We start from the raw sequence: 55,551 nt of genomic DNA, 5'->3' as shown, positions 1-55,551 counted from the left end.
ATGACCTTCACTTCGGCGGGCCGCGAGTAGCGAGCAGCGAATAACGAGCAGCGGGCAGTCGGCTCGCTCCGCAGGGTGGGGGCGTGGGGCCGTGGGGGAGGGCGCGGCGCCCACACGCTTCCGCTGTTCACGCCAGCCCCAGCGCGAAGACCGCGAACCCGGCCGCCAGGAGCCCGGTGAGCGCACGGCGCGCATACGTGGCCCGCCTCCACGGAGCCTCGAAGCCGCGGGTGTAGCGGCCTATCAGCAGCAGGAGCGCCCCGAAGACCGGAAGCCAGGCGATCCGGGCGGCTATCCAGCCCCAGGTGTCCGGGCCCGCCGTCAACCCTGGCACCGTGCCGCCGAGGAACGAGCCGGGCACGGCCGCTGCGAGCATCGCTGTCTGGTGCCAGCACAGGATCGTCATCGCCGACAGGTTGATCACGACGACCGGCGCCCACAGGGCAGGCCTGCGCAGCAACTTGCCGATCCGCTCGCGCAACAGGATCGCCGCACCGCTCTGTGCGGCGGCCAGCGCCAGGACCAGCAGTGACGGTGGATGCGAATTCGTCCGCGCCTCACCCGGGACGCCGACCATCGACGCCGGATAGTGGAGGACGAGCAGCAGTGCGGCGAAGAGGGCTGTCCCTCCGACGAGCAGCAGCCACGCACCGCGCCTGCCCAGTTTCTTCTCGCCCCAGCTGACGCCCAGTTGATAGGCGAACATCCAGCCGGGCAGCAGATTCAACAGGCTCAGCCAGGACGGCATGGAGTCCCCGAACGGGCCGTAGCGCAGGAAGTCGACGACTGCGACCGAGCCGAGCAGCGGCGCCGCGGCCCAGGCACCGAGCCGCTCGGCCGCCCTGATGCACCAAGGGGTGAGCGCGGTGATTACCGCATAGATCCCGACGAACCACAGCGGCTGTATCACCAGCGTGGACCCCGTGCGCAGTGTCGTGCCCGGCACCCCCATCGCGTACAGCACCGGGATCAACGCGGCCCAGACGGCCGTCACTCCCAGGACCGGACGACCAAGTCGCGCCACCCGCCCGCGAAGCCAACGCCCCGTCGACTCGCCGCGCGCCGCCGCCCGGCGATACGAAAGGACGGAGGCATAGCCGCCGACCAGGAAGAAGATGCCGAGCATCTGCAGCACCCAGCTCAGCGGCGCGAAGAATCCGAACGAAGCCAGGGGACTGGCATTGTGCAGCGCGCCGCCCGCATCGAGGGTGAACCCGCCGAGCAGCCAGTGCCCGGTCGGCACGGCGAGCAGGGCGAGCGCACGCAGCCCGTCTATGGCCCGGTCACGGTGTGCGGGTGTCTTGGCGTCGATCGCCGACGCCGTTCTGCGCAGGTGGGTCAGCGGGGTGAGGCTCATGGCCGCTCTCCGATCGGGCGGGCGTCGGCGTCAGGCGCAGCCAGGGCGGTGCCGTTGTCCGGTGTGCCGTGGGCAGTGGTCTCCGCGATGGAGGCGAAGGCCTTGAGGGAATCCGTCCCCGGGGCGAAGTAGCCGGTGTGGCCCTCGGCTCGCTCCGCGGGAACCCGCCGGGCGCCGAATCCGGGGTCGGCCGGGTCCTCGCCATGGCCGAGGCCGAACAGCTCGACGTTCGGCACGTCACCGATCCAGTCGCTGTCGTCCTTGGCCGCCCAGACGCGGGCGGAGGTGTGCAGATCGGCCACGCTGTCCGCACGCATGCCGGGGGAGCCGAGCACCACCAGGTCGGACGCCGTCAGTTGTGGAGCCGCCAAGCCGCACACCACGGAGCCGTAGCTGTGGCAGAACACCGAGGGGCGTGGGGTGCCTGAGGCTGTCAGGCCCTGCACGAACCGCGCGAGCCGGGGCGCGCCGGCCTCCGCGAGCCGTCCCGTCGCGGCGTCGGGGCCGAGGCCGACCGGAGTGGTGTAACCGACCCAGGCCACCACGGCTGTGTCGTCGCCCGCCGCGGCGTGCAGGGAGCGTGCCATCCCGGCCGGTGTGCCGTACTCGTCGTTCGAGCGGTCGAAGGTGCTCAGATCTATGTCGGAGCCCGGCACGACAACGGATACGTGCTTGGCGCTGGCCAAGTCACCGTAAACGGCGGCTACTTGTCCTCTGCCGCGCGGGTCGAAGGCGAGTATCTGGCGATCGGGACCGAGGAGCTGTTCGTAACGCGTGACGAGAGAACGGGCCCGCTCGTGGTCCTGGAGGGTGAGGCTCGGGTCGCTCACGCGGGCCCGCTCGCGGGCGCGCTCGGCTTTCAGGGAAAGGGAGTTGGCCTCGAACCGCAGGACGGTCGGGGCGCCGTCCAGATTGCCGACGACCGAGGGGTGCCGGGTGACCAGGCTGTGCTGCTGCGCCTCGCTCAACGAGTCGAAGAACGCGGCGACTCGGGCGGGGGACGCGGTCGCCGGATCCGGCAGCCGAACCCCCCACGTATGGTCCGCGCGCCAGGCCTGCGTGCCCGGTGGCGGGCCCGTGAGCGGCTGCTGTTCATTGCCGACGGCCCAACCGGCCGTGCCGGCCACGATCGTCGTCGTGAGCGCCGCGGCGATCAGCGTCCGCTTGCTGCGGGTCTTCCAGCTCCTGCGGGCTTTCCAAGAACGAAGGCGCATGGCCCGTCTCCCTCCCCATCTCGTGACACGCTCCGGCGTGACGAGAGGAAAAGTAGGGAGACGGTGCCCGGCGGCACCTCACACTGGGGAGCCAACTCGCAGGTCATACCGGGGTATGTGGACCTCATACCGCGGTATGGGAGTGAGGGCTTGAGCGAGGGGTCTACTGCCCTCCGGGCGTGATCAGACCGGACTCATAGGCGAAGATCACGGCCTGTGCGCGGTCCCGCAGGTCCAGCTTGGAGAGGACCTTGCCGATATGGGTCTTCACCGTCTGCTCGGCGACGACCAGGTGCTCGGCGATCTCCTGGTTGGAAAGGCCGCGCGCGATGAGCACCAGTACCTCGGTCTCACGTGGAGTCAGACCGTTCAGCCGCAGCGACTGGTCGTTGCGTGGCCGCTGCTTGGCGAAGTCCGTGATCAGGCGGCGCGTCACCGACGGAGCGAGCAGAGCGTCGCCCGCCGCCACCACGCGTACCGCCGAGATCAGGTCGGCGGGCGGGGCGTCCTTGAGGAGAAAGCCCGAGGCTCCGGCGCGCAGCGCCTCGTACACATAGTCGTCCACGTCGAAGGTGGTGAGCATCAGCACCTTGGGCACGTGCACCACCCCGGGCGGTGGGTCCAACAGGGCGCGTGCCGCGACGAGTCCGTCCATCTCCGGCATCCGGACGTCCATCAGGACGACATCGGGATGGGTCTTGCGGCTGACGTCGACTCCGACCTTGCCGTTCGGCGCCTCGCCCACGACGTCGATGTCGCTCTGGGCCGCAAGGAGCGCGGCGAACCCGGCCCGCACCATGTTCTGGTCATCGACGATGATCACGCGGATGGTCATGCGGTTCCGGAGTCCTTTTTCAGGAGGGGCAGTTGGGCCGCCACACGGAAGCCACCGTCGGGCAGCGGCCCGGCGTCGACCGTGCCGCCGACCAACCGTACGCGTTCGCGCATGCCGACGAGTCCGTGACCTGTGCCGCTGTGCTCCAACGAGTCGGGTGTCTCGGTGGGCGGGCCGTTGACCACGAGAATCAGCAGATGCTCTTCGTCCAGGGTCACGGTGATGGTGGTGTGCGCTCCCGGCGCGTGCCGCATCACGTTCGACAGGGCTTCCTGGACGATGCGGTACGCGGAAAGGTCGACGGCCGGTGTGACGTCGGCCAACTGCGTGAGCACCGATAGTTCGGGGCGGGACAGATCGATCGGTAGGCCGGCGCGCACCGTCGCTTCCACCAGATGCGGCAGCCTGCTGAGCCCGGGCTGCGGGGACCGCTCACCCGGTGTGTCCTCACTGCGCAGCACCGCGAGCAGCCGCCGCATCTCGGTGAGGGACTCACGGGCGCTGGCCGCGATGCTCCCGAACTCCTCACGTGCCGCGTCCGGAAGGCCGTCGAGGCGGTAGGGCGCGGAGTCCGCCTGCACCGTGATCACCGACATGTGGTGGGCAACGACATCGTGCAACTCCCGGGCGATGCGGGCCCGTTCTTCGAGGAGGGTGCGCTGGGCGCGCTCGGCCTCGCTGATGGTCTCCTGCTCGATGAGTCTGCGCTGTGCGTCGCCACGCTCACGGAGCAAGGCGCCGAGCAGCAGCACGACACCGCTCAGCACGATCAGCAGCACGCTGGTGTCCTGGCCGCCGTCGTCGCGGAACGCACCGAGGACGAGGCTCACGACGACCGTGACAAGCCAGATGCCCAGGAGCGTGCGGCGGCTCTCGCGCAGGGACAGCAGGAGGCACACGACCACATAGCCCACGATGATCATGGCAGTCCAGGGAGCGGGCCGGTCGTTGCCCATGGACAGCGTCACGATCGCCCCGATGACATCCGCGACGATCAGGATGCACCAGGCGGCCAACGGGCGGCTGACCGCCAGCAGCAGCGGTGCGGACTGGGCGACGCCCAAGGCGCCCGCCAGACCGCCGTTCACCCCGTAGTCGTTCGTCAGTACCTGGGTGGTGACAGGGATGAGTGCCGCGACGAAGCCCAGCGCGGCGATCATGGGCATCAGCCGCATCCAGCGCTTGGGCGCCCTGGCGAGGAGAGGCTCGGTCCGCCCCACGGGCGTCGAGAGGAAGGCCCCTGCCCTGCCGAGCCCTTCGCGGACGCCCGCGGTCGCACGCTGAAGGGTGACCCCACGCCTGTCCGGCTCGGCGGCCGGTGTGCGGGGATCCTGGTCCGGGGGTGTCGATGAGCTGCTCATGGCCTGATCAGCGTAGACATGACGCACGCCGTACGCCGTCGTACCGCGGAGCTGACCTGCACCTCATACCCAGGTAGGAAACGGGCTTCTCGCGATACCCAGGTATGACCCATGACCCATGACCCGCGGACCACGTCCCTCCAGCCCAGCCCAGCCCAGCCCAGCCCAGCACCGCCCAGCCCGGCTCCCCTCTGGCCGGGTCACAGCTCCGCCAGCAGCTCAGCCTTCTTCGTGGTGAATTCCTCGTCCGTGAGCAGACCCGCCTGGTGCAGCTCACCGAGGTGCCGGATGCGTTCCGCGATGTCCGCCGGGTCGCGGCGGGTCACCGGGGCGGCGCCCGGGACCGTGCCGGGCGTCAGGGCCGGACCCGACGCCCGCACCGCGGCGAGCACCGACGCCGCGAACGGCAGCGATTCGTGCACCGGGCCGTACCCGAGGCCGAAGACGACGGCCGCAGGATCCTGGTCCGCCTGTGCGGGCTGGGCGAGCGGGGTCTCACGGCGCAGCAGCCGGAGATGGCCCTCGAAGACCTCGGGGGAGCGCCACTCGACGCCGCTCAGGTCCGTGACCAGGAAACTCTGATCGCCGGCTTTCCACTTGGCGGACGAGGCACCCGTCCAGAACCACCGGAAGGCCACCGACTTGCCGTCGAAGGACGCCTTCCCGTCGTACGCCTTGAACTGCAGCGGAGTCTCCGGCGCGGCGACCAGGTAGCGGTCCGGAGGTCCGCAGTCATCCTGAGTGAGCTGGGCCCGCAGCTCGTCCGCGTAGTACTCGGCGAGCGTCTCGCGCTCGGCGGGCAGCACGAGCCGGTACGGGTCGCAGCCGTCCTTGAGCTGGCCCGCGGCCGCCTCCATCAGAGGATCCGCCCCCGGTCTCGGCACGGCGTGCAGGACGACCGTCCCTCGCTTGCCGGGAGTGAGTGTCACCGCTGCGATCGCCTCGTGCGGGATGCGGCGTTCGCCGAGCGCCTGAAGGAGCTTCGGCGTGCGGATCCCCCGTTCGAAGCGGATGAGCACGGAGTCGGACTCGAACTCCCAGGCGGCATGAAATCCGGCCAGTACGTCACCCATGCGGCTCATCGTAGGCGGCACGCGCGCCTCCGTCCCTCCTGCGGCGTGCCGCTGTTTTGTCGATTTCTACGCGCGTCAGGCCACTGTCGTGCCGGAAAATTCCTTCCGGCACGCGTCATCCCCGCTCGCACACCGCACTGAGCGGTACGAACCAGTACCGATGTCGGCGAAGTTGCTGAGGCTCTCCGTGCCCGGCTCGAAATAGCCGGTGTGGCCGATCGCGCCCCGTGCGGACAGCACCCGCGCGCCGAAGTCCCGGGAGACGGGGTCGGCACCGTGGCCGAGCCCGCCGACCTCCATGTTTGGCACATCCTGGATCCAGTCGTCGCCGTCCCTGGTGGCCCAGATCCGGGCACCGGTGCCCAGCTGCGACGCCGTGTCGGCGCGCATGCCGGGGCTGCCCGCGACCGCGATGTCGGAGACGCGGGAGGGCAGCTGTCGTGCCGCGACCCCACACACCACGGAGCCGTAGCTGTGGCAGTACAGCGCGACGGGCGAGTGCCCCGGAAGCCCGCGCACCAATGAATTGAGCCGGATCGCGCCCTCATCCGCGCGCATGGACGTGGCCGCGTCCACACCGAGGCCGATGGGCGCGGTGTAGTCGGCCCAGGCGATCACGGCGGTACGCGCGCGTGGGCTCGCCGAGTGCTCCGCGCGGTACAGGGCCTTGGCCATGCCGACAGGGGCCGAGTACTTGCGGTTCGTCCGCTCGAAGGTCAGCAGGTTCGTGTCCACACCGGGCACGACGACCGACACCCGGGACGCCTGGTCGAGGTCTCCGAAGACCTCGGCGATACGACCCGACCCCATGGGGTCGAAGGACAGGACCTGCCGACCCGGATGCATCATCACGCCGAAGCGCTTCATTCTGCGCTCCGCCTCCTGCTGCCCGAGAGGGGAGAGCCGGTTGTCGTGCATGCGCTTTCGCTCGGTCTTGCGCGCCTGATCAAGGGCGATGTGGTTCGCGCGATATCGCAGCTCTACGGGGGCACCGTTCATGTTGCCGACCGCAAGGGGATAGCGGGTGGCGAGTCGGGTGCGCTGTTGCGCGTTGAGCGAGGCGAAGAAGTGAGCGAGCTTGCCGGCCGGGGCAGTGGCGTCGGGCAGGGCCCGTCCGTTGATGTGCCCGTGCTCCCAGGCGGAGAGCGAGGCCGCGAGCGGCGATGCGGCGTCCTTGTGGTGGCGCACCGCGGTCCAGCCCGTGGTCGCCAGCATGACGAACACCACGGCGAGCGCAAGCAGTGCGCGCCAGGCGCTGAGTTGAGGGGAGGAGTCGAAGGAAGTCACTACGGAACACCCTAGGAGAATCGTGATGCCTACCGTGCACCGGGTGAGGCAGATCACGTTTCCTGTGGGGTAATTGAGGCATAGCGGGCGCACTCTGAGCACTTTCGTCACACTCCGTAGGCGGCGCATGCGCGCAGCGCACTCGGAGCGCGCCGTTACTGACGGCGCATCAGTCAGTCACTCTGCGTGTTGATTTGTTCGACGGGTTGATCTGCTCCCCAGCCCGACACGGAGTGCGCGCACCGTCACTCTGTGCGCCAGTTCTCCGCCAACGCGGGTCCCAGATGGTCGAGATACGTCTCGGTGATCGCGCGGATCGACTCCACGCTCGACTCCTCGCCCGCACCCCAGAGCCGACCGGTCATGCGCATCACTCCGCTGAACGCGGCCACCACCACGCGTGGTCGCGGGTCCGTGTCCAGGTCGAGCCCCTCACGCTCGGCGATCACCCGCGCGATCTCTTCCTCCATCTCGATGGAGCGGCGCAGGTGGGCGGCGAGCAAGGAAGGGGTGGACTCGATCATCTGATAGGTGCGCATGTGGAGTTCGACGGGGACCACCTCTTCGATGGACCGGCCCATCGCGTCCCAGGCGCCGATCACGGCTCCGCGCAGGGCGACGAACGGCGTTTCGTCGGCGGGGCGTTCGCGCAATGTCTCCACGAACCGCTGCTCCACCATCTCCTGCACGGCGAAGGCGGTCTCCTCCTTGTTGGTGAAGTACCGGAAGAACGTGCGCTGGGAGACGTCGACCGCTTCGGCGATCTCGTCGACCGTCGTCTCCTCGTACCCCTTGGTCGTGAAGAGCTCGAGCGCCGCGCGCAGAAGTGCGTCACGGGTGCGCTGCTTCTTGCGCTCGCGCAGTCCGGGGCGAGAGGGCTCGCCGGAGATGTCTCCAGAGGCCTCGGCCCGCGGCTTCGCGGGGTCCGCCGCTCGCTGCCCGGTCCTCACGCCATGTCCCTCTTTCCGCTGTTTGACCAGCTCACCATATCTGTGAGCCACGTGACAGTTACCGACTTGTGAAATGGTTTGTCAACTGTCAGCGACTGACACTAGCCTCGAACGCATGACTAGTCAGATCACCGTCGACAAGGCGGACAAGGCGCCGGAGCCATCGTCCGCTCCGACCCCGGCCAAGGGGCTCCGCGGCCACCCTTGGCTGACGCTCTTCTCCGTCGCGATCGGCGTGATGATGGTCGCGCTGGACGGCACCATCGTGGCGATCGCCAACCCGGCCATCGCGAAGGACCTCGGCACCACGATGGCCGGTGTCCAGTGGATCACCAACGGCTACCTCCTCGCGCTCGCCGTCGCGCTGATCACCGCCGGCAAGCTCGGTGACCGGTTCGGCCACCGGCAGACCTTCCTGATCGGCGTGGCGGGCTTCGCCGTGGCCTCCGGCGCGATCGGGTTCTCCAGCAGCGTCGGCCTGGTCGTCACGTTCCGTGTGCTCCAGGGCCTCTTCGGCGCGCTCCTGATGCCGGCCGCGCTCGGCCTGCTGCGCGCCACCTTCCCCGCCGAGAAGCTGAACATGGCCATCGGCATCTGGGGCATGGTCATCGGCGCATCGACCGCGGGCGGCCCCATCGTCGGCGGCCTGCTCGTCGAGCACGTCAGCTGGCAGTCGGTGTTCTTCATCAACGTGCCCGTCGGTGTCATCGCTCTTGTCCTCGGCCTGGTGATCCTCAAGGACCACCGCGCGGAGAACGCGCCGAAGTCCTTCGACATACCCGGCATCGTCCTGCTGTCGGGCGGCATGTTCGCGCTGATCCTGGCCCTCATCAAGGGCTCGGAGTGGGGCTGGGGCGGGACGAGGACGCTGCTGTTCCTCGCGGGCGCGGTGGTGCTCTTCGCGCTCTTCGCCTTCTGGGAGACGAAGGTCAAGGAACCGCTCATCCCGCTGGGCATGTTCAGGTCCGTCCCGCTGTCCGCGGGCACGGTCCTCATGGTCCTCATGGCCTTCGCCTTCATGGGCGGGCTGTTCTTCGTCACGTTCTACCTGCAGAACGTGCATGGCATGAGCCCGGTCGACAGCGGACTGCACCTCCTGCCGCTGACAGCCATGATGATCGTGTCCTCGCCGATCGCCGGTGCGCTCATCACCAAGTTCGGCCCGCGCGTCCCGCTCGTCGGCGGCATGGTGGCCACCGCCATCGCGATGTTCGGCATGTCCACGATGACGACGGACACCGCGACGCTGCCGATGTCGCTCTGGCTCGGCATGATGGGCCTCGGCCTCGCACCCGTGATGGTGGGAGCCACCGAGGTCATCGTCGGCAACGCCCCGTTGGAGCTGTCCGGCGTGGCGGGCGGTCTCCAGCAGGCCGGCATGCAGGTCGGCGGCGCGCTCGGCACGGCGGTTCTCGGCGCGGTCATGGCCGCCCGGGTCGACAAGGACCTTCCCGCGAACTGGGCCGACGCCAAGCTCCCGCCCATGACGCCGGAGCAGCTCGACCAGGCATCCGCCGCGGTCCAGATGGGCGGGGCGCCGGTCCCGCCGAAGACGCCGGAGCCGGTCGCCGAGGCGATCACCTCTGCCGCACACGACACGTTCGTGTCCGGCATGGGCCTGGCCTTCACCGTCGCCGGTGCCGTCGCGGTCGTCGCGGCCCTGGTCGCCACGTTGACCAAGCGGGGCGCCAATGCCGAGGCGGGCGCCGGAGTCGGACACATCTAGCAGGAGGCGTTCTGGACTCCGGGCCACCACAAGGCATTTCCGGACATATCCAACGCGCACGTCGAGCAAGCATCTGCCTGGCGCTCACGCATCAGGGAAAGCCCCTCAGGGTCCAACTGGGGGGCTTTCGCCTATCTGGGTGACGCACATCCGTACCCCTTCCGACGGAGCTAGCGAGTGGGTCACAGTTCTGGCAAGTGATCGACATGACACGGGAGTTGAAGCAGATGCGTACGACCATGCCCGCGACCTTCGCCGCCGCCGCGCTCGCCACGGTGATCCTTGCCCCCTCACAGGCCGGTGCCACGACACTGTCCCCACAGGCCGATCTCGCGACACCCGCGAAGCATGCCGGGACCGCCGCACCACCCACGCTCGCCGGTTGTGGGCCGGGGGAGCTCTGTCTATGGGAGAAGGCGGAGTTCAAAGGCGCCCGGCAGACGTATGAGCTGTCCGAGATCGACATCGAGAGCTGTGTAGCGCTGCCGGAGGGGGGCAGCGCTCAAGCCCTCGCCAACCGCACGGGCCGGCCGGTCACCACGTATCAATCCGCGGAGTGCGGCGAGACCGGGGAGTTCGACACATATCCAGGCGGCGGCACCTGGCTCCCCGAATCGCCTTATCGCGTGCGGGCGTTCAAGGTCTGGGAGAACTGACCGGAGGCACAGGAGGGCCTTCCGCGGTCGGCGCCGGCCGCGGAATCTCCTCCGACGGCGGTCGCGGAACCTCCGCCGGTGCAGACTGCGCAACCGCCGTCGCCGGCTGGGGCACCCCGCCCGACAGCGCCGTCACCTGAGCCCGCAGCGCTCGAACCTCCGTCGTCAGCGCCTCGATCGCCGCAGTCTGGCGCCGCTCCTCGACGTCGTCCCGGTCGAAGCGTGAGATGAACCAGGCCGCGATGTTGGCGGTGACCACACCAAGAAGCGCGATGCCCGAGAGCATCAGGCCGACCGCGAGGATGCGGCCGAGCCCGGTCGTCGGCGCGTGATCGCCGTAGCCGACGGTGGTCATCGTGGTGAAGGACCACCACACCGCGTCGCCAAGGGTCTTGATATTGCCGTTCGGTGACTCCCGCTCCACCGAAAGGACGGCCAGCGAACCGAACATGAGGAGGCCCACGACGGCCCCGGCGACATAGGTCGTCAGCTGAATCTGAGACGCCATCCGGGCCCGGCGCCCGACCAGCAGCAGAGTCGAGACGAGCCGCAGCAACCGCAGCGGCTGCAGCATGGGGAGGAGGACAGCGCAGAGGTCGAGCCAGTGCGAGCGGACGAACTGCTTGCGGTGGTCGGTGAGGTAGAGGCGTACGAGGTAGTCAATGGCGAACGAACCCCAGACGATCCACTCCACCACCGTGCAGGTGATCGCGACGCTCTTGCTCGCGTCGGGCACCACGATGGGCACGGCATAGGCGATGGCGAAGGCCACCGCGAGCACGAGGAGCGGACGTTGGGTGCGTCGCTCCCAACGGAGCTGTGCCGGTGGGTGCTTTATGGGCGCTTCCATGCGCGCATCGTAGGAAACGCCGGAGGGCGGCGGGAGCCACTGCCCCACCGCCCTCCGAACGACCTACGTGCTACAGGAATCGCTCATGCCCGCCCCGCAGGGCTAGGCGTCGCCCCCAGCGGCGCCCGGGTCGGCTGCCGTGACGTCGAGCAGCTGGTAGCGGTCGATGGCCTGCTTCAGTACGGAGCGGTCGACCTTGCCCTCGCGGGCCAGCTCGGTCAGCACGCCGACCACGATCGACTGCGCGTCGATGTGGAAGAAGCGGCGGGCAGCACCGCGGGTGTCCGCGAAGCCGAAGCCGTCGGCGCCCAGGGACTGGTACGTGCCGGGGACCCAGCGGGAGATCTGGTCGGGGACGCTCCGCATCCAGTCGGAGACGGCCACGAACGGGCCCTCGGCGCCGGAGAGCTTCTGCGTCACGTACGGGACGCGCTGCTCCTCCTCGGGGTGCAGGAGGTTGTGGCGCTCCACGTCGACCGCCTCGCGGCGCAGTTCGTTCCAGGAGGTCGCCGACCAGACGTCCGCCTTGACGTTCCACTCCGAAGCGAGGATCTGCTGGGCCTCGACCGCCCACGGGACCGCGACACCGGAGGCGAGGATCTGCGCCGGGATGGCGCCCTGCTCGCCCGCCTTGAAGCGGTGGATGCCCTTGAGGATGCCGTCGACATCCACATCGGCGGGCTCGGCCGGGTGCTGGATCGGCTCGTTGTAGACGGTGAGGTAGTAGAAGACGTCCTCGCTGTCGGGGCCGTACATCCGGCGCAGGCCGTCCTTGACGATGTGCGCGATCTCGTAGCCGAAGGCCGGGTCGTAGGCGACGCAGCCCGGGTTGGTCGAGGCGAGCAGCTGCGAGTGGCCGTCCGCGTGCTGGAGGCCCTCGCCGGTCAGTGTCGTGCGGCCGGCGGTGGCGCCCAGGACGAAGCCGCGGGCCAGCTGGTCGGCCATCTGCCAGAACTGGTCGCCGGTGCGCTGGAAACCGAACATCGAGTAGAAGACGTACACCGGGATCAGCGGTTCGCCGTGGGTGGCGTAGGCCGAGCCCGCGGCGATCAGCGAGGCCGTGCAGCCGGCCTCGGAGATGCCGTCGTGCAGCATCTGGCCGGTCGGGGACTCCTTGTAGGCCAGGAGCAGCTCGCGGTCGACGGCCTCGTACTGCTGGCCGAGCGGGTTGTAGATCTTCGCGCTCGGGAAGAAGGCGTCCATGCCGAAGGTGCGGTACTCGTCGGGGGCGATCAGCACGAAGCGCTTGCCGATCTCCTTGTCCCGCATGAGGTCCTTCAGGATGCGGACGAACGCCATGGTGGTGGCGATCGACTGCTGGCCCGAACCCTTCTTCGCGGTCGCGTACGTCTTGTCCTCGGGAAGCTGGAGGGGCTTCGAGCGGACCACTCGGGTCGGGACGTAGCCGCCGAGGCCCTGGCGGCGGTCGTGCATGTACTGGATCTCTTCCGAGTCACGGCCGGGGTGGTAGTACGGCGGGGCGCCGCCCTCCAGCTCCTTGTCCGTGATCGGGATGTGCAGACGGTCGCGGAAGCCCTTGAGGTCGTCGGCCGTCAGCTTCTTCATCTGGTGGGTGGCGTTGCGGCCCTCGAAGTTCGGGCCGAGGGTCCAGCCCTTGACCGTCTGCGCCAGGATGACGGTCGGCTGGCCCTTGTGGGCCTTGGCGGCCGCGTACGCCGCGTAGACCTTCTTGTGGTCGTGGCCGCCGCGGCCCAGGTGCAGGATCTGCTCGTCGGTCATGTTCTCGACCATGGAGCGCAGGCGGTGGTCGTCGCCGAAGAAGTGCTCGCGGATGTACGAGCCGGTCTCGGTCGCGTACGTCTGGAACTGGCCGTCGGGCGTCGTGTTGAGCCGGTTGACCAGGACGCCGTCGCGGTCCTGCGCGAGCAGCGGGTCCCAACTGCGGTCCCAGACCAGCTTGATGACGTTCCAGCCGGCGCCGCGGAACTGCGACTCCAGCTCCTGGATGATCTTGCCGTTGCCGCGCACCGGGCCGTCGAGGCGCTGGAGGTTGCAGTTGACGACGAAGGTCAGGTTGTCCAGGCCCTCGCGGGCGGCGATGGAGAGCTGGCCGAGCGACTCGGGCTCGTCCATCTCGCCGTCGCCGAGGTAGGCCCAGACGTGCGACTTGGAGGTGTCGGCGATGCCGCGCGCCTCCATGTAGCGGTTCATCCGCGCCTGGAAGATCGCGCCGAGCGGGCCGAGGCCCATGGAGACGGTCGGGAACTCCCAGAAGTCCGGCATCAGACGCGGGTGCGGGTAGGACGAGAGCCCGTTCGGGGCCTTCGACTTCTCCTGGCGGAACGCGTCGAGCTGCTGCTCGGAGAGCCGGTCCAGGAGGAAGGCGCGGGCGTAGATGCCGGGGGACGCGTGCCCCTGGAAGAAGATCTGGTCGCCGCCGTCGCCCTCGTCCTTGCCGCGGAAGAAGTGGTTGAAACCCACGTCGTAGAGCGAGGCCGACGAGGCGAAGGTGGCGATGTGACCGCCGACCCCGATGCCGGGGCGCTGGGCGCGCGACACCATCACCGCGGCGTTCCAGCGGGTCGCGTTCAGGACCTTGCGCTCGATCTCCTCGTTGCCGGGGAAGAACGGCTCGTCCTTGGTGGCGATCGTGTTGACGTAGTCCGTGCTGCGCATCTCGGGCACAGCCACGCGCTTCTCGCGCGCACGTTCGATGAGCCGGAGCATCAGGTAGCGGGCCCGCTCGCGGCCGCGTTCGTCGACCGCGGCATCGAGGGAGTCGAGCCACTCCTGGGTCTCTTCGGGATCGAAGTCCGGGACCTGACTCGGCAGGCCGCCAATGATGATCGGGTTGCGATCGGATCCGGAAGCCACGCTGTTCCTTCGCTGTTGGGGCTTTCGCCTGGGTTCTGCCTGGCTGTGAGACGTTCCCCATCGTGTACCGCGTGGGCGGAATCGTCATCTCTACTGAGAGGTAACCGAGGCCTCCGCCCGGCGGCCCTGGGGTAGGCTCGACCAAATCGCAACGATACGCCCATCCTGCCTAGCCGGTTCGTAAGGCCGTTCGGACCTCAGTTCCGTTCGGCGTCGTACGAGCGAAGTGCGAGCGGAGAAGGATCTGGCAGGTGGGCCTTGAGTTGCGGCGACACGGCCGGGAACGTCACCGTTTCAGCGGTCTTGACGGCCGGGTACTTGCGCGATCCGGCCCGTCCGTGTGGACTACCGCCAATGTCCCGCGCACGCGCGTGGATGAAGGCATTCCCGAAAACATGATCAGGAGGCAAGCCGTGAGCGCGACCGCGGACCACGCGGAGGAGCGGACCAACCCTGCCGCGAGGCTGGGTTTCCAGCCCGAGCAGGTGGTCCAGGAGATCGGCTACGACGACGATGTCGATCAGGAGCTCCGCGAGGCCATTGAAGGGGTGATCGGCAGCGAGCTCGTCGACGAGGACTACGACGACACTGCTGACGCCGTGGTGCTGTGGTTCCGCGAGGACGACGGCGACCTGACGGATGCGCTGGTGGACGCCACCCAGCTGATCGAAGAGGGCGGCGACCTCTGGCTGATGACGCCCAAGACCGGCCGCGACGGTTACGTCGAGCCGAGCGACATCAACGAGGCAGCCCAGACCGCAGGCCTTGCTCAGACCAAGACCATCAGTGCGGGCAAGGACTGGACGGGCAGCCGTCTGGTCACGCCGAAGGCGGCAGCCAAGAAGCGGTGAAGCTGCCGCTCAGGCAGCAGGAAGTCGACTGAGCCAATCGTTGTGAGCCCCCACCGGCGCATGCCGGTGGGGGCTCCTGCGTGCGCGCGGGCCGACGGGGGAAAGTCCCGCCCTGCGGGGTGATCGGACGAAACGCCCGTTGCGTAGGGTGGTCGTCACCCGAACAGCCCCGTCGAAGGGATGCGTACTCATGGCGATCGCGGTCGGCACCAAAGCGCCGGACTTCGAGCTGAAGGACAACCACGGCCGTGCCGTGAAGCTGTCGGACTTCCGCGGCGAGAAGAACGTGGTGCTGCTCTTCTACCCGTTCGCGTTCACCGGCGTGTGCACGGGCGAGCTCTGCGCGCTGCGCGACGAGCTGCCCAAGTTCGTCAACGACGACACACAGCTGCTCGCGGTCTCCAACGACTCCATCCACACGCTGCGCGTCTTCGCCGAGCAGGAGGGCCTGGAGTACCCGCTGCTCTCCGATTTCTGGCCGCACGGTGAGGCGTCGCGTGCGTACGAGGTCTTCGATGAGGAGAAGGGCTGCGCGGTGCGCGGCACCTTCATCATCGACAAGGAGGGCGTGGTGCGCTGGACTGTCGTCAACGGTCTGCCGGACGCCCGCGACCTCGACGAGTACGTCAAGGCGCTCGACACCCTGTGATTCCTCAGGGGTGACACCCTGTGATTCTTCGGGTGCAGAGCCTGTGGCGGCCGGGAACCGGTCACTAGGATCCACTCGTTGATCCGATGGCAAAGCACGACTGGGGCTCCCCGCCCCTGGACATCAATTTGGGAGGACTTGTGGGAGTCAGCCTCAGCAAGGGCGGCAACGTATCGCTGAGCAAGGAGGCCCCCGGCCTGACCGCGGTTCTGGTCGGCCTGGGCTGGGACGTCCGTACCACCACCGGTACGGACTTCGACCTCGACGCCAGCGCCATCCTGACCAACGCCGAGGGCAAGGTCAGCAGCGACGGCAACTTCGTGTTCTTCAACAACCTGAAGAGCCCGGACGGATCCGTCGAGCACACCGGTGACAACACCACCGGTGAGGGCGAGGGCGACGACGAGGCGATCAAGGTCAACCTGGCGGCCGTTCCGGCCGACGTGGACAAGATCGTCTTCCCGGTCTCGATCTACGACGCCGAGACCCGCCAGCAGTCGTTCGGCCAGGTCCGCAACGCGTTCATCCGCGTCGTGAACCAGGCGGGCGGCGCGGAGATCGCGCGGTACGACCTCTCCGAGGACGCCTCGACGGAGACGGCGATGGTCTTCGGCGAGCTGTACCGCAACGGAGCGGAGTGGAAGTTCCGCGCCGTCGGCCAGGGCTACGCCTCGGGCCTGCGCGGCATCGCGCAGGACTTCGGCGTCAACGTCTGAGCCGAGTAACGCCCTCCGCCTTGTCGTCCGGCGCCGCACACCACGAGTGCGGCGCCGGACGCGCTCAACACTCTTGCTCCCGGACACGCTCCCGACCCAGGGGAGCCCAGGGAATTCTTGCTCTCGAACCACGGGGAGGACCACATCATGGGCGTCACGCTCGCCAAGGGAGGCAATGTCTCCCTCTCCAAGGCCGCACCGAACCTCACACAGGTCCTGATCGGCCTCGGCTGGGACGCGCGCTCCACCACCGGAGCCCCCTTCGACCTCGACGCCAGCGCGCTGATGTGCAACTCGGGCCGGGTCATCGGCGACGAGTGGTTCGTGTTCTACAACAACCTCAAGAGCCCGGACGGCTCCGTCGAACACACCGGCGACAACCTCACGGGTGAGGGTGACGGGGACGACGAGTCGCTCCTGATCGACCTCTCCAAGGTTCCCGCCAACTGCGACAAGATCGTCTTCCCTGTCTCGATCCATGAGGCGGACAACCGCGGCCAGACGTTCGGCCAGGTCAGCAACGCTTTCATCCGTGTGGTCAATCAAGCCGACCACCAGGAACTCGCGCGCTACGACCTCTCCGAGGACGCCTCCACGGAGACCGCGATGATCTTCGGAGAGGTGTATCGCTACGGCGGCGAATGGAAGTTCCGCGCCGTTGGGCAGGGGTACGCGTCTGGACTGCGGGGCATCGCTCTAGACTTCGGGGTCAATGTTTCGTAAAGCTGGGGACCGGCGCGGGGGAGACCGCTAAACGGGAGCCCGTACACACACGATTGGGTAGCCAGTGCTTCTGAAAACCTTCGGCTGGTCGTTCGCGGTTACCGCGCTCGGCCTGGTCGCGGCGGTGTTCTACGGGGGGTGGACAGGTTTCGGGATCGTGGCGATCCTGTCCATCCTCGAGATCTCGCTGTCCTTCGACAACGCGGTGGTCAACGCCGGGATCCTGAAGAAGATGAGTGCCTTCTGGCAGAAAATCTTCCTCACCATCGGTGTGCTGATCGCCGTCTTCGGCATGCGGCTCGTGTTCCCCGTCGCGATCGTGGCCATCAGCGCCAAGATCGGCCCCATCGAGGCCGTGCGGCTCGCGCTCAACGACAAGGACAAGTACCAGCAGCTGGTGACCGACGCTCACCCGTCGATCGCCGCGTTCGGTGGCATGTTCCTGTTGATGATCTTCCTCGACTTCATTTTCGAGGACCGTGACATCAAGTGGCTCGGCTGGCTGGAGCGCCCGCTCGCCAAGCTCGGCAAGATCGACATGCTGTCGGCCTGTGTCGCCCTCATCGTGCTCATGATCTCCGCGATGACCGTCGCCACCCACGCCCACCAGCACGGCGGCGCACACGTCGACAAGGCGGAGACGGTGCTGCTCTCCGGTGTCGCCGGACTCATCACCTACATGGTCGTGGGCGGCCTCTCCGGCTTCTTCGAGAACAAACTCGAGGAAGAGGAAGAACGCGAGCACGAGCAGGAGGAAGAGGCCAGGAAGAGCGGCAAGAAGGTTCCTGCCGTCGTCATGGCCGGCAAGGCCGCGTTCTTCATGTTCCTCTACCTCGAGGTCCTGGACGCGTCGTTCTCCTTCGACGGCGTCATCGGCGCCTTCGCCATCACCAACGACATCGTCCTCATGGCGCTCGGCCTGGGCATCGGCGCGATGTACGTCAGGTCGCTCACCGTGTACCTGGTCCGCCAGGGCACCCTGGACGACTACGTCTACCTGGAGCACGGCGCGCACTACGCGATCGGCGCCCTCGCCGTGATCCTGCTCGTCACGATCCAGTACGAGATCCACGAGGTCATCACCGGCCTCGTCGGCGTCATCCTGATCGCCTGGTCCTTCTGGTCGTCCGTGCGCCGCAACAAGGCGCTGGCGCGGGCCGAAGGAAACGACTCGGGCTCATCGGGTGAGAAGACCGAGGTCTCTTCCGGCGTGTGACTTCGGGTCTGACGCGTTCCCGGCGTGTGACCCGGGGCCGAGTGAGGAACGCTTCTGAACGGGGCGGCCAGCGAGGACGAGTCCTCCTGGCCGCCCCGTGGCATTCGTAACGGGCCCATGGGGCTCCGGCATTTATTGGGGGCGGCGATGTCCTTCTGGGACGGTCTTTGGCGTGGGCGCTCGATGGACTACGAGTCGGGCAGCGCCGCGACCAACTCCATCGAACTCACCAAGCGGCACCCGACGGTCTCGCTCAACAAACAGGGCGCGGCCACCGGCAACCTCCGGGTCAACCTCTCCTGGCAGATGCGTACGTCCGACATCATCGGCAAGCCCAAGGGCGGCGGCCTGCTGCGGCACCCGTTCAAGATGTTCCAGCCGGACGTGGTGCAGGCGCACACCCAGGGCGTGGTCAACGTGGACCTCGACCTCGGCTGTCTGTACGAGACGGTGGACGGCGCCAAGGGCGTCGTGCAGCCGCTGGGCAGCTTCTTCGGAGACCTGAACGCACCGCCGTTCGTGAAGCTCAGCGGAGACGACCGGTTCGGTTCGCCGTCCGGCGAGACGATCTATGTGAATCTCGACCACCGCGAGTCGATCAAGCGGCTGCTGTTCTTCGCGTACATCTACGACCAGACGCCGGCCTTCGACCGCACGCACGCCAAGGTGACGCTCTACCCCAGCAACGGCCCGCGGATCGAGATCGACCTGGACGAGCGCCAGCCGCAGGCCCGCTCCTGCGCGATATTCACGCTGGAGAACGTCAAGGACGAGCTGATCGTGCGCCGCGAGGTGAAGTTCGTGTACGGCTTCCAGGCCGAACTCGACCGGCTGTACGGCTGGGGGCTGCAGTGGGGCCGCGGCTACAAGTCGAAGGTCGGCGGCACCTGAGCGGGCCGCGCGGTGTCCTCACTCCAGACTCCACGCGGCCCCGGCCCCGGGACCGTCCTGGTCCCCGCGCCCTCAGCGTGCGAGGAACTGCGGCCCCTGGGGCGGCAGCCGGAAGTTCGGGTCGGGCATCGCGGCCACGGGCTGCGGATAGCCGTAACTGGGCTGCGGGACCGGCGCCGCGTGGGCGGGCGCGTGCTGCGGATAGCCGTAGGAAGGCTGCGGGGCGGGCTGGTGGCGCGGGGGCTCGGGAGGGTAGCCGTACGAAGGCTGCGGGGCCGGTGCGGGGAAGGGCTGCGGAGCCGGAGCCTGCGTGGCCGGGGTCTGCGGGACCTGAGCCTGCGTGACCGGTTCGGGCAGCGGCCGGCGCTGGGGATACGGCTGCGGGAGCGAGGCCTCGGTCGTCGGCTCGGGCACCGCCTCCGACTCGTCCACGGAGATGCCGAAGTCGCCGGCCAGACCCTCCAGGCCGTTCAGATATCCCTCACCCAGGGCGCGGAACTTCCAGACGTCACCGCGTCGGTAGAGCTCGCCGCAGATCAGAGAGGTCTCGGCGCCCGTCTGCGGGGTGATGTCGAAGTACGCAAGCGGTTCGGCCTCGCCCGCGCCGGCGTCGTACAGCAGGATGCGCAGCGCGCGTACGTTCTCGAAGGCGATGTTGTCGGCGGAGGCGACGAGCAGGACGCGGCTCACGGCGGGATCAAGGCCCGTGAGGTCCGTCTGGATCGTGTCGGTCAGGCCCTCGGAGAGCCCCTGGGAGACGCGCTTCTTGCCGAGCCGCCAGACCTTGCCCGAGGGGTGGCGCGGCTGGTTGTAGAAGACGAAGTCCTCGTCGGACCGCACGCGGCCGTCGGCGCCGAGGAGCAGAGCCGACGCGTCGACGTCCGGGACGCCCTGCCCGGGGGTCCAGCGCAGCACTGCGCGGACGGCCGTGGCTTCGAGCGGGACGTTCGACCCCTTCAACATCGCGTGCGTCATGCGGTCATCCTGCCTTCCCGGTCCTGGACGGGACAACGCGGGGGTGACGGTGTGTGGCCTGTGTGTCTGACATGGCCGGGTTACCTGAATTTCATGCCCATGGGGAACCCTTGACACCCGTCCCTACGTACTATTACCGGCCACATCACGTCGGATCGCGCCGACGAGTACAGGGGAAATCATGCGTCATTTCGGGCATATAGCCCCAGAGGTGCGACAGCGTCTCTTCCATCGGGAGCCGTGCACCTTCACCGCGGACTCCTCCCCGCGCCTGCTCGCCGCCGCCCTGGGGGCCACGCTCTACAGCCCCGCCACGCGCCCCCGCCTCGCCGACGACATCCTGAAACAGGCCGGGCGTGGCGTGATCTCGATGGTGCTCTGCCTCGAGGACTCGATCGACGACGCGGAGGTCATCGGCGCCGAGGAGAACCTGGTCAGACAGTTCGCCGACCTGGCGGAGCGGGACGGCGCACAGCCGCCGCTCCTGTTCATCCGGGTCCGGGCCCCCGAGCAGATACCCGACCTGGCCGACCGCCTCGGACCCAGCATCCGGCTGTTGTCCGGATTCGTACTGCCCAAGTTCACCGAGGAGCGTGGCGTCGCCTTCCTGGAGTCGCTCGCCGTGGCGGAGGCCGCGAGCGGCCGGCGGCTCTTCGCGATGCCCGTCCTCGAATCGCCCGAGCTGCTGCACCTGGAGAGCCGCGCCGAGACCCTCGCCGGGATCGCCCGCACCGTCGACAAGTACCGCGAGCGGGTGCTCGCGCTGCGGCTCGGTGTCACCGACTTCTGCTCGGCGTACGGACTGCGCAGGCCGCCGCACATGACCGCCTACGACGTCCACATCGTGGCCTCGGTCATCGCCGACGTGGTCAATCACCTCGGCAGGGCCGACGGCACGGGCTTCACCGTGACCGGGCCCGTGTGGGAGTACTTCCGAGTCCAGGAGAGGATGTTCAAGCCGCAGCTGCGCCGGAGCCCCTTCCTGGAGGGCAGGGCGGAGGAGCTGCGGCAGGCGCTCATCGAGCACGACATCGACGGACTGCTCCGCGAGATCGAGCTGGACCGGGCCAACGGCCTGCTCGGCAAGACCTGCATCCACCCCTCGCACGTCCTGCCCGTGCACGCGCTCTCGGTCGTCAGCCACGAGGAGTTCAGCGACGCCGAGGACATCCTGCGTCCGGAGCGGGGCGGCGGCGGGGTCATGCGCTCGGCGTACACGAACAAGATGAACGAGGTGAAGCCGCACCGCGCGTGGGCCGAGCGGACCCTCCAGCGCGCCGAGGTCTTCGGCGTCGCGCGCGAGGACATCGGCTTCGTCGAGCTGCTGACCGCCGGGCTCTCCGGCTGACCACCGCCTCACCGGGCTCTCCGGCCGACGGCGAAGAACGCAAGGAACCTAAGGACTGTGCGAGGACTGTGAACGACGACGTGGTGTGGTCAGGGACGTGGGTCGCCGAGCGGCTCGGCGTGGAGTTGGCCGGGGACGCGGGGCTGAGCGACCTGCTCGGCCTTGCCCTGCGCCGCAACCCGAAGCGGGCGCACCTCCTGGTGTCGAACGTCCTCGGCAAGCATGTGCCGCAGCGCCCCTCCGTCGTGTACGCGGCCGGGCACGACCTCGGTGTGCGGGCGCGCGCGCTCCTGGGCGACGCCGAGGCCCGGCGCGCGGTCGTCCTCGGCTACGCGGAGACGGCGACCGGCCTCGGCCACTGCGTCGCGGACGGCATCGGCCTCGCGCCCTACCTCCACTCCACGCGCCGCCCGGTCGACTCGGTGCGCAGCGCGGGCGGCTTCGAGGAGTCCCACTCGCACGCGACCTCGCATCTGCTGCTCCCGGAGGACCCCCGGCTCCTCACCAGGGACGGCCCGCTGGTCCTCGTCGACGACGAGTTCTCCACCGGGAACACGGTCCTCAACACCATCCGCGCCCTGCACGAGCTGTTCCCGCGCGAGCGGTACGTCATCGTGGCGCTCGTCGACATGCGCTCCCCGCAGGACCAGGGCCGCCTGGCCGACTTCGCGCGGGAGATCGGCGCACGGGTCGACCTGATCACGATGGCCTCCGGCACGGTGAGCCTGCCGGACGGGGTCCTGGAGAAGGGGCAGGCGCTGGTCGAGGAGTACGAGGCCTCGGCGCTCCCCGCCCCGCGCCGGGAGGGCGGCTCGGTCACCCGGGTCGACATCGGCTGGCCCGCCGGAGTGCCCGACGGCGGACGCCACGGCTTCGCCCCCGAGCACCGGGAGGCACTTGAGGCGGCGCTGCCCGGGATGGCGGACCGGATCGCGGAGGCGCTGGCCCCGGGCCGCGGCGCCCCTGCCCCCACCTCTGCCCCTGCCCTCACCCCCACCTCTGCCCCCTCCCGCGTCCTCGTGCTCGGCTTCGAAGAGCTGATGTACGCGCCGCTGGCCCTCGGCGTGGCCCTGGAGAAGCGCCTGTCCGCCGACGCCGACGCCGACGCCGATGCCGATGCCGATGCCGATGCCGATGCCGACGCCGCCGGTACCGCGGACGTGCGCTACTCCACCACCACCCGCTCGCCCGTCCTCGCCGTCGACGACCCCGGCTACGCCATCCGCAGCCGCCTCGTCTTCCCCGCGCACGACGCCCCCGCCGACGGACCCGGCGAGCGGTACGCGTACAACGTCGCGGGCGGCGGCTTCGACGCGATCGTCGCCGTGGTCGACTCCGTGGCCGACCGCCCCGAACTCCACGCCCCCGAAGGGATGTTGGCGCAGCTCGCCGCGCACGCCCCGCAGGTGCTGCTCGCCGTCGTGCCCTCGTACGTCCCCGAGCAAGCCCCTCAGCTCGTCCCTCAGCACGACCCCGAAAGGCCCTCCATGCTGCCCGAGCCCCTCCGCGGCCCCGCCTTCTCCTCGTACGCGGCCGAAGACGTCGGCTGGTTGCTCCAGGATCTCTCGGACGTCCGGCTGGAGGCGCCGACCGAGGAGCGCGAGGAGGCGATACAGAGCGGTGGCGCGCACTACGCCGAGTCGCTGCCGGTCGAGTACCAGCCGAGCCCGCAGTACCAAGAGCTGTTCCGCGCGGCCCTCGGCACCTCCGCCGCGCGGATCGCGCAGGCCGTCGGCACCGTCACCGAGACGGTGCTCGCCGAGCTCCCCCACAGCCGAAAGCGCGGGGGGACCCCCACCCCGCGCCCCGTCCTGGTCTCGCTGGCCCGCGCGGGCACACCCGTCGGCGTGCTGATGCGGCGCTGGGCACAGCATCGGCACGGCCTCGACCTGCCGCACTACGCCGTGTCGATCGTGCGCGGCCGCGGCATCGACGCCAACGCGCTGCGCTGGCTCGCCGCCCACCACGACACGGCCGACGTCGTCTTCGTCGACGGCTGGACGGGCAAGGGAGCGATCACGCGTGAACTCGCCGACGCCGTGCGGGAGTTCGAGGAGGCCGGTGGCCCCGCGGGCTTCAATCCGGAGATCGCCGTGCTCGCCGACCCCGGCTCGTGCGTACGCACCTACGGCACCCGCGAGGACTTCCTCATCCCCTCGGCCTGCCTCAACTCGACGGTGTCCGGGCTGATTTCGCGCACCGTGCTGCGCGCTGACCTGGTCGGACCCGACGACTTCCACGGCGCGAAGTTCTACCGCGAACTCGCCGACGGCGACGTCTCCCTCGACTTCCTCGATGCCATCGCGGCCCGCTTCGACGAGGTGGCCGACGCCGTCGACGCCCAGGCCAAGGAGCTGCTCGCGGCGGACCGGGCCCCGACCTGGGAGGGCTGGGCGGCCGTCGAGCGGATCAGCGAGGAGTACGGGATCCACGACGTGAACCTGGTCAAGCCGGGCGTCGGCGAGACGACGCGCGTGCTGCTGCGGCGCGTCCCCTGGAAGATCCTGGCGCGGGCGGGAGCGGGGGCCGACCTCGATCACGTACGGCTCCTCGCGGAGCAGCGCGGCGTGCCGGTCGAGGAAGTGGACGAACTCCCTTACACCTGCGTCGGGCTGATCCACCCTCAGTTCACCCGCGGAGCCACCGGCACGGACGGCAAGGCGGTGGCCGCCAAGTGAGCACCTCCCGGATGCCGCTGGTCGCCAGCGACCTCGACCGCACCCTCATCTACTCCGCCGCCGCCCTCGGCCTGACCATGCCCGACGCCGACGCGCCGCGCCTGCTCTGCGTCGAGGTGTACGAGAGCAAGCCGCTGTCGTACGTCACCGAGACCGCCGCCGGACTGCTCGACGAGGTGGGGCGCGCCACGGTCTTCGTGCCGACGACCACGCGTACGCGCGAACAGTACGGCCGCATCCATCTGCCGGGCCCCGCACCGAAGTTCGCGATCTGCGCCAACGGCGGGCACCTGCTGGTGGACGGGGTGTCCGACCCCGAGTGGCGTGCGGGCGTCGGCCGCCGCCTCGCCGCCGAGTGCGCCTCGCTCGGCGAGGTCCGCGCGCACATGGTGCGCACCGCCGACCCGGCCTGGCTCCTCAAGGAGCGGGTGGCCGAGGACCTCTTCGCCTATCTGGTCGTCGAGCGCTCCCTGCTCCCGGAAGGGTGGGTCAAGGAGCTCGCCGAGTGGGCGGAGGGCCGCGGCTGGACCGTCTCGCTGCAGGGCCGCAAGATCTACGCCGTGCCGAAGCCGCTGACCAAGAGCGCGGCGGTGCGCGAGGTGGCACGCCGTATCGACGCGGACGAGATCCTCGCCGCAGGAGACTCGCTCCTCGACGCCGATCTGCTGCTCGCCGCCGACCGCTCGTGGCGGCCGGGGCACGGTGAACTGGCCGACACCGGCTGGACGGCGCCGGGGCTCACGGTCCTTCCGGAGCGGGGCGTCGCGGCGGGGGAGGAGATCCTGCGGGGGTTCCTTGGCCATGGCCGGGGGTCCCTTCGCCATGGTTCCGCCAACGGCTGACCTCCGGGCGGTCCGCTGCCGTTAGCCTTGGCCCATGCCCCGATACGAGTACCGCTGCCGTTCCTGTGGCGACACCTTTGAGCTGAGCCGCCCGATGGCCGAGTCCGCCGCCCCCGCGGCCTGCCCCGCCGGGCACGAGGACACGGTGAAGCTGCTGTCGACGGTCGCCGTCGGCGGCTCGGCCTCGGCGTCCGCCCCCGCCCCCGCCCCGGGTGGCGGCGGAGGCGGCGGCTGCTGTGGCGGCGGCTGCTGCGGCTAGCGGACCACGGTCCCGGGCCCCGCTCCCAGCAGTCCGAGCTCGGCCCGCGTGGGCGCCCCTTCCCAGTCCCCGTGCGACGCCACGGCGAAGGCCCCCGTGGTCACGGCCCGGTCGAGGCGCCCCGCCACGTCGTCCCCGTCGAGCAGCGCCGACAGATACCCGGCGACGAACGCGTCCCCCGCGCCCACGGCGTCCACCGCCCGCACCGGGCGCGCGGGGGCGTACAGCTCGCCGTCGCCGGTGTATGCGGTGGCCCCGTCGGCACCGAGCTTGACCACGACCTCGCGGACGCCCTGCGTGCGGAGTTCCTCGGCCAGGGCGGAGGCCTCACCGGCGGCTGTCGTCTCCGGTACGCACAGCGGCAGTTCGTCGTCCGACGCGATGAGGACGTCGACGTACGGAATCCAGGAGCGCATCACCGCGGCCGCCTCCTCATCGCTCCACAGCCGTGAGCGGAAGTTGACGTCGAGGCAGACCGTCGTGCCGTGCTCCCGGGCCAGTTCGAGGGCGCGGCGGCACGTGTCGAGGGCGGACGGGCCGAGGGCCGGGGTGATGCCGGTGAGGTGCAGGACGCGGGGCGCGCCGCCGGGAGCGGTGAAGGCGCGCTCGACCGAGGCCGCCGTGAGGCGTGAACCGGCGGAACCCGCACGGTAGTAGTGCACGCGGGTCACCTCGGGCAGCCGGGGCTCGAAGAGGATCAGACCCGTGGGCGCGTCCGGATCGCGGGTCGCGCCGCTGACGTCGACCCCCTCGGCGCGCAGCGTGCGGAGCACCAGCTCGCCCGCCTCGTCGTCGCCCACGGCACCCGCCCACCGCGTCGCGTGGCCGAGCCGCGCGAGGCCGATGGCCACGTTCGACTCGGCGCCCGCGATGGACACGTCCATCGAACCGCCCAGCTTGAGCGGTCCGCTGCCGCGCAGGGCGACCATGGTCTCGCCCAGGGTCAGGACATCGGTGGCGCCGCTGACGCCGCTCATCGACCGGCCCCCGCGACCGCCACGAACTCCGCCGCGCGCTTGCGCAGCGCGTCCAGGTCGCCGCCGTCCGCCGCGTCCCCGATGAGCGGGGAGCCGACGCCCACGGCGACCGCGCCGAGCGCCAGATACTCCTCGGCGGCGGCCGCGTCCACGCCGCCCACCGGCACGAAGGGCAGGTCGGGGAAGGGGGCCCGCAGCGCCTTGAGGTACGCGGGGCCGCCCATCGCGGAGGCGGGGAAGATCTTCAGCGCTGTCGCGCCGGCCGCGCTCGCCGCGATCACGTCGGTGGGGGTCAACACCCCGGCAGCGACGGGCAATTCACGCCGCAGGGCCTCGTCGACACCGGCGCCGAGGCCCGGCGTCACGATGAGATTGGCACCGGCGTCCGCGGCTCGCCGCGCGTCGTCCGTGGTGAGGACCGTGCCCGCGCCGAGCCAGGCCGCCTCGCCCAGCTCGGTGCGCGCCCGGCGCAGGACGCCCAGTGCGTCGGCGCCGCTGAGGGAGACCTCGACGAGCGGGACACCGGACTCGACGAGCGTCATGACGGTCCGGAAGGACGCCTCCGCGTCCGTGCCGCGCACGATGGCGACCAGGCGCCGGGCCCGCAGGGCCGTACTGAAGGCAGTGGTGAGGGCTGTGGCTGTGGTGGGGTCGGACATGCCCCCAAGGCTCGCACAGGGCGTTCAGCGTGCCCGCTCAGGGTTGTGCCTGCTCAGGGTCGTGCGCCCGCTCCGGCGGGTGAGCCCCGCGGCCCCGCCCGTGCCCGGCGTGCCGCACCTGCTCGTGCTCGGGGTGGCGCGCCCGCCAGTAGGGATTGTCGTGCGGCAGGGCCGAGCCGACCCTCCCGTACATCCCGAAGATCATCAGCAGGACGCCCACCACAAAGCTGAACAGGACGTTCGGGATGCGGAAGGCGAGGAAGTTGAGGCCGGTGTCCAGGAGGGCGAGGTTCACGAAGCCGCTGAGGATGAAGGCGCAGCCCAGGACCATGTTGAGCGTCGAGGCGAAGTTGCCGCCGACCACCATGCCGACGAACAGGAGCAGTCCCACGCAGATCGACAGGACGCTGAGCGCGCCGTTCGTGTTCAGACCGGCGACCTTGTCGCCCCCGGTGTCGAAGAAGCCGACCTTGTCGATCAGGCCGAGAATGCCGAACGCGAGCAGGACGAGCCCCATGAGACCCGCGCCGACGCGGTAGACCGTGCTGAGGCGGTGGTCGACGGGCAGGTGCTCGTTCAGCGTGACGCGCCGCCGGGGCCGCTTCGCCCCTGGGTGAAGTACATGCGTGGCCATGTCCGCCTCCCTTGGTACGCGCGGAGGCCGCTTCTGTACGTAACTCCAGGATCCGCCCGCAGGCCGCGGACCGCACTCCAGGGCCGGACCGAGGCCCTCAGGCGCCCTGCCCCCGCTCCTCCCGGATCTGGGTGACCACGCGCCCCACCGCCTGCCGCACGGCCTCGGTCTCGGTCAGGAAGTGCCAGTAGTCCGGGTGGCGCCCTTCCAGGGAGGACACCGCGCGGTCCAGGCGGGCCACGGACTCGTCCAGCGGGCGGGCGTGGCGCTGCTCCGGGGTCTGGCGCCCCGCCATGGCGAGGCGCTGCGCGTCGCGGATCGCGAAGCGGGTGCGCTCGATCTCGTGCTGGGGGTCCTTCGCCACGGCGTTGAGCCGCTGCAGCCGGTCGCCTGCGGCCGAGACCGCCTCGTCCGTCGAGTTCAGCAGGGCGCGGACCGTCGAGAGCAGGGATGTGGCGTCCGGCCAGCGCTGCTCCTCGCGCGCCTGCTTGGCCTCCTTGAGCTTGGTCTCCGCCTGTCGTACGTTCTCCGCGGCCTGGTCGGGGACGCGCTGGAGGTCCTGCCAGCAGGCGGCCGTGAAGCGCCGCCGCAGCTCGCTGAGGACGGGGTCGACCTGGCCGCTGCGGGTGGTCAGGGCCTGGGCGCGGGTACGCAGCGACACCAGACGGCGGTCTATCTCGGCGGCCCGCTCGGGCAGCCGCTCGGCCTCGGCGCGGACGGCTTCGGCGTCGCGCAAAACGCGGTCGGCGCGCTGGAGCGTCTCCGGCACGCCGTGCTGTCCTGCCCCTTGATTGAGCTTGGTCAGCTCGGGCCCGAGGGCGGCGAGGCGGGCTGCCAGATCATCGGCCTTGAGCCCGGCGCCCCGCACCGCGTCGAGGGCGTTGCTGGCGGCGAGGAGGGTCTGCCGGGCGCGCTCGACGGCCGGGGCGAGGCGGGCGAGCTGCGTCTCCGCCTTGTCGAGCAGCGGCCCGAGCCCCTGCTGGAACCGGTCCAGGTCCTGCTTGGCCTTGTCCAGCTCGCCCTTGGCCTCGGTGAGTTCCGTGCGCGCGCGGGCGGCGACGGACGCCTCCAGGTCGTCACGGTCGAGATCGTGCGCGTCGACGGCGCTGATGTACTGATGGCTTGCCTCGTCGATCCGTCGCCCGATGGCCTCGAAGTCCGAGACCGCCCGCTGCGCGGCGGGCGTGGAGTCGACGGCGACGATGGTCTCGATGGAGATCCGCAGATCCCGCTGGGCGGTGTCCAACTCGTAGAAGGCGGCCGCCGCCGCGTCCTTCGCGGCCTGGGCGTCGGCCCGCACGCTCTCCCCGCGCCCGCCGAACCACCGCCGGGTGCCGCCGCCGGCGAAGGCGGCGGGGAGGGTGAGGGCGAGCAGGGGGAGGGGCAGGAGGGCGAGCGCCACGGCATCACGGAGGGCGGACCGGCGAGGCTGTCGGCTGTCTCGGCGGCCGGGACGGTTGTCCGGGCGGCTGTCCGGGCGATTGTCCGGGCGGGGAAGCGGCCGCACGCTCCCGCAGCGACGTACATCCTCATCCGGCATGACGTGCCTGCTCGACGTGTCCGGTGTGTACGGCTGCGAAGGTGTCGCCGTCACTATCCCTCTCCCGTGCTGTCATCCGCCTTGCCCGGTGTCACATTCTCCCACCGGTTAATGACGAACACACGGGCCGGTTAGTTCGCGCTGCGCACCGTGACTTTGCCGTCTTCGCTGCGGGCGGACACGAGGTGCGGACTACCACTGTCGCGGGGAGCGGAAACATCCACGGCTCCGTCGGCCGCACGCCGAAGACCCCCGGCCGTGATCGGCCGGGGGTCTTCGTCCGGGTGGGCGCGGACGGTTTCGAACCGCCGACATCTGCCTTGTAAGGGCAGCGCTCTACCACTGAGCTACGCGCCCGGGATGTTTCGACAGCCTACCTTGCCTGTGGCCCCGCCCGGCAAACCCATATGAGGCAGGCCCCAGGGCAGGGTGCAGGGTCCGGTGTGGGGATCTTCCGTGATCGATCGGGTGGTCGGGCAGAACCTCGGGGATCGCGGGGGAGTTGGGGAATCCGGTGAGGGCCGTGTGGGTGTCCGGTCTGTGGATGCTCCGGGCGCACGACCGTCGTGCTGCCGTCGGGCCCTGCCGGAAGGGATTCTTCTCGTGAAGATCGTCAAGGCTGCTGCTGGTGTCGTCGGCGTCGGGCTCGCGCTGGGGGCCGTGTCCCCCGCGTTCGCCGCGCCGCAGCCGCCCGCCGGTGGGGAGATGCAGATGCTCGACTCCGCCGCGAAGGCGACGCAGGACCTGAAGAACCCCCTCAGTGATGTCGACGTCGACGCGGCCCACGGCGAGCTGAAGGCGGACCCCGCCTCCGCCACGGCCAAGGTCGACGACGCGGTGCAGGGGCCGGCCTCGATGATCGGCGGGCTTCCCGCGGGGATGCCGATCGGCTGATTCAGCTGATTCGGCGGGGCTGAGTTCAGAGGAGGCGGTGCACCCCGTGGCCCGAGGGCAGGGGTGCACCGCAGGGGGTGGCGGCAGTCAGCACTCCATCTTCCATGTGTGGGAGTCACCGCTGTCGTTGGCCCAGCCGCTCGGGCTTGCGATCTCCTGGCCCGGGGCCAGGCAGACCGTGCCGAAGCCGGCGAGGCCCGGGTTCTCGTAGACCTGGACGTGGTCCTTGATGCCGGGGCCCGAGATGCCGTGGTTGGCCCAGGAGGAGTCCTGGTCCTGGATGGGGTCCTCCCAGTCGTGGTCGTCGCCCGACCAGTTGGTGCGCTGGCCGCCGAAGTCCGCGTCCGTCCAGGCGCAGAACTGGCCGCTCGGGCACGAGGCCGCCTGGGCCGCGGCCGACGTGGTCACCGCGGTGCCGATCGCCAGGAGCGTGGCGGCGAGCAGGGCCGTGGACCTGTGCTTGATGGTCATGGTGCGTGCTTCTCTTTCTGTTGGTGGGCGCCGAGTTGGGTCTTTTGGTGGGTGCTGAGTTGCGCCTTGGCCTGACGCAGGGCCCGTGCGCGCAGGGTTCGCCAGTCGGCGAGTTCCTCGCGGTGCTCGGCGCGGACCGACGCCAGGGTGCGGTGGCGGTAGGTCGCCTCCGGCTTGAGGTTGTTGGCGATCGTCGAGACCCGGAACCAGCGCCGTTGGTCGCCGTAGAGCGTGCGCTGGGCCGCGGCGAGGCAGCCGTCCGTGTGGGCGCGCACGGTGTAGCCGGTGGGGAGTTCGAGGGAGAGTTCCGTGCGGCCGGTGCCGAACAGGGCCGCTGCCGTGCGTTCTTGGCTCGTGCGGACCGAGGCTTCGCCCGCGCCGGGTCTGGCCTCGGCGCCGTTGTGCGGGCGTGGTGGTGTCAGGCCCTGCCTCTTCAAGCAGCGGTCCGTCAGCTGTTGTTGGGCCGACCTGATGATGTCGTCCGGCGGGAGTTCGCGGGGCGTGGGCGCCTGGCCGCACGCGCTCAGGAGGAGGCCGGAGGCCAGGAGCAGTGCGGCCGGGAGCCGGCGGTGGGTGCGGTGGCTCATGTGCCTACGTCAGCCTGGCTCGCAGCCCATGGTGGTGTCGCTGACGCCGTCCAGCTTTCTGGCCCAGGCCGTCCAGTTCTCGTCGTAGTCGTCCTTGCGGATCTCCCGGTAGACGCAGCCGCTTCCGGGGCCGTAACTGATGGCGTACACAGTGCCGTTGACGCGTGACTCGAAGGAGTAGGCGTGGCGCTGCGTGCCGTTCTCGGCCTCCGCGTAGCCGGGCGGGCCGTAGCACCAGGCGTGGCCCATCATTCCTGGCTCGGACCAGAAGCAGACCTGGCCGGGTGCCGTCGCGGCGCGCGGCTCAGTGGTGTGGGGCTCGGCGGTGGCCGAGGGGGCGGCCGCGGTCAGGAGGGCCGCGAAAGCGGCGGTGACTGCGGCGGTTCTGAAGCGCATGCGCGTGGGCTCCCGGGGGTGGTCGATGCGTTGTGCATGACCTCAATCCCCAGCGTTTGCGCAGGTAAGCGCCGTGTCACCCGGAATGATGACTAGTCCTACCGGAGGGGCACGGCCGCCCGACGGCGGCCGCACCGCTCAGCGGCCCGAACCCGGGTGTGTGCGCTTGTACCTGCGGTCCCAGCGCTCCTGACGTTCCTTGCGGATGCGGTAGTCGCGGTAGGTCTTGGGGAAGCCGCCTCCGCCGCCCCCACCGCCGCCTCCGGCACCCGAGCCTGCGCCCGCGCCACTTCCGCCCGCGCTGCTTCCGCTGCTGCTCTTTCCCGAGCCCCCGCGGTCGTACTGCTGGACCATGAAGAAGACGAGCGCCGCTGCGGCCAGCCACAGAAGTGGCTGGCTGAAACCCAGGCCCACCAGTGCAAGGAGCAGGACGACCAACAGAACATTCATGGCAGCACCTCCTTGGCGTAGCTGGAGTCAACGCCCGCTGTCACCCGGTGTCAATGGATTTCTCGTGGATGTGTTTGAGCCGTGCGCGGGCCGCCACGGCGTCCGGGCCCGTCACCTGATCCCAGAAGCGATGGCAGGTGACGAACACCGCCAACTCCCTTTCCCTCGCGCGGAGTTTCTCCACCTCCGCTTGTTCGTCCGGGGTCCAGCCCGGGGAGGCGGGTCGCTCCACCTTGCGCCAGCCGTGGTCGTCGCTGAAGCCGTCGAGAGGCGTGACCGACCAGGGGAGCCGCTTCAGGAGGGCCAGGAGTTCGGCCCGGACCTGGTGCAGTTCCTCCTGACCCGCGAGGAGGTCGTCAGGGAAGTCGTATGCAGGGGTTGCAGGCACCCGCTAATGGTACTCCTGTTCGAATTTCGAGGGCGAGGGCCGCCACGCGTGATGTGGGGTGAACTTCGGGGGACTTCGGGGCACTCCGGGGCACTCCGGGGCACTCCGGAGGGTCCGGGACTTCCTCCGGGCGGTACGACTTCACGCCCGCGCCTCACTCGCGGCAAGCTGTAAGCATGTGCCGCAGCATCAAGACCCTCCGTCCGCCCGCCATCCCCGAGGACGCCACCGAGGAGGAGATCCGGGCCGCCGCGCTCCAGTACGTGCGCAAGGTCTCGGGGTTCCGTGCCCCGGCCGCGCACAACCGCGAGGTCTTCGACCGCGCCGTGGACGCGGTCGCCGAAGCCACTGCCGAACTGCTCGCCGGGATCGAGGTGCGGGGGGCCAAGCCGCGCGCAGCCGAGCCCGGGGCCGAGCGGACGGCCGCGGAAGCCCCGGCCGCCTAGCTCGCCGCCGCTGTCGCAGCCGTCGCTGTCGCCGCCGCTGACGCAGGCGTCGTACGCGGCCGTCGCACCAGGAAGGCCGCGACCGCGCCCGCAGCGAACAGCGCGAGCAGTGAGACGCCCGTGGCGAGCCACGACGCGCCGAGCCACTGGCCGCCGAAGTAGCCGAGCGCGACGCTGTACCCGGCCCAGGCCACCCCCGCGAGGGCCGACCAGGGCAGGAACTCACGCACCTTGCGGTGTGCCGCGCCCGCCGCGAGCGAGACGATCGAGCGGCCCGCGGGCGCGAAGCGGGCGATGACGACCAGGACGCCGCCGCCCCGGGCGAGCGCCGTGCCGAGTCGTTCCTGCGCGGTGGTCAGGCGGCGCGAGCGGGCGATGGCGCGGTCCAGGCGCTCGCCGCCGCGCCAGGCGAGGCGGTAGACGGCCATATCGCCGAGGACCGATGCGGTGGCCGCGCAGAGCATGAGGATCAGGATGTCGGGGACCTCGTGCGCGACGTTCCCCGCGCCCGTGCCCGCCGTGCCTGCGGCGGCGGCCGCGGTGGCCGCCGTGATGACGAGGACCCCGCTCGGCAGTACGGGCACGACGATGTCGAAGAGCACCGAAAGTGCCACTACCGCGTAGATCCATGGGCTGCTGGTCAGTGAGCCCAGACTCTCAAGCACCGAAATTCCCCGAACTCCCCGGTCGACGACGTGACTGCCGCGACGTCGCGGGGGAGCGGCAGGGGCGGCTTGGTGACAGCTGTACAGCGTACGCCGCACTCTTGGCCGGAGATCCACGGGGGGCTCATATGTTCGCTACATCACGTTCACCCGGCTGCCGCTCTCGATGGGGCGTATGGCGCCGATGTCCCGTACCAACAGAGACACCAGCAAGGTCAACACCAGCAGGGTCAACGGACGGTACGGAAGGAGCGGGGCGATGGTGGCAGGAATGCTCGCCGGGGCCGTTGCGACGGCGGTGCTCGCAGCGGGCGGTGGCGTGACCGGCGGGGACGGGCCGCCTTGTCACGAGATGCGGGTCGGGGCGCGGTTCTCGCCGCCCGCGGCCTTCATCCCCTCGTCGGCGATCACGTACGACACGAAGCTCGTCCCGGCCGGTTCCTCGATCGAGGTCGAGCAGCGCGGCAGGCCGGGCGACATGAGGGTCAAGGTCCGGGTGAAGGGAATGAAGCCGGGGCACGCGTACGGCGCCCACGTGCACCAGAAGCCGTGCGGCGCCGACCCGGCCGCGGCGGGCGGGCACTACCAGCACCGCGTGGACCCGGTCCAGCCTTCGGAGGACCCGGCCTACGTCAATCCGGAGAACGAGGTCTGGCTGGACTTCACCGCGGGCGGGGGCGGCTCGGGCGCGGCGAGCGCCCGCCATGACTGGGAGTTCCGTCCCGGCGGGGCCGGATCCGTCGTCCTGCACCGCGAGCAGGGCGGCGCGGGTGACCGGTTGGCGTGCTTCACGGTGCCGTTCGCTCCCGTGGGCTGAAGCCCGTGAACGTGACGGCGCCCCCTGCCTCGTACGCATACGAGGCAGGGGGCGCCGTCACGTGGAACATGGCTCGCGCACGCCGGTGCGTCAGGCGGCCACCGGCGTCCGCTCCGAAGCCGCCTTGTCCTCGCGCTCGGCGCGCGAGGCGAAGAGGCGGTCGAGACCGAGCGCGCCCGAGCCGGTGAAGACGAGCAGGAGCATGGCCCAGCAGAAGATCGCGGAGGCCTCTCCGCCGTTCTGCATCGGCCACAGGGCCTCCGGCTGGTGCACCTTGAAGTAGGCGTACGCCATCGAGCCCGACGAGATGAACGCGGCGGCGCGGGTGCCGAGGCCGAGGGCGACCAGACCGCCGCCGACCAGCTGGATGACGGCCGCGTACCAGCCGGGCCAGGTGCCGGCGTCGACCGTGCCGCCGCCCATCGCGCCGCCGAGCACGCCGAAGAGCGATGCGGCGCCGTGGCAGGCGAAGAGCAGGCCGATGACTATGCGGAAAAGCCCGAGGGCGTAGGGCTGGGCGTTGTTGAGACGTCCAGTCATGGGGGGTCTCCTTCGGTTTTTCGGGGACGGTAACCGAGCGGAGGCCCAAGGTTAGGGGAACCTAATCAATGCTTGCAAGTTCAACATCTGGCCATTCGGGCGATTCCGCTTCCCTCGCGGACGGGACCACTCCCCTCGCGGCGGGGATCTCCGCCGTCCCCGCCGCCGTCCGGAGCACGGCCCGCGCCACCGCGTCCGCGTCCGACAGGGTCACCGAGTCGACGCCCGGCCTGGCTCCCGCCGCCGTCACCCAGTGCACGCCCTCCGTGGGCACTCCGAACGCGAACCTCCTTGCCTGGCAACGACCTTGACGGTCGATCAGGTGATAGGGGCGGGGTGAGACGTCGAGGCCTCCGGTTTCATAGCCGTCGACGACATGGGCGCGGCACTGACCCGTCCGCAGGAGCCGCCCGAGCAGTTCGTCCGCGGTGCGCCGCACGTCCGGTTCGGGGAGCCGGGCCTCGATGACTGTGGTGACGGACACATCCGACCCCGGTACGTCGGGGGAGTGCGCGAGATACGTCCCGTCGGGGCCGGGCCGCACGTCGAGCCGCGGGCCGAGCACCTCGACGACCCCCGCCTCGATCAGGGCCGTCATCTCCTCGATGCGGCGCCGGGGCGGGCCGATCGAGAGGAAGGCGTTGAGCGGTGTGTACCAGCGGTCCAGGTGCTCGCGGCGGGACGAGCCGGTCAGGCCGCCGTGGTCGAGGATCAGGCGGAGTTCGTTGCGCAGGTCGCGCAGCACGTCCAGGGCGGACTTCAGGGGGCTCGCGACATTGCCGAGCGCGGCCTGCGCGGTGTCCTCGCGCAGATAGGCGATCAGCCAGGCGCGGAAGTCGTCCGGGGAACGGAAGGTGTGGCCGGAGTACGGCCGTGCGAGCCGGTCCCAGGACCAGTGCGCGGCCTCGGGGATCCCGAACTCGTCCAGAATCAGGGCCTCTTGGTTTCCATGGTGCGGCGCCGCGAGAAAGGCGTCCTGGAACTCCCTTGCCCGCTCGGAGGGTTGGACGAGGGTCGCGTAGTAGACCGTCTCCACCTCTTTGGCGACCAGCGGCCATATCTCGTCGAGGAAGTCCGGGGCGTCACCGCTGTCCGCGCGTTTGCGGAAGCGGGATATGACGTCGGCGGTGAGGACGAGCGGCTCGTGGCGGCCGTACGCGCCCTTCGCGTTGTCGCCGCGCGCCTGGTAGGGGATGCCGCGCCGCGAACCCGCGTACAGCCTCGGCTCGTGTCCCGAGGGCTGATACCGCAGACCGCCCCCCGGCACCGGGGTGAAGCGTCCGCCGCGGCCCTGTGTCAGGAGTGCCATGTGGTCGAAGAAGTTCAGGCCGAGTCCGCGCAGCAGGACGCGCTCGCCGGGGGCGACGGCCGAGAGGTCGACGTCGGCGGGGTTGGCCGGCGGTATGTGGCGCAGGCCGTGCAGCGCGGCGTGCGCGGCGAGGTGTTCCTGCCCCTCGTCGCCGACCGTGGGGAGGTGGCCCTGCGCGAGGACGACGGCACCGAGCCCGGAGAGTTCACGGCCGTCGTCCAGTACGAGGGACTGGGCGCCGTCGCCCGTGCCGTCCGCGGAGTCGAGGCGGACGGCGCGCGCCGCGTGCACCTCGACCCGGACCGTCCCGGGGGCCCGGTGCAGGACCTCGGCGAAGACCCACTCCAGATAGCGGCCGTAACAGGCGCGGGTCGGGTAGTCGTCCGGGCCGAGCCCCGGAGCGTGCCCCGCGGCGGCCCACGCGTACAGGCTCGGCCCCGGCCGGATCGGCCCGGCGCAGTCGACGCTCTCGTCGGTGAAGAGGGTCACCTGCGAGGCGACCGTGTTCATGAGCAGCTCGGCCGGCTGTGCGGTCCGCCAGACGCGTCCGGGACCCGGGGGAGAGGGGTCGACGACGTGGACCGTCAGGCGTGCCCCCGGCGGCAGGAGTTCGGCCGCCGATGCGCAGAGGCGTTCCAGGACACTCGTGCCGCGGGGCCCCGCGCCGACGACGGCGACAGCAACGTCATGTTCCGGTGCGGTCGCTGCGGATGGTGCGGACAAAGGCGTGACTCCCGGGCATCGGAGGGGACGATGGAAGCGGACGGTCCGCCTCATCATGCCGCCGGAAGCCCCGAAGTCGAACCCCGGAACAGAGGATCGTCAGACGGGTGTGGCCTGTGTCACGTGGCTCGATCCGGACGCCGGTCGCCTTTGCGCGGCTATGGGAATTAAGGGGGTCATGCGAGAGCTGCGGGGCTATGAGAGCCGCGACTCCTGCGTCGTCCGCAGCCGTACGCCCACGCCCTTCACCACCTGTGCCTGATCCAGCCGCACCTGCGCCGAACGGCCCCGCAGCGTCAGCGTCATGAGCTGGTTGCCGAACCAAGGCCCGCCTGTTTTGCGCCAATTGATGGCGGCCCGTTCCGTGCGTCCGTGCCGTACGAAACGGCGGCCGAGGGCCCTGCCCACCCTGCTCCAGCCGAAGTGGAAGCCCAGCTTTATCGACGCGGGAATGGAGTTGTGGACCGGGGAGCACGTCAGCTGCAGGACGCGGGCGTCGGGACCGCCGCCGCCCGGCCAGGTCGGTTCCGCGATGTACGCGTGGTGGACGTCGCCGGAGAGCACGCACACCGTCGCGGGGGCGCCCGCGCCCGTGCCCGCCTCCGCGATCAGGGCGGTCAGGGCGTCGAAGGACGAGGGGAACGCGGCCCAGTGCTCCAGGTCCGAGCGCCTGCGCAGGTTCTCGCCGAAGCGGGCCCAGCGCTCGCCGCGCTCGCCACGGCACAGCGCGGCGTTCCAGCCCTCGGCGTCATGGATGAGGTGCGGGAGCAGCCAGGGCAGCGACGTGCCGATCAGGAGGTGGTCGCAGCCGCCCGCGCCGCCCGCGCCGTCGAGGGCCTGCTCGCGCAGCCAGCGGGCCTCCTCCGGGTCGACCATCGCGCGGTTCTGCTCGTCCAGGACGCGGGCCGCCCGGGTGTCGACCATGAGCAGGCGTACGCGGCCGAAGTCCCGGCGGTAGCTCCACCGGGTCGCCGTGGGATCGGCGTCCGACGCGGCCGCGAAGGCGCGCAGCTCGTCCGTGCCGTCCGGCGTCGTGCGCAGCGTGGCGTACAGCTCGTCACGCTCAAGATCGGCGGGCGACAGATTGCCGAGGTGCTGGTAGACCCAGTACGACATCAGGCCGCTCAGCACGCGCTCGCGCCACCAGGGCGTCGCGCGCATCTCGGCCAGCCAGGCCGCGCTGGTGTTCCAGTCGTCTATGACGTCGTGGTCGTCGAAGATCATGCAGCTGGGCACGGTGGAGAGCAGCCACCGCACCTCGGGGTCGAGCCACGATTCGTAGTAGAGGTGGGTGTACTCCTCGTAGTCCGCGACTTGGTCGCCCGGAGGGTCGTTCAGGTTCCGGCGGGCCGCGAGCCAGCGGCGCGTGGCCTCGGAGGTGTTGTCCGCGTACACCTGGTCGCCCAGGAGGAGAAGGACGTCCGGGCGGTCGGCGGCCGTGCCGGTGGCGATCCTGGCGGCGAGGGTGTCCAGGGCGTCGGGCCCGACGGGATCGTGCTCCCCGCTGGGCGGCGCCGCCCAGCGGCAGGACCCGAAGGTGACACGGAGCTCCTCGTCGTCACCCTCGCCCGGCGTGCGGATGGTGCTCGGCGGGAAGGGGGAGTCCGGCAGCGGCCACACGGGGCCGCCGCTGTCGCCGAGCCGCACCTCGTACGCGGTCTCGGAGCCCGGACGCAGCCCGGTGACCGGGATGAGCGCGTAGTGATGGCCCGCGATCTGGAACGTGTTCGCCGTGCCCTTGGCGCCGTCGGCGCACCGCACTTCGGCGGTGCACGGACGGTCGGCCTCGACCCAGACCGTCGCCGTCGAACCGTCGACATACCTCAGCACTGGACCCAGGCGCAGCCGTGCCACGATGATCACTCTCCTCCGTCGCCCCGTACGGTACGGAACGACGGAGGCCGGTGGGGAGGTTCCGGGGATTCCCGCTGGTTACAGGCCCGTGACCTCGGCAGCCGTGGAGAGTCCGGTGACCTCAGCAGCCGCTGAGGACCGAGGACAGCTTGGTCTTCTCCTCCGGGTTCACCGTCATGTTGTAGTGGTGCTTCACGTCCACCCACATCCGGGCGTAGTAGCAGTGGTACGAGGCGGTGGGCGGCATCCACTCGGCCGGGTCCTGGTCGCCCTTGCTCTGGTTGACGTTGTCGGTGACCGCGATGAGCTGGGGGCGGGTCAGGTCGTTGGCGAAACCTTCCCGCTGGGCGGTGGTCCAGCCGCTCGCGCCGGACTTCCAGGCCTCGGAGAGCGGGACGACGTGGTCGATGTCGACGTCCGACGCCGCGGTCCAGGTGCCTCCGTCGTACGGGGACTTCCAGGTGCCCGATGTGGCCGCGCAGCTGGAGTCCTGCTGGACGTTCGTGCCGTCGCGCTTGAGGACGACCTCGCGGGTGTTGCAGGCGCCGGACTGGGTGCTCCAGTGCGGGAACTTCTCGCGGCTGTAGCCGTCGGACGAGCCCTCGGCCTTCTCCGTGAGCTGGCCCAGGTAGGTGCGGGCGGTGGCGGCGGAGACCGGGGCCGGGGGAGCGGCCTGGGCGGGGGCGCCGGTGAGGAGGGCCGCCGCGGAGGCGAGGGCGGTCAGGGCGGTGAGAGTGGCGAGGCGTCGACGCGCGTAGACAGCGGACATACGAACTCCCTTGTCGTGGGGGGATGTTGACCGTTGGGGCGGCCATGCTGACGCGGTGGGGTTTCCTGCGGATGTGCGTCAGGTGACAGGGTCGCGTCAATCAGGTGGTCAGTTCAAGAGTTCTGGCGCTGTGTCATGTCCGGTCATCTGTGCGGAAGTTGGACGAGAGGGTGCGTGGGGGCGTCGGCGAGCACCGGCGGGCGGCTCCGGACTGTGGCTCGGATCACTTTTCCGGGGGTCGAAAGGCCCTGGTCCGGGGTGCGTGGACGTCCCGTACGATGGATGGCGCAGAAGGGGAGTAGCTCTTCGCCGGACCGTCGACATACTGCTCAGCTCGCCTGAGCCGGCGCCCGGAGGCAGACCCCGTCATCGACGTGGTCGGCCAGCGAGACCTTCGGCAAGCAGTGCCCGACGTACATGACCGTGTACGTCTGTGTGCGCTGCCGTGCCGAGGTGTCGTACGTGATGTACAGATGGCTCTCGGCGGGGCAGCCCCGACCGATTGAGGAACCTTGATCAGCATCAGCGTGATGGCGCTCGTGTTCGGCGTCGTCTTCCTTGCCGAACTCCCGGACAAGACAGCGCTGGCCGGGCTCGTCCTCGGGACGCGCTACCGCGCCTCGTACGTCTTCGTCGGGGTCGCCGCTGCCTTCGTCGTCCATGTCGTGCTCGCCGTGGCGGCCGGCAGCGTCCTGACGCTCCTGCCGCAGCAACTCCTTCACGCGCTCACCGGTGTTCTCTTCCTCGGTGGTGCGGCGATGCTGCTCCTGAAGGGCGGCGACGACGAGGAAGAGGTCCGCGAGCCCAAGGACCAGAGCTTCTGGAAGGTGTCCGGGGCGGGCTTCATGCTGATCCTGGTCGCGGAGTTCGGTGACCTGACGCAGATCATGACCGCGAACCTGGCCGCGCGGTACGACGACCCGCTCTCCGTGGGTCTGGGCGCGGTGCTCGCGCTGTGGGCGGTCGCCGGGCTCGGCATCGTCGGCGGAAAGGCGCTGATGAAGCGTGTGCCGCTCTCGCTCATCACCAAGATCGCGGCGCTGCTGATGCTGGGGCTCGGTGTGTGGAGCCTGTACGAGGCGATTGCCTGAGCGTCGTGAGGCGTCCGGCCGGTCTGGCCGGTCTGGTCGGGTCTGGTGTGGCCAGGTCCGGCCGGGGGCCCTGTGGGGGGTGTGACCTGCGGTGCTGGCGTCTGGTGGCCCGTTTTTGTATCGTGGAGAAACAAAGTGGCTCCGCCCGTGTTCCCTGACCGGCGGGCGGAGCCGCCTTGATCCTTCCTCCGCGAGCTTTCCTCCGCGGTCCTTCCTCCGCGGATCTCCCTCTGTGTTCTGGAGTACGTCGATGACGGCTGAGACCGCCTCTGTTCTGACCGCCCGGGCCCTCCTCCTGGACATGGACGGAACGCTCGTCAACTCCGACGCGGTGGTCGAGCGCTGCTGGCGTCGCTGGTCCGAGCGGTACGGGCTCGACTTCGACGAGGTCATCAAGGTCGTCCACGGGCGGCAGGGATACGCGTCGATGGCGGTGCTGCTGCCGGAGCGGTCCATGGAGGAGAACCACGCGGAGAACCGCGAGATGCTGGCCGCCGAGACGGCGGACATGGAGGGTGTCGTTCCCGTGCCGGGGGCCGCAGCTTTCCTGGCGTCCCTCGAAGGGCTGCCGCACGCGCTCGTGACGTCCGCGGATGTGCCGCTGTCCACGGGGCGGATGGCCGCGGCCGGGCTGCCGCTGCCCGCTGTGCGGGTCACCGCGGAGAGCGTGGGGGCGAGCAAGCCTGATCCCGAGGGGTTCCTCAAGGGGGCTGCCGAGCTGGGGTTCGACCCCGCTGACTGCGTTGTCTTCGAGGACTCCGGGGCCGGGATCGCCGCGGGGCTCGCGGCCGGTATGCGGGTCGTCGGGGTCGGCCCCCGGGCGGGGGAGTTCGGGCCCACCGTGCAGGTTGCTGACTTGACGCAGGTCCGGGTTGCTCCCGACGGGGACGGGGCACTTCGGCTGACGTTCGGCTGAGCCGTCTTGAGCTGACCTGCCGTGCGCCGACCCGTCCTGCGGGTCGCTACGGCTCTGACGTTTCTCTCTCCAGGGCCGCCCGGGTTTCCCTCCCGTAGACCCCCTCCCCGTCCCCCTGTGTCCCCCGGGCGTACTGGAAGCGGGTCACCGCGTCCGCGACCTGGGTGTTGTAGTTGCCGTTGGGCTCGCCCATGTACAGGTACAGCTGCTGCAGGCGTTGCTGGAGTTCTGTGACCTCAGGGCCCCTGTCGCCGCGCCTCAGGACGCCGTCGGCCGACGGTGGGGCCGGTTCCACCGAACCCGTCGCCCGCGCCGTCGAGCGGCTCGGCGGCGGGGTCGTCCTCGGCTTGGCCGACGCGGACGCCGTGCGGGACGCGGACGGGGACGGAGGCGCGGACGGGGTCGGGCTCGCCTTGGCCGTCGCGGACCGGGAGCGTGAGGGGGAAGCCGTCCTCGGCTCCGACTCCGTGGCGGAGCCGGACGGGGCGTCCACCGCGTGCGTCGGCGCGTCCGGCAGCGCCTCATCCCGTTGCGGCTTGTCGGGCGTGAGCAGGAACGTGGCGAGCACCGCGACGGCCACCACGGCCACCGCCGCGCCCACGCCCGCGTACAGGCCCTTGCGGCCGCGCCGCGGTTCCGGTCCGTCGTCGTACGGCAGCGGGGGCGGGAGCGGGCCGTCCTGCGACGCGTCGCCCGCCGCGAAGAGCCCCACGTCCGCCGACCGCGGTGGCGCCGCCGCCTCCGGCGGGAGAACGGCCGCGGGAGCCGGTCCCGGTTCGGGCGCCGGATCCTCCGCGGACCCCGGCTCCGGCAGTGTCACATACGGACGTATCCGGAGCGGATCGAAGTCCTCAGCGGCAGCCGCGTCCGCGGACCTCGCGTCCCGCGCCGCGTCGGCCGCCCGCTCCGTACAGCCGCAGGCAGGTGCGCTGCCCGGCTCCCGCGACGTACCGCATTCGGGACATCGCTGACCGTCCCGGCCGCCCTCGGCGCCGTCCGGACGTCTTTCCTCCGCGCTGCTCACTCTTCGTATCCCACCCCTAGAGAACTCCAGCGATTATGCAGATCGCCGCTTCAACAGGCCATAACGGGTCGCACGGACCAGGATGGAGAGGGAGAGGCCCCGCGGGACACGCGGGAGCCCTCAGGAGGTGTCCATGACGCAGGACGTCAGCGCCCGCCCCGCGGGGCCGGAGCCAGATCCCGTCCCCGGGCCACCGGACGAGCACGCGCACGGCGGTGTACTGGTGTCCATCGGCGCGCTGCTGCTGGGCATGCTGCTCGCCGCCCTCGACCAGACCATCGTCTCGACCGCGCTGCCCACCATCGTCAGCGAGCTCGGCGGCATGGAGCACCTGTCGTGGGTCGTCACGGCGTACCTGCTCGCCGCGACGGCGGCGACGCCGCTCTGGGGCAAGCTCGGCGACCAGTACGGCCGCAAGAAGCTGTTCCAGCTGGCCATCGTGATCTTCCTGGTCAGCTCGGCCCTCTGCGGCATGGCGCAGAACATGCCGCAGCTCATCGGCTTCCGCGCGCTCCAGGGCATCGGCGGCGGCGGTCTGATGGTCCTGTCGATGGCGATCGTCGGCGACATCGTCTCGCCGCGCGAACGAGGCAAGTACCAGGGCCTGTTCGGTGCGGTCTTCGGTGTGACGAGCGTGCTCGGGCCGCTGCTCGGCGGCCTGTTCACCGAGCACCTCAGCTGGCGCTGGGTCTTCTACATCAACCTGCCCATCGGCGTCGTCGCGCTCGTCGTCATCGCCGCGGCCCTGCACATCCCGGTGCGCTCGCAGAAGCACACCATCGACTATCTCGGCACCTTCCTGATCGCGGCCGTCGCCACCTGCCTCGTCCTCGTCGCCTCGCTCGGCGGCACCACCTGGGACTGGGGATCGCCGCAGATCATCGGCCTCGCGGTGCTCGGCGTCCTGCTCGCCGTGGCCTTCGTTTCCATCGAGCGCAAGGCGGCCGAACCGGTCATCCCGCTGAAGCTCTTCCGGGTCAGGACGTTCACGCTCTCCGCGATCATCAGCTTCGTGGTCGGCTTCGCGATGTTCGGCGCGATGACCTATCTGCCGACGTTCCTCCAGGTCGTCCAGGGCGTCTCGCCGACGATGTCGGGCGTGCACATGCTGCCGATGGTGATCGGCATGCTGATCTCGTCGACCGGGTCCGGCCAGATCGTCAGCCGTACGGGCCGCTGGAAGGTGTTCCCGGTCGCGGGCACCGGCATCACGGCCCTGGGCCTGCTCCTCCTCCACCAGCTGGACGAGAACAGCAGCACGGGCGAGATGAGCGCCTACTTCTTCGTCTTCGGCTTCGGGCTCGGCCTGGTCATGCAGGTCCTGGTGCTCATCGTGCAGAACGCGGTGCCGTACGGGGATCTGGGCGTCGCCACGTCCGGCGCGACGTTCTTCCGCTCCATCGGCGCCTCGTTCGGCGTCGCCATCTTCGGCACGATCTTCGCCAACCGCCTCGTCACCAAGCTCTCCGACGCCGTCGCGGGACAGCAGCTGCCGCCCGGCATCAGCGCGGACTCCCTCAAGGCCGACCCGCGGGGCATCGCCGAACTCCCCGCGGCGGTGCGCCCCGACGTCGTGCACGCCTACGCCTCGTCCATCACGGACGTCTTCCTGTACGCGGCTCCGGTGGCCCTCGTCGCCTTCGTCCTCGCCTGGTTCCTGCGCGAGGATAAGCTGCGGGGCTCGGTCACGGCGCCCGACACGACGCAGACGCTCGCCAGCAACCCCGTGGAGCGTTCGTCGTACGACGAAGTGGCGAGGGCGCTCTCGGTCCTCGGCACGCGGGAGGGCCGCCGCGAGATCTACGTGCGCATCACCGAGCGCGCGGGTTACGACCTGCTGCCCGCGGCCAGCTGGCTCCTGCTGCGGATCCACCGCCACGGCCATGTCGAACCGGCGACGCTCGCCGAGCGCAGCACCGTCCCGCTGTCCGTGATCACGGCGGCGTCCCGCCAGGTCGAGGAGCGCCGTCTCGCCCGCCGCGAGGGCATGGGCCTGACCCTGACCGACGAGGGCCGTACGGCGGTCGCCAAGCTGTCCAAGGCCCGCGAGGAGTCCCTGTCCGAGCTGCTCGGCGACTGGTGGGGTCCCGACCGGCCCACCGACCTGGTCAAGCTCGTCGAGGAACTGGGCGCCGAGATGTGCGGCTCGGACGCCGAACGGCCGTACAACGGCAGGCCTCCTCAGCGCGGCGTTGCGGCCTGAGCGGCGCCGCAACGCCGCTCCGTCCGCGCTCGAGTGTCCTCAACCGGCCGCGGGGTCCAGCCTCTTGGTGTACCAGCACTCGGCGTACATCCGCTCGGTGAGCGGCTCGCTCTCCTCGTAGCCGTGCCGTGCGTAGAGCGCCCTGGCCTCCACCAGATCGAGGCGTGTGTCGAGGATGAGCTGCCCGGCGCCGAGCGCGCGGGCCGCGTCCTCGGCGGCGGCGAGGAGAAGCGCGGCGCCGCCCTTGCCCCGCATGTCCTCGCGGAGGAAGACGCGCTTGAGCTCGGCGGTACTCGTCCCCTTCATGTCGCCCATGAGCCGCACCCCGGCGGTCCCCGCGGGCTCGCCTCCGTACCGGGCGACAAGGAGTACGCCGCTGGGCGGGCGGAGGTCGTCGCCGGTCTCCGCCGCGATCTCGCGCTCCAGCTCCTCGGGCGCGGTCCTGCGTCGCTCGTGGAGGAGGTAGTACCGGTCGCTGACCTCCGTGTAGTACGCGCGCCAGAGCGCCGCGGCGACAGGGGAGTCGACGGCTTCGGGGGCGACGGTCCAGGAGGCGGTCTCTGCGGGGCTGTTCTCGACGTGACTCATGTGACCCATGTGACTACTCATGGAGGCCATTCTCGGGACGCGACTGCCGTGCCCCGCAAGCGAATTAAGCCCTGGGGCCTTCTTCAGAGGTCAGTTTCCGGGCTCAGTCCTTGCGCCCGGTGGCGGCGACACTGACGCCGAGCCCGATCATGGTGAGCCCGCCGACCCCGCCGATCATCGAAAGGCGCCGCGGCGAGTGCGCGAACCAGCCGCGCGCGGTGGACGCGACCAGGCCCCACACGCTGTCGCAGGTCACGGCGATGGCGTTGAAGACGAGGCCGAGCACCAGCATCTGCAGCATGACGTGCCCCTGCTCGCGGTCGACGAACTGCGGCAGCACGGCGGCGAAGAACACGATGGTCTTGGGGTTGGCCACACCGACCGCGAACCCCTCCCACAACGTACGCAGCCCGCTGTGCGCAGGGCCTTCACCGGTGAACGCGGCGTGCAGCGAGCCGCGTTGGCGCACGGCCTTGACCCCGAGATACACCAGGTAGGCGGCGCCGAGCAGCTTCAGGGCAGTGAAGACGACGATCGAGCGCTCCACGACGGACCCGACCCCGAGAGCCACGGCCACCACGAGGACGTACGCGCCGATCGTGTTCCCCACGACGGTGGTCAACGCGGCCCGACGCCCCTGCGCCAGCGCCCGCCCGATCACGAACAGGACGCTGGGCCCGGGGATCACGATCAGCAGGAACGACATGGCCGCGAAGGCGAGTATCCGGTCGGTGGACATCATGGGGCTCATGGCACCACGGGGGCGGGGCGCGCCGGTACTGTTTTTCCCGCGCCGGGCCGCCCTCGGCCGTGGCTGACCGCCCCTGACGGCCTGACGCTCCTGCCCATCGAAGGGGCCGCGCTGGCGCGGCGGCTGCTTGTGTCGTTTTGGGCGTGATTGCATCCGTAGCGACATGAGTGGACCTGGTGCGCGGAGCACCGTCCCTCAAGACCGTGGAGGAGGCCGGATGTCCGGGTTGGCTGCAGGTCCGGCGCGGACGCGGCGGCCGGGACGGCACCAGTGGAGATGGGGTCGGCCCCGTACGCGGGCGGGGCGCAGCGGCCTGGCCCAGTCGGTGTGTGCCGCGGCCGGCCTGGTGCTGGGATTGCTGGTCCCCAGGATCTCGGCAGGACCTCGGGTGGACGCCGAGCGCGTCGTGCCTTTCCTGTTCACCGTCGGGTTCGGCGTCATCAGCCTGGTGAGCATCATCTACTCGATGCTGTTCCTGGTGGTGCAGTTCTCCGCGGGCATGTTCTCGCCGCGTCTGTTGCTGTTCCGCAACGAGCCCATCGTCTGGCGCACTTTCGCCGTCACCGTCGGTGTCTTCGTCTTCGCCATCACCGCGGCCCTGTCGATCGGGGCGCGCAGCAGCATCTCGGCCGGGGTGCCCACGCTCGCCATGGCGCTGTCGCTCGTCTCGCTGGCGTTGATGTGGAGGCTGCAGGCGAGGGGGTTCGATTCGATCCAGTTGGCGCACTCACTGACCGCGATCACCACCCGGGCGCACCGGGTGTTCGACGCGCTGTATCCACTGGCCCACGAGCCGGCCGGGGCCACTGCGACGCCTCCTGCGACGTCCGGCGTCCCGGTCCGATGGACCGGACCCGTGGTCGTGGTGCAGCAGATCGACGTACCCGCTCTGGTCGCTCTGACGATGCAGCGGGACTGTGCCATCACGTTCCGCGTCCGCACGGGCGCCACCATGTCGTGGGGCATGACGCTGGCCGAGGTGACGGGCGGCGAGGTGTCCGAGGACGAGCTGTACGGCGCGATGACAACCGGAGTGGAGCGCACGTTCGACCACGACCCCGAGTTGCCGTTCAGGTTGCTCGCCGACATCGCACTGAGGGCCCTGTCCCCGGCCGTCAACGATCCGGCCACTGCGGTGGACAGCCTGGATCACGTGGAAGACCTGCTGACCCGTCTTGCCGACCGCGAGCTGAAGGTCGGTCACTTCCCCGACACCGACGGCACCGTGCGGGTGGCTGTCCCGGTGCCCGACTGGGAGACGTACGTCCGGACGGCGGTCGACGACGTCATCGTTGCGGCCGCGGGCTCTCCGATGACACTCCTGCGCATGCGTACCCTGCTGTGCCGGGTGGCCGATCGGAGTCCCCTGGACCGACGGCCCATCGTGCAGGAGCGACTTCGTTGGGTCCAACGGACGGGCGCCGATGCCTACCCGATGATGTGGAGCGATGCGTAGGCCAGCAGGTTGAATTCGGCCTGCTCCGGGCGGTTTGCGCGCATGCCTTTCCCGCGGCGTCGGCGTATCTGTTGTATTCGCGATCTGTTGCATTCGCGAGAAAGCCAGAAAAGGGAAGACGCCGATGACGGAACCGAGCCCCCGATCCGATCCGGCCGTCGACGGAGCGCAGCCCGAGGAAGCGGACCTGCTGCGAGACCTGTTGCGGGCTCCCGGCTATCTGAAAGCACTCGTCCTCTGCGCTCTGATCGGGATTCCGGTGTCGCTCGCGGCCTTCTGGTTCCTCGTGGGTCTGCACGAGCTGGAGCACTTCCTGTGGGCGGATCTCCCGCACGGTCTGGGGTGGACCACTCCTCCCTGGTGGTGGCCTCTGCCCCTCTTCCTCGTCGCGGGCGGGGTCGTCGGCCTGGTCGCCGCCGATCTGCCGGGGGCGGGCGGTCATGTCCCGGCCTCCGGCCTGCACGGTGAAGGTGCCTCACCCAACGTTCTTCTGGGCGTGGTCCTCGCCGCGGCGGCGAGTCTGCCGTTCGGCGCGGTCCTGGGACCGGAGGCACCGCTGATCGCTCTGGGCGGTGGCCTGGCCCTGCTGTTCCGGACCCTGGCACGAGCGCCCGCGACCGCACAGAGCACCGCGCTGCTGGGTGCGGCCGGAGCCGCGGCGGCCATCGCGGCGATCTTCGGCAATCCGCTCGTCGCCGCCGTGCTCCTGATCGAGGTCGCGGGCGTGGGGGGACCCCGGCTGTTCGCGGTCATGCTGCCCGCCTTGCTGTCCAGCGGTGTGGGCGCCCTGGTCTTCACCGGCTTCGGACGCTGGACCGGATTGGACACAGGCAGCCTGGGCCTGAAGCTGCCGGGACCGTCTCCGAGGCTGGACGTCGGAGACGTCCTCTGGTCCCTGCTCATGGGGGTGGCCATCGCTGTCGTGATGCACCTGGTCATGACCACGGGACGGCTGGTGGCGGCGTTCACCGCGACGGGCGTGCGCGTACGGACCGTCGTCTGCGCACTGGGCGCCGCGGCCTGTGCGGCTCTGTACGCGCTGACCACCGGCCGTTCACCCGCCGACGTCGCCTCGTCCGGTCAGGCGACGCTGAGCGACCTGGCCGCCTACCCGCACACCTGGAGTGTCGGTGCGCTGCTGGCTGTTCTGGCGTTCAAAGGCGCTGCCTACACCCTGTGTCTCGGCAGCCTGCGAGGAGGTCCGGTCTTCCCCGCCCTGTTCCTGGGAGCCGCCACCGGTGTGCTGCTCGCTCCCCTGCCCGGCCTGGGGGTCGTACCCGCGGTGGCGGCAGGCATGGCGGCGGCCACCGCGGCCACGCTGCGGCTCCCCGTGAGCAGCGTGGTGCTCGTGTCTCTTCTGCTGGGCAGCGTCGACGCGATGCCTGTGGTGATCCTGGCGGCAGTGGTCGCCTTCGTCACCACCGAGCTGCTGCCCGTCGGCTTCGTGCGCCTGAGAACGCGATGAGCTACCGCTGAGACAGTTATTCGCTCTTGGGCGAGGCCTGCTGCACGACCTCGAACGACCAGACCGCGGCGCTGCTCGAAGCGGGCTTCGGGCGCTCGCCGCCGGCCGCGCCGCCGCCCTGGTGCGCCGACTTCATCGGGCCCTCCATCCACGCCTTGAAGGACTCCTCGTCACGCCACCGCGTGTAGACCAGGTAGTCATCCGTGCCCTCGATGGGGCGGAGAAGCTCGAACCACTCGAAGCCGTCCGAGTTCTCCACGGCGCCGGCGCGCGATGCGAAGCGCTTCTCCAGGACCTCTCGCTGCTCGGCGGGCACGGTCAGGACGTTGATTTTCACGATGCTCATGCGCCCATCCTCGCGCATGCCCCCGACGAGCTCAGCCCGGGTGGCGTTCGCGCCAGGTGCGGGCGATCTCGTCCACGTCGAAGGGCTTCAGGCCCAGGGGCGGGCCCGGTGGCGGCATGCGCAGGGACTCGCGGATCTTGGCGTTGAGGTCCGTCACCATCTGGCGGGCCGCTCGCTCGGAGGGGGCCTCGGGCGCGGCGGCGAGCACGTCCTCGGCCTCCTTGCGCAGGGCCAGGGTCGGAGGGAGGTGGGAGAGGCCCTCGCGGGCCATCTTCTGCTTGATCCACCACTGCTCGTCGTACGAGGAGTCGGCGAGGCCGTCCGGGAGGGGCTTGCCGCGGCCCTTCAGGGTGGCGAAGTCGCCGCGCTCCTCCGCCTCACGGATCTGCTTGTCGATCCACGACTCGAAGTTGATGCCAGGTGGCTTCCGCTCGGTCATGAGTCCATTGTTCCAAGGTCCCGTGCTTTCGCGCGAGGGGCGATTTAGGATGCGGCGGCGCGGTGCGGAGCGGGTCGAGGTGCGTTCCGGGGTGCGCGTCCGGTCGTCGAGAGTGGGGGGCGTACGTGCTGGAGCTGACCATGGCCTTGTTGTCCGGGGCGGACGAGGGGGCGACGGCGGGCATGCTCATGGCCGACGCCCCGAGCGCACCGGGTGCCGTGCTGCGGGTGGGGCGTGATCCCGGCCGGTGCCGCCTTGTGCCGCCCGATGACTGGCTGTTCGTCTCGCGCACCCATCTGGAGTTCCGCTGCGGGACCGACGGGGGCTGGACCGTCACCTGGCTGCGCGGCTCGCATCCCCGGCCCGCGTCGGAGGTGCGGCTGACGGTGGACGGCGTGGCGGCGCCTCTTGAGTACGGCGGAACGGCGCCGCTGGCCCGGGGCGGGTCCGGTGACGTCGTCGTCCAGGACCGGGCCGGTGGTCCTCGCAGCGTCAACGTCGGCTTCTACGTCGAGAGTTGAGGGGGGAGGAGGAGGGGCTGGGGCTGCTGCTCAGTCCAGTACGCGGGCCAGTGCCAGGCCGTCGTAGCCCTTCGTGCCCACCGTCTGCAGCGCCGTCCCGCTCAACTTCGGGTGTCCGGCGATGATGTCGAGTGCGCTGCGGGTGCCCAGTACGCCGGGGTCGGTGCTTTCGGCGTTGGCCACCTCGCCGCTTCGTACGACGTTGTCGATGATGATGAGGCTGCCGGGGCGGGTGAGCTTGAGCGACCACTCCACGTAGTGCGGGTTGTTGGCCTTGTCCGCGTCGATGAAGACCAGGTCGAAGGGGGCCGCGTCCTCGGCCACCAGCGCGGCGAGCGAGTCGACGGCCGGGCCCACCCGGACCTCGGTGAGCTTGTCGAGGCCGGCGCGGGCGAGGTTGCCGCGGGCCACGTCGGCGTGGACCGGTGAGTACTCCAGGGTGATCAGGCGGCCGTCCGCGGGCAGGGCGCGGGCCAGCCAGATCGTGCTGTAGCCGCCGAGCGTGCCGATCTCGAGGATGCGGTGCGCGCCCTGGATCTGGGCGAGGAGCTGGAGCAGCTTGCCCTGGTTCGGCGCGACGCTGATCTGCGGCAGACCGGCCGCGTCGCTGTCGTGCAGGGCCGCGGTCAGGGCCTCGTCGGCGGGGGTGAGCAGATCGGTGAAGTAGGTGTCGACCGCGGTCCATTGCTGCTGGGTCATGAGGGCCTTCCTGAGGTTCGTTAGGTTCGCTAACGATGTTAGTGGGGCCGGGGTCGATTGTCAGTGGGGACTCGCATACTGAGGTGGTCGGGCTGTGTTGGCGGGACGCGGGCTGTGGGCTGCGGGGGGTTGAGATGACGTACGGGACCGGGCAGGTGTTGCCCGCGGTGGCGATCCGGGGGCTTGCCGATCGGTGGCTGCCGCTGATGGCTTCGCCGGGGGAGGGAAAGGGGCAGGGGCAGGGCCAAGGGGGCGACGCGGGTGCGGGGGACTTCGCCTGCTCGCCCGCCGGGCTGTGGCTCGCGCTGGCCGCCGTCGCGGTGGGCGCGCGGGAGGAAACCGCCGGGGAGCTGCGGGAGTTGCTCGGCGTCGCGGGCGAGGAGGCCGCCGGTGTGGTCACGGGAGCCGCGCGGGCGCTGGCCGGCACGGACGCGGTGGCCGTCGCCACCCGGGTGTGGAGCCGCGTTCCGGTGTACCGCGCCTATCGGGAGGCGCTGCCGGACGTGGGGTTCGGGCCGATGGATCCGGACGGCATCGACGCGTGGGTGCGGGAGGCGACGGGCGGTCTGATCGAGCGGCTGCCGGTGGTGATCACTCCGGATGTGCTGCTTGTCCTTGTCAACGCGCTTGCGCTCAAGGCGCGTTGGGAGATCCCCTTCGAGGGGGCGGGCACGCGGGACCAGGACTTCACGGACGCGCTCGGCGTGCGGCACCGGGTGCCCACGATGCACCGGCCCGTTCCGCTGAACTGCGCCTGGACGGTGGGCGGCGCGAGCGTCGTCGAGCTGAAGTGCCGGGCGGAGGGCGGGCGGGCGCCTGCGCGGGTGCGGTTCGTGCTGGGTGAGCCGGGGGCGGGGGCCGCCGAGGTGCTGCCGCTCGCCTGGGCGCCGGAGGGGCGGTGGACCGGGATCGACGCCGAGCAGATCAACATGGCGGTGCCGCGGATGTCCTTGCGTACGCGGATCGACGCGACGGAGCAGCTGGCCGCGCTGGGGGTGCGGTGGGCCATGAGCGAGGGGGCCGATTTCTCCGGGATGTCGCCGGAGCGGCTCGCGATATCGCAGGTGGTGCAGGAGGCGGTGGTGAAGGTCGCGGAGGAGGGGGTTGAGGCGGCGGCGGTCACTGCTGTGCCGATGGCGCCTGGCGGTGCGTATGTCCCTCGACGGATCGAGTGGATCGCCTTTAACCGGCCGTTCGGGGTTGTGGTGCTTGATGGGGCGGGGGAGGTGCCCTTGTTTACTGCTTGGCAGGCGGGGGTGCCGGGGTAGGGGCGGGATTTTTTGTCCCCAACCCCGCCCCTTCCCGAAAACCCGCTGGCGCGGGGGCCTTGGTGGCCGTCATCACCGGCTGCGCCGAGTTCGTCCTCAAACGCCGGACGGGCTGGGTGATCCCGCCGGGTGGGCAGAGTTTGCCTCCACCGCCGGGGGCGAACCCGGCAGTGGCCGCCCCGCGCTCTCCCTCATGAACCACACCGCGACGCCGCCCACCACGGCGGCGGCCATCATGTAGTACGCGGGCATCATCATGTTGCCCGTTGCCCCGATCAGCGCCGTCACGACCAGCGGTGTCGTGCCTCCGAAGATCGACACGGAGATGTTGAAGCCGATGGAGAGCGAGCCGTAGCGGACCTTGGTCGGGAAGAGGGCGGGGAGTGTCGACGGCATCGAGGCCGTGAAGCAGACCAGGAGCAGGCCGAGTGCCGCCATGCCCAGGCCGATCGCCCAGAGCGAGCCCTGGCGGATCAGGAGCAGGGCGGGGACGGAGAGGAGCAGGAAGCCCGCGCAGCCCGCCGCGATCACCGGGCGGCGGCCCACCCGGTCGGTCAGCGCGCCCGCGAACGGCTGGGCGCACATCATCAGCGCCATCACGGCGAGGATGACAAGGAGGCCATGCGTCTCGTCGTACTTGAGCTCGCTCGTCAGATAGCTCGGCATGTACGACAGCAGCATGTAGTCCGTGACGTTGAAGACCAGGACCAGGCCCATGCACAGGAGCAGCGACTTCCACTGGCCCGTGACCATCTCGCGCAGGCGCACCTTCGGGCGGGACTGCTCGTCCTTGTGCGCCTTCTTGAGCTCCGCCGCGAACGCCGGGGTCTCCTCCAGCTTCATCCGCAGGTAGAGGCCGATCAGACCCATGGGGCCCGCGATCAGGAACGGGATGCGCCAGCCCCAGGAGAGCAGGTCGTCCGTGGACAGGAGCGCCGTCATCAGCGTGACCAGGCCCGCGCCGCCGATGTAACCGGCCAGCGTGCCGAACTCCAGCCAGCTGCCGAGGAAGCCCCGCTTCTTGTCGGGGGCGTACTCGGCGATGAAGGTGGACGCGCCCGCGTACTCACCGCCGGTCGAGAAGCCCTGCACCAGGCGCGCGACCAGGAGCAGGATGGGGGCGCCCACGCCGATGGAGGCGTAGGAGGGGATCAGGCCGATCGCGAACGTGCCCGCCGCCATCATGATCATGGTGAGGGCGAGGATCTTCTGGCGGCCGATGCGGTCGCCGAGCGGGCCGAAGACCATGCCGCCGAGCGGGCGGATCAGGAACGCCGCCGCGAAGGCGCCGAAGGTGGAGAGAAGCTGGGCCGTGGGGTTGCCCGAGGGGAAGAAGACCTTGCCCAGCGTCACGGCGATGTAGCTGTAGACGCCGAAGTCGAACCACTCCATCGCGTTGCCGAGTGCGGCCGCCTTCACCGCCCGCTTGACCAGCGCCGGGTCGACGACGGTCACGTCCGCCGAGGTGGGCGCGGACGGAGGGGCCTGGGTCTGCGGAGCTACGGGTGCGACGGGTGCGGCTGCCGGCAAGGGTTCGCTCGCCTGCCTCTCGGTTGACGACAAGGACAGAGCCGCCCAGCGAGGGGCGGCCCGCGAACGACCATAGGTGTAGGTGGCACCGTTACGTTCGGTGCCGGGTCAACCGCACGCCGTTCGTAAAGTGCCGCTATCCAGGGCAAATGATTCCGCTTGTGACGGTGGCGAGAAGGTGCCCTTGTGATCTATGTCGCGCCTTGTCCGGGGAACCGCGACAGGGGGTCCGGCCGCTCATCTCATGGACGGGCGGTGGACAGTTTGTGGAGAGCGGGCGGTGTCCGGGACGAAACCGGCGGTTAGGAAGTCTGCACAAAAGCCGGTAGAAAGCGGTGTGGCTGACAGGTGAAATGGGGGTTGCGCGCGTCTCACTCGAGGGCGCGGGCCTCGCTTGAGGGCGCGGGCCTCGCCTGAGGACGCGGGCCCTCAGGAGCCGACTGCACCTCTCGGAGCAGCCGACAGCACAGTTCGGGGCCGACGGAGAACTCCCGGAGCCGACCGGACGTTGGGACCGAGCAGAGACGACGAGCGGGGCGGGAGGGCCGACGGCGAGTGGCGAACGTTGAGCACGGAGGACCGGGAAATGCCTTTGGGACCGGGACGACCGGCACACCGAAGGCGCGGATCGGGGCGCTCCGTGTCGCCCTCTGGCTGATCGCCGCCGTACTCGCGGTACGGCAAGTGGCCGTCGTCCTGCGTACACCGAAGGGTGAGCGGCTCACCGACCTGGAGACCTGGATCGGCCCGGACGGCGTCCTGCATGTGAACGGCTCCTTCTACGACGCGGACAAGTTCACCGGCACCCCATTCGCCGGACTCGTGCTCAAGCCGTTCTCCCGTGCGGCGGAACAGGCGCTCGGCTGGGGCTGGACGTTCGGCACGCTGATCCTGGTCGTGATCCTCGGGCTGATCGCCGCCCGTGCCCTGCCGCAGCCGGTCTCCCGGCGCACCTCGCTGCTCGCCGCGCCCATCGCGATCTGCCTCCTGATGCTGTCGCTCCCGGTGCGCAACACGCTGTATCTCGGCCAGACCAGCATCATTCCCGTGCTGCTCGTCCTGCTCGGGTGCTTCGCGGTCCGCGGGGAGCGGGCCAGCGGCATCCTCATCGGCATCGGGGCCGCCCTGCAGCCCACCATCCTGCTCTTCGCCGCCCTGTTCTGGTTCACCGGCCGCAGGCGGGCGTCGGCCTCCACCGGCGCCACCTTCCTCGCCGTCACCGCCCTCTCCTGGGCCGCGATGCCGCACGACTCCTGGGCGTACTGGGTGCACCACCTGGCGGGCGCGGGCCTCGGCGCGAGTCCGGACGGTGTCGCCAACCAGTCGCTGCACGGCGCGCTGCTCCGGTTCGGCCTCGAAGGTCCCCTTGAGATCGGCCTCTTCGTCGTCCTGAGCGCGGCCGTCGTCTGGTTCGGCCTGCGCCGTGCGGTCCGCTACGCCAAGGACGGGCAGCTCCTGCTCGCCGTCGCCATCACCGGCTGTGTCGCCGTCGTGGTGTCGCCGACGACCTGGCAGCACCAGCTCCTGTGGGTGCTGCTCGCGGTGGTCGGCCGGGCCGGCAAGAAGCAGTCCGACCGGTACATGTGGCCGGTCGCCGTCGTCCTGGTGTCGACGCTTCCGGCCAAGATGATGTTGCCGAACATGCCGGTCGTGGAGCCCATCCGCGACAACGTCGTGCTGATCGCCGCGCTCGCCGCCGCCACCGTCGTGCCGTTCCTCTCCCGCGCGGCCCCGCAGTACCAGGAGCCGATCCCCACCGACTACGCGAAGCCCGTGCCCGCGCGCTGGAGCTGGGTGCCGCTGCTCCCGTTCTGGCGGCGGGTCACGACCCGGCCGAACCTGC

At 70.3% G+C, this 55,551-nt stretch carries 55 protein-coding genes and 1 tRNA gene (2 of these 56 cut by a window edge); 24 read left to right on the top strand and 32 right to left on the bottom strand.

Annotated features, from left to right (window positions below):
- On the top strand, window positions 1-30 hold the 3' portion of the coding sequence (locus tag ABZ833_RS15505; RefSeq protein WP_361046378.1) for an aldo/keto reductase. The gene continues 912 nt to the left of window position 1, outside the view; the window shows 30 of its 942 coding nt (coding positions 913-942); its start codon lies off the left edge, out of view; it ends in the stop codon at window positions 28-30.
- A 97-nt stretch (window positions 31-127) separates the two neighbouring features.
- On the opposite strand, the gene ABZ833_RS15500 is transcribed toward ABZ833_RS15505, so the two are convergent.
- From ABZ833_RS15500 to ABZ833_RS15470, 7 genes are all read right to left on the bottom strand, one after another.
- Entirely contained in the window at window positions 128-1,357 is a 1,230-nt protein-coding gene (locus ABZ833_RS15500; protein ID WP_361046229.1) for an acyltransferase, read from the bottom strand.
- Entirely contained in the window at window positions 1,354-2,571 is a 1,218-nt protein-coding gene (locus ABZ833_RS15495; protein WP_361046226.1) for an alpha/beta hydrolase, read from the bottom strand. Before ABZ833_RS15495 ends, ABZ833_RS15500 begins: the two co-directional genes overlap by 4 nt.
- 163 nt (window positions 2,572-2,734) lie before the next feature.
- On the bottom strand, window positions 2,735-3,406 hold the full coding sequence (locus tag ABZ833_RS15490) for a response regulator transcription factor (RefSeq protein WP_361046224.1): 672 nt from the start codon (window positions 3,404-3,406) through the stop codon (window positions 2,735-2,737).
- Window positions 3,403-4,767, bottom strand: a complete 1,365-nt coding sequence (locus ABZ833_RS15485; protein WP_361046221.1) for a sensor histidine kinase — start codon at window positions 4,765-4,767, stop codon at window positions 3,403-3,405. The genes ABZ833_RS15490 and ABZ833_RS15485 overlap by 4 nt, the downstream gene beginning before the upstream one ends.
- A gap of 200 nt (window positions 4,768-4,967) precedes the next feature.
- On the bottom strand, window positions 4,968-5,849 hold the full coding sequence (locus ABZ833_RS15480) for a DUF4429 domain-containing protein (RefSeq protein ID WP_361046375.1): 882 nt from the start codon (window positions 5,847-5,849) through the stop codon (window positions 4,968-4,970).
- A gap of 66 nt (window positions 5,850-5,915) precedes the next feature.
- A complete protein-coding gene (locus ABZ833_RS15475; protein WP_361046218.1) occupies window positions 5,916-7,127 on the bottom strand; it encodes an alpha/beta hydrolase in 1,212 nt (403 codons plus the stop codon).
- A 245-nt stretch (window positions 7,128-7,372) separates the two neighbouring features.
- Window positions 7,373-7,990, bottom strand: a complete 618-nt coding sequence (locus ABZ833_RS15470) for a TetR family transcriptional regulator (RefSeq protein WP_361046372.1) — start codon at window positions 7,988-7,990, stop codon at window positions 7,373-7,375.
- Window positions 7,991-8,192: 202 nt separating this feature from the next.
- On the opposite strand from ABZ833_RS15470, the gene ABZ833_RS15465 reads away from it, so the two are divergent.
- Window positions 8,193-9,803, top strand: coding sequence for an MFS transporter (locus ABZ833_RS15465; RefSeq protein ID WP_361046215.1), 1,611 nt, complete (start codon window positions 8,193-8,195; stop codon window positions 9,801-9,803).
- 227 nt (window positions 9,804-10,030) lie between these two features.
- Complete coding sequence (locus ABZ833_RS15460; protein ID WP_361046369.1) at window positions 10,031-10,459, top strand: peptidase inhibitor family I36 protein; 429 nt, start codon at window positions 10,031-10,033, stop codon at window positions 10,457-10,459.
- Here the strand turns inward: ABZ833_RS15460 and ABZ833_RS15455 are convergent.
- Window positions 10,440-11,309 carry an ion channel gene (locus ABZ833_RS15455; protein ID WP_361046212.1) on the bottom strand — a complete coding sequence of 290 codons (870 nt, stop codon included), beginning with the start codon at window positions 11,307-11,309 and terminating at the stop codon, window positions 10,440-10,442. The two genes, ABZ833_RS15460 and ABZ833_RS15455, sit on opposite strands and share 20 nt — an antisense overlap.
- Window positions 11,310-11,411: 102 nt before the next feature.
- Window positions 11,412-14,144 (bottom strand): pyruvate dehydrogenase (acetyl-transferring), homodimeric type, encoded by a 2,733-nt coding sequence (gene aceE / locus ABZ833_RS15450; RefSeq protein ID WP_361046210.1) that lies wholly within the window; start codon window positions 14,142-14,144, stop codon window positions 11,412-11,414.
- 413 nt (window positions 14,145-14,557) lie between these two features.
- Between aceE and ABZ833_RS15445 the strand changes: the two genes are divergently transcribed.
- The 6 genes from ABZ833_RS15445 (at window position 14,558) to ABZ833_RS15420 (ending at window position 19,190) form a co-directional block, all read left to right on the top strand.
- A complete protein-coding gene (locus ABZ833_RS15445) occupies window positions 14,558-14,995 on the top strand; it encodes a DUF3052 domain-containing protein (RefSeq protein WP_361046208.1) in 438 nt (145 codons plus the stop codon).
- 190 nt (window positions 14,996-15,185) lie between these two features.
- Window positions 15,186-15,644: a peroxiredoxin gene (locus tag ABZ833_RS15440; RefSeq protein WP_249590133.1), complete on the top strand. Its 459-nt coding sequence runs from the start codon at window positions 15,186-15,188 to the stop codon at window positions 15,642-15,644.
- Window positions 15,645-15,784: 140 nt separating this feature from the next.
- Window positions 15,785-16,360, top strand: coding sequence for a TerD family protein (locus tag ABZ833_RS15435; protein WP_160504836.1), 576 nt, complete (start codon window positions 15,785-15,787; stop codon window positions 16,358-16,360).
- Window positions 16,361-16,507: 147 nt separating this feature from the next.
- Entirely contained in the window at window positions 16,508-17,083 is a 576-nt protein-coding gene (locus tag ABZ833_RS15430; protein ID WP_190081128.1) for a TerD family protein, read from the top strand.
- Window positions 17,084-17,147: 64 nt separating this feature from the next.
- Window positions 17,148-18,299 carry a DUF475 domain-containing protein gene (locus tag ABZ833_RS15425; protein ID WP_361046204.1) on the top strand — a complete coding sequence of 384 codons (1,152 nt, stop codon included), beginning with the start codon at window positions 17,148-17,150 and terminating at the stop codon, window positions 18,297-18,299.
- Window positions 18,300-18,446: 147 nt separating this feature from the next.
- Window positions 18,447-19,190, top strand: a complete 744-nt coding sequence (locus ABZ833_RS15420) for a Tellurium resistance (protein ID WP_361046200.1) — start codon at window positions 18,447-18,449, stop codon at window positions 19,188-19,190.
- 72 nt (window positions 19,191-19,262) lie between these two features.
- Here ABZ833_RS15420 and ABZ833_RS15415 read toward each other — a convergent pair whose 3' ends face one another.
- Window positions 19,263-20,165 (bottom strand): TerD family protein, encoded by a 903-nt coding sequence (locus tag ABZ833_RS15415; protein WP_361046198.1) that lies wholly within the window; start codon window positions 20,163-20,165, stop codon window positions 19,263-19,265.
- 181 nt (window positions 20,166-20,346) lie between these two features.
- Here ABZ833_RS15415 and ABZ833_RS15410 point away from each other — a divergent pair, with 181 nt between their 5' ends.
- The 4 genes from ABZ833_RS15410 (at window position 20,347) to ABZ833_RS15395 (ending at window position 25,292) form a co-directional block, all read left to right on the top strand.
- Window positions 20,347-21,513, top strand: coding sequence for an HpcH/HpaI aldolase/citrate lyase family protein (locus tag ABZ833_RS15410; RefSeq protein WP_361046196.1), 1,167 nt, complete (start codon window positions 20,347-20,349; stop codon window positions 21,511-21,513).
- A gap of 68 nt (window positions 21,514-21,581) precedes the next feature.
- The gene (locus tag ABZ833_RS15405) at window positions 21,582-24,191 is read left to right on the top strand and encodes a phosphoribosyltransferase (RefSeq protein WP_361046193.1); all 2,610 of its coding nucleotides are present in this window, start codon (window positions 21,582-21,584) and stop codon (window positions 24,189-24,191) included.
- Window positions 24,192-24,202: 11 nt separating this feature from the next.
- Window positions 24,203-25,033 carry an HAD family hydrolase gene (locus ABZ833_RS15400; RefSeq protein WP_361046365.1) on the top strand — a complete coding sequence of 277 codons (831 nt, stop codon included), beginning with the start codon at window positions 24,203-24,205 and terminating at the stop codon, window positions 25,031-25,033.
- Window positions 25,034-25,067: 34 nt separating this feature from the next.
- Window positions 25,068-25,292 (top strand): zinc ribbon domain-containing protein, encoded by a 225-nt coding sequence (locus ABZ833_RS15395; protein WP_361046190.1) that lies wholly within the window; start codon window positions 25,068-25,070, stop codon window positions 25,290-25,292.
- On the opposite strand, the gene ABZ833_RS15390 is transcribed toward ABZ833_RS15395, so the two are convergent.
- The 5 genes from ABZ833_RS15390 to ABZ833_RS15370 all read right to left on the bottom strand — a co-directional run bounded on the left by ABZ833_RS15390 (window position 25,289) and on the right by ABZ833_RS15370 (window position 29,459).
- The gene (locus tag ABZ833_RS15390; protein WP_361046188.1) at window positions 25,289-26,269 is read right to left on the bottom strand and encodes a sugar kinase; all 981 of its coding nucleotides are present in this window, start codon (window positions 26,267-26,269) and stop codon (window positions 25,289-25,291) included. The two genes, ABZ833_RS15395 and ABZ833_RS15390, sit on opposite strands and share 4 nt — an antisense overlap.
- Window positions 26,266-26,928, bottom strand: coding sequence for a bifunctional 4-hydroxy-2-oxoglutarate aldolase/2-dehydro-3-deoxy-phosphogluconate aldolase (locus ABZ833_RS15385; RefSeq protein WP_361046185.1), 663 nt, complete (start codon window positions 26,926-26,928; stop codon window positions 26,266-26,268). Before ABZ833_RS15385 ends, ABZ833_RS15390 begins: the two co-directional genes overlap by 4 nt.
- 37 nt (window positions 26,929-26,965) lie before the next feature.
- The gene (locus ABZ833_RS15380; protein ID WP_361046183.1) at window positions 26,966-27,562 is read right to left on the bottom strand and encodes a DUF4383 domain-containing protein; all 597 of its coding nucleotides are present in this window, start codon (window positions 27,560-27,562) and stop codon (window positions 26,966-26,968) included.
- Between the two features lie 97 nt (window positions 27,563-27,659).
- Window positions 27,660-28,964, bottom strand: coding sequence for a hypothetical protein (locus ABZ833_RS15375; protein WP_361046180.1), 1,305 nt, complete (start codon window positions 28,962-28,964; stop codon window positions 27,660-27,662).
- Window positions 28,965-29,387: 423 nt separating this feature from the next.
- A tRNA-Val gene (locus ABZ833_RS15370) sits at window positions 29,388-29,459 on the bottom strand.
- Window positions 29,460-29,705: 246 nt separating this feature from the next.
- On the opposite strand from ABZ833_RS15370, the gene ABZ833_RS15365 reads away from it, so the two are divergent.
- Complete coding sequence (locus ABZ833_RS15365; protein WP_361046177.1) at window positions 29,706-29,996, top strand: hypothetical protein; 291 nt, start codon at window positions 29,706-29,708, stop codon at window positions 29,994-29,996.
- An 87-nt stretch (window positions 29,997-30,083) separates the two neighbouring features.
- Here the strand turns inward: ABZ833_RS15365 and ABZ833_RS15360 are convergent, their stop codons facing one another.
- The 5 genes from ABZ833_RS15360 to ABZ833_RS15340 all read right to left on the bottom strand — a co-directional run bounded on the left by ABZ833_RS15360 (window position 30,084) and on the right by ABZ833_RS15340 (window position 32,288).
- Window positions 30,084-30,467, bottom strand: a complete 384-nt coding sequence (locus ABZ833_RS15360; protein ID WP_361046174.1) for a peptidase inhibitor family I36 protein — start codon at window positions 30,465-30,467, stop codon at window positions 30,084-30,086.
- The gene (locus ABZ833_RS15355) at window positions 30,464-31,054 is read right to left on the bottom strand and encodes a hypothetical protein (protein ID WP_361046172.1); all 591 of its coding nucleotides are present in this window, start codon (window positions 31,052-31,054) and stop codon (window positions 30,464-30,466) included. Before ABZ833_RS15355 ends, ABZ833_RS15360 begins: the two co-directional genes overlap by 4 nt.
- A gap of 9 nt (window positions 31,055-31,063) precedes the next feature.
- Window positions 31,064-31,450 carry a hypothetical protein gene (locus ABZ833_RS15350; protein WP_361046169.1) on the bottom strand — a complete coding sequence of 129 codons (387 nt, stop codon included), beginning with the start codon at window positions 31,448-31,450 and terminating at the stop codon, window positions 31,064-31,066.
- Between the two features lie 138 nt (window positions 31,451-31,588).
- Window positions 31,589-31,900 carry a hypothetical protein gene (locus ABZ833_RS15345; RefSeq protein WP_361046167.1) on the bottom strand — a complete coding sequence of 104 codons (312 nt, stop codon included), beginning with the start codon at window positions 31,898-31,900 and terminating at the stop codon, window positions 31,589-31,591.
- Between the two features lie 40 nt (window positions 31,901-31,940).
- Window positions 31,941-32,288 carry a hypothetical protein gene (locus tag ABZ833_RS15340; RefSeq protein WP_361046164.1) on the bottom strand — a complete coding sequence of 116 codons (348 nt, stop codon included), beginning with the start codon at window positions 32,286-32,288 and terminating at the stop codon, window positions 31,941-31,943.
- A 176-nt stretch (window positions 32,289-32,464) separates the two neighbouring features.
- Between ABZ833_RS15340 and ABZ833_RS15335 the strand changes: the two genes are divergently transcribed.
- Window positions 32,465-32,734 carry a DUF2277 domain-containing protein gene (locus ABZ833_RS15335; protein ID WP_361046161.1) on the top strand — a complete coding sequence of 90 codons (270 nt, stop codon included), beginning with the start codon at window positions 32,465-32,467 and terminating at the stop codon, window positions 32,732-32,734.
- Here ABZ833_RS15335 and ABZ833_RS15330 read toward each other — a convergent pair.
- On the bottom strand, window positions 32,731-33,399 hold the full coding sequence (locus ABZ833_RS15330) for a VTT domain-containing protein (protein WP_361046158.1): 669 nt from the start codon (window positions 33,397-33,399) through the stop codon (window positions 32,731-32,733). The genes ABZ833_RS15335 and ABZ833_RS15330 overlap by 4 nt on opposite strands.
- 259 nt (window positions 33,400-33,658) lie before the next feature.
- On the opposite strand from ABZ833_RS15330, the gene ABZ833_RS15325 reads away from it, so the two are divergent.
- Window positions 33,659-34,216: a superoxide dismutase family protein gene (locus tag ABZ833_RS15325; RefSeq protein WP_361046155.1), complete on the top strand. Its 558-nt coding sequence runs from the start codon at window positions 33,659-33,661 to the stop codon at window positions 34,214-34,216.
- Window positions 34,217-34,306: 90 nt separating this feature from the next.
- Here the strand turns inward: ABZ833_RS15325 and ABZ833_RS15320 are convergent, their stop codons facing one another.
- The 4 genes from ABZ833_RS15320 to ABZ833_RS15305 form a co-directional block, all read right to left on the bottom strand.
- Window positions 34,307-34,756: a DoxX family protein gene (locus tag ABZ833_RS15320; protein ID WP_361046152.1), complete on the bottom strand. Its 450-nt coding sequence runs from the start codon at window positions 34,754-34,756 to the stop codon at window positions 34,307-34,309.
- 61 nt (window positions 34,757-34,817) lie between these two features.
- Complete coding sequence (locus ABZ833_RS15315) at window positions 34,818-36,788, bottom strand: FAD/NAD(P)-binding protein (RefSeq protein WP_361046150.1); 1,971 nt, start codon at window positions 36,786-36,788, stop codon at window positions 34,818-34,820.
- Window positions 36,789-36,983: 195 nt separating this feature from the next.
- The gene (locus ABZ833_RS15310; RefSeq protein WP_361046148.1) at window positions 36,984-38,642 is read right to left on the bottom strand and encodes an alkaline phosphatase D family protein; all 1,659 of its coding nucleotides are present in this window, start codon (window positions 38,640-38,642) and stop codon (window positions 36,984-36,986) included.
- 121 nt (window positions 38,643-38,763) lie between these two features.
- On the bottom strand, window positions 38,764-39,411 hold the full coding sequence (locus ABZ833_RS15305; RefSeq protein WP_361046145.1) for an HNH endonuclease family protein: 648 nt from the start codon (window positions 39,409-39,411) through the stop codon (window positions 38,764-38,766).
- Window positions 39,412-39,923: 512 nt separating this feature from the next.
- Between ABZ833_RS15305 and ABZ833_RS15300 the strand changes: the two genes are divergently transcribed.
- Both ABZ833_RS15300 and ABZ833_RS15295 read left to right on the top strand, forming a co-directional pair.
- Window positions 39,924-40,502, top strand: coding sequence for a TMEM165/GDT1 family protein (locus ABZ833_RS15300; RefSeq protein ID WP_351159960.1), 579 nt, complete (start codon window positions 39,924-39,926; stop codon window positions 40,500-40,502).
- Window positions 40,503-40,752: 250 nt separating this feature from the next.
- Window positions 40,753-41,418, top strand: coding sequence for an HAD-IA family hydrolase (locus ABZ833_RS15295; RefSeq protein WP_361046142.1), 666 nt, complete (start codon window positions 40,753-40,755; stop codon window positions 41,416-41,418).
- Between the two features lie 46 nt (window positions 41,419-41,464).
- Here ABZ833_RS15295 and ABZ833_RS15290 read toward each other — a convergent pair whose 3' ends face one another.
- A complete protein-coding gene (locus ABZ833_RS15290) occupies window positions 41,465-42,442 on the bottom strand; it encodes a peptidoglycan-binding protein (protein ID WP_361046139.1) in 978 nt (325 codons plus the stop codon).
- A 133-nt stretch (window positions 42,443-42,575) separates the two neighbouring features.
- On the opposite strand from ABZ833_RS15290, the gene ABZ833_RS15285 reads away from it, so the two are divergent.
- Window positions 42,576-44,645 (top strand): MDR family MFS transporter, encoded by a 2,070-nt coding sequence (locus ABZ833_RS15285; protein ID WP_361046136.1) that lies wholly within the window; start codon window positions 42,576-42,578, stop codon window positions 44,643-44,645.
- Between the two features lie 39 nt (window positions 44,646-44,684).
- On the opposite strand, the gene ABZ833_RS15280 is transcribed toward ABZ833_RS15285, so the two are convergent.
- Together ABZ833_RS15280 and ABZ833_RS15275 are read right to left on the bottom strand one after the other, a co-directional pair.
- A complete protein-coding gene (locus ABZ833_RS15280; protein WP_361046134.1) occupies window positions 44,685-45,233 on the bottom strand; it encodes a GNAT family N-acetyltransferase in 549 nt (182 codons plus the stop codon).
- Between the two features lie 103 nt (window positions 45,234-45,336).
- On the bottom strand, window positions 45,337-45,975 hold the full coding sequence (locus ABZ833_RS15275; RefSeq protein WP_361046132.1) for a LysE family translocator: 639 nt from the start codon (window positions 45,973-45,975) through the stop codon (window positions 45,337-45,339).
- Window positions 45,976-46,147: 172 nt separating this feature from the next.
- On the opposite strand from ABZ833_RS15275, the gene ABZ833_RS15270 reads away from it, so the two are divergent.
- The gene (locus ABZ833_RS15270) at window positions 46,148-47,440 is read left to right on the top strand and encodes a DUF2254 family protein (protein ID WP_361046130.1); all 1,293 of its coding nucleotides are present in this window, start codon (window positions 46,148-46,150) and stop codon (window positions 47,438-47,440) included.
- Between the two features lie 124 nt (window positions 47,441-47,564).
- A complete protein-coding gene (locus ABZ833_RS15265) occupies window positions 47,565-48,905 on the top strand; it encodes a chloride channel protein (protein WP_361046128.1) in 1,341 nt (446 codons plus the stop codon).
- Between the two features lie 16 nt (window positions 48,906-48,921).
- Here the strand turns inward: ABZ833_RS15265 and ABZ833_RS15260 are convergent, their stop codons facing one another.
- On the bottom strand, window positions 48,922-49,251 hold the full coding sequence (locus ABZ833_RS15260) for an antibiotic biosynthesis monooxygenase (protein ID WP_361046125.1): 330 nt from the start codon (window positions 49,249-49,251) through the stop codon (window positions 48,922-48,924).
- Window positions 49,252-49,282: 31 nt separating this feature from the next.
- On the bottom strand, window positions 49,283-49,690 hold the full coding sequence (locus tag ABZ833_RS15255) for a DUF1992 domain-containing protein (RefSeq protein WP_361046123.1): 408 nt from the start codon (window positions 49,688-49,690) through the stop codon (window positions 49,283-49,285).
- A gap of 125 nt (window positions 49,691-49,815) precedes the next feature.
- On the opposite strand from ABZ833_RS15255, the gene ABZ833_RS15250 reads away from it, so the two are divergent.
- Window positions 49,816-50,211 (top strand): hypothetical protein, encoded by a 396-nt coding sequence (locus tag ABZ833_RS15250; RefSeq protein WP_361046121.1) that lies wholly within the window; start codon window positions 49,816-49,818, stop codon window positions 50,209-50,211.
- Between the two features lie 30 nt (window positions 50,212-50,241).
- Here the strand turns inward: ABZ833_RS15250 and ABZ833_RS15245 are convergent, their stop codons facing one another.
- The gene (locus ABZ833_RS15245) at window positions 50,242-50,910 is read right to left on the bottom strand and encodes an O-methyltransferase (RefSeq protein WP_361046119.1); all 669 of its coding nucleotides are present in this window, start codon (window positions 50,908-50,910) and stop codon (window positions 50,242-50,244) included.
- A gap of 206 nt (window positions 50,911-51,116) precedes the next feature.
- On the opposite strand from ABZ833_RS15245, the gene ABZ833_RS15240 reads away from it, so the two are divergent.
- Entirely contained in the window at window positions 51,117-52,178 is a 1,062-nt protein-coding gene (locus tag ABZ833_RS15240; RefSeq protein ID WP_361046362.1) for a serpin family protein, read from the top strand.
- A 96-nt stretch (window positions 52,179-52,274) separates the two neighbouring features.
- Here ABZ833_RS15240 and proP read toward each other — a convergent pair whose 3' ends face one another.
- Entirely contained in the window at window positions 52,275-53,633 is a 1,359-nt protein-coding gene (proP, locus tag ABZ833_RS15235) for a glycine betaine/L-proline transporter ProP (RefSeq protein WP_361046359.1), read from the bottom strand.
- Between the two features lie 630 nt (window positions 53,634-54,263).
- Between proP and ABZ833_RS15230 the strand changes: the two genes are divergently transcribed.
- On the top strand, window positions 54,264-55,551 hold the 5' portion of the coding sequence (locus ABZ833_RS15230) for a bifunctional glycosyltransferase 87/phosphatase PAP2 family protein (protein WP_361046116.1). Its footprint extends 773 nt past the window's final position; 1,288 of the gene's 2,061 nt are visible here — the first part of the coding sequence; it begins with the start codon at window positions 54,264-54,266; its stop codon lies beyond the right edge, outside the window.

Source organism: Streptomyces sp. NPDC047525 (genome assembly GCF_040643025.1).
GTDB lineage: Bacteria > Actinomycetota > Actinomycetes > Streptomycetales > Streptomycetaceae > Streptomyces > Streptomyces durmitorensis.
Note: the sequence above shows the minus strand (reverse complement) of the source record. Positions and strands in the feature narration are given on the sequence as shown.

Coding starts and splice junctions, on each gene's coding strand:
- ABZ833_RS15500 (WP_361046229.1), bottom strand. CDS start 1,357: ATGAGCCTCACCCCGCTGACCCACCTGCGCAGAACGGCGTCGGCGATC.
- ABZ833_RS15495 (WP_361046226.1), bottom strand. CDS start 2,571: ATGCGCCTTCGTTCTTGGAAAGCCCGCAGGAGCTGGAAGACCCGCAGC.
- ABZ833_RS15490 (WP_361046224.1), bottom strand. CDS start 3,406: ATGACCATCCGCGTGATCATCGTCGATGACCAGAACATGGTGCGGGCC.
- ABZ833_RS15485 (WP_361046221.1), bottom strand. CDS start 4,767: ATGAGCAGCTCATCGACACCCCCGGACCAGGATCCCCGCACACCGGCC.
- ABZ833_RS15480 (WP_361046375.1), bottom strand. CDS start 5,849: ATGAGCCGCATGGGTGACGTACTGGCCGGATTTCATGCCGCCTGGGAG.
- ABZ833_RS15465 (WP_361046215.1), top strand. CDS start 8,193: ATGACTAGTCAGATCACCGTCGACAAGGCGGACAAGGCGCCGGAGCCA.
- ABZ833_RS15460 (WP_361046369.1), top strand. CDS start 10,031: ATGCGTACGACCATGCCCGCGACCTTCGCCGCCGCCGCGCTCGCCACG.
- ABZ833_RS15455 (WP_361046212.1), bottom strand. CDS start 11,309: ATGGAAGCGCCCATAAAGCACCCACCGGCACAGCTCCGTTGGGAGCGA.
- ABZ833_RS15440 (WP_249590133.1), top strand. CDS start 15,186: ATGGCGATCGCGGTCGGCACCAAAGCGCCGGACTTCGAGCTGAAGGAC.
- ABZ833_RS15430 (WP_190081128.1), top strand. CDS start 16,508: ATGGGCGTCACGCTCGCCAAGGGAGGCAATGTCTCCCTCTCCAAGGCC.
- ABZ833_RS15420 (WP_361046200.1), top strand. CDS start 18,447: ATGTCCTTCTGGGACGGTCTTTGGCGTGGGCGCTCGATGGACTACGAG.
- ABZ833_RS15415 (WP_361046198.1), bottom strand. CDS start 20,165: ATGACGCACGCGATGTTGAAGGGGTCGAACGTCCCGCTCGAAGCCACG.
- ABZ833_RS15410 (WP_361046196.1), top strand. CDS start 20,347: ATGCGTCATTTCGGGCATATAGCCCCAGAGGTGCGACAGCGTCTCTTC.
- ABZ833_RS15400 (WP_361046365.1), top strand. CDS start 24,203: ATGCCGCTGGTCGCCAGCGACCTCGACCGCACCCTCATCTACTCCGCC.
- ABZ833_RS15395 (WP_361046190.1), top strand. CDS start 25,068: ATGCCCCGATACGAGTACCGCTGCCGTTCCTGTGGCGACACCTTTGAG.
- ABZ833_RS15390 (WP_361046188.1), bottom strand. CDS start 26,269: ATGAGCGGCGTCAGCGGCGCCACCGATGTCCTGACCCTGGGCGAGACC.
- ABZ833_RS15385 (WP_361046185.1), bottom strand. CDS start 26,928: ATGTCCGACCCCACCACAGCCACAGCCCTCACCACTGCCTTCAGTACG.
- ABZ833_RS15380 (WP_361046183.1), bottom strand. CDS start 27,562: ATGGCCACGCATGTACTTCACCCAGGGGCGAAGCGGCCCCGGCGGCGC.
- ABZ833_RS15360 (WP_361046174.1), bottom strand. CDS start 30,467: ATGACCATCAAGCACAGGTCCACGGCCCTGCTCGCCGCCACGCTCCTG.
- ABZ833_RS15355 (WP_361046172.1), bottom strand. CDS start 31,054: ATGAGCCACCGCACCCACCGCCGGCTCCCGGCCGCACTGCTCCTGGCC.
- ABZ833_RS15350 (WP_361046169.1), bottom strand. CDS start 31,450: ATGCGCTTCAGAACCGCCGCAGTCACCGCCGCTTTCGCGGCCCTCCTG.
- ABZ833_RS15345 (WP_361046167.1), bottom strand. CDS start 31,900: ATGAATGTTCTGTTGGTCGTCCTGCTCCTTGCACTGGTGGGCCTGGGT.
- ABZ833_RS15335 (WP_361046161.1), top strand. CDS start 32,465: ATGTGCCGCAGCATCAAGACCCTCCGTCCGCCCGCCATCCCCGAGGAC.
- ABZ833_RS15325 (WP_361046155.1), top strand. CDS start 33,659: ATGGTGGCAGGAATGCTCGCCGGGGCCGTTGCGACGGCGGTGCTCGCA.
- ABZ833_RS15320 (WP_361046152.1), bottom strand. CDS start 34,756: ATGACTGGACGTCTCAACAACGCCCAGCCCTACGCCCTCGGGCTTTTC.
- ABZ833_RS15305 (WP_361046145.1), bottom strand. CDS start 39,411: ATGTCCGCTGTCTACGCGCGTCGACGCCTCGCCACTCTCACCGCCCTG.
- ABZ833_RS15295 (WP_361046142.1), top strand. CDS start 40,753: ATGACGGCTGAGACCGCCTCTGTTCTGACCGCCCGGGCCCTCCTCCTG.
- ABZ833_RS15285 (WP_361046136.1), top strand. CDS start 42,576: ATGACGCAGGACGTCAGCGCCCGCCCCGCGGGGCCGGAGCCAGATCCC.
- ABZ833_RS15280 (WP_361046134.1), bottom strand. CDS start 45,233: ATGAGTCACGTCGAGAACAGCCCCGCAGAGACCGCCTCCTGGACCGTC.
- ABZ833_RS15275 (WP_361046132.1), bottom strand. CDS start 45,975: ATGATGTCCACCGACCGGATACTCGCCTTCGCGGCCATGTCGTTCCTG.
- ABZ833_RS15270 (WP_361046130.1), top strand. CDS start 46,148: ATGAGTGGACCTGGTGCGCGGAGCACCGTCCCTCAAGACCGTGGAGGA.
- ABZ833_RS15265 (WP_361046128.1), top strand. CDS start 47,565: ATGACGGAACCGAGCCCCCGATCCGATCCGGCCGTCGACGGAGCGCAG.
- ABZ833_RS15260 (WP_361046125.1), bottom strand. CDS start 49,251: ATGAGCATCGTGAAAATCAACGTCCTGACCGTGCCCGCCGAGCAGCGA.
- ABZ833_RS15255 (WP_361046123.1), bottom strand. CDS start 49,690: ATGACCGAGCGGAAGCCACCTGGCATCAACTTCGAGTCGTGGATCGAC.
- ABZ833_RS15245 (WP_361046119.1), bottom strand. CDS start 50,910: ATGACCCAGCAGCAATGGACCGCGGTCGACACCTACTTCACCGATCTG.
- ABZ833_RS15240 (WP_361046362.1), top strand. CDS start 51,117: ATGGCTTCGCCGGGGGAGGGAAAGGGGCAGGGGCAGGGCCAAGGGGGC.